This window comes from Pseudomonas sp. IT-93MI4, from assembly GCF_949767635.1.
In the GTDB taxonomy this organism is placed as follows: Bacteria; Pseudomonadota; Gammaproteobacteria; order Pseudomonadales; family Pseudomonadaceae; genus Aquipseudomonas; species Aquipseudomonas putida_A.
Genome location: NZ_CATKPP010000005.1, coordinates 1 through 57,671, shown reverse-complemented (window position 1 = coordinate 57,671; position 57,671 = coordinate 1). Strand labels below are relative to the sequence as shown.

At 60.9% G+C, this 57,671-nt stretch carries 40 protein-coding genes and 1 pseudogene (1 of these 41 running past the window's edge); 17 read left to right on the top strand and 24 right to left on the bottom strand.

Going from position 1 to position 57,671, the window contains the following annotated elements; genetic code table 11:
* On the bottom strand, positions 1-265 hold the beginning of the coding sequence (ccoN, locus tag ACM6I7_RS04385; RefSeq protein WP_027613751.1) for a cytochrome-c oxidase, cbb3-type subunit I. 1,163 nt of this gene lie to the left of the window's left edge; the window shows 265 of its 1,428 coding nt (coding positions 1-265); it begins with the start codon at positions 263-265; the stop codon falls past the left edge of the window.
* Between the two features lie 348 nt (positions 266-613).
* On the opposite strand from ccoN, the gene ACM6I7_RS04380 reads away from it, so the two are divergent.
* The 3 genes from ACM6I7_RS04380 to ACM6I7_RS04370 all read left to right on the top strand — a co-directional run bounded on the left by ACM6I7_RS04380 (position 614) and on the right by ACM6I7_RS04370 (position 4,046).
* Positions 614-2,287, top strand: coding sequence for a nitrite/sulfite reductase (locus ACM6I7_RS04380; RefSeq protein WP_414888030.1), 1,674 nt, complete (start codon positions 614-616; stop codon positions 2,285-2,287).
* On the top strand, positions 2,284-2,763 hold the full coding sequence (locus tag ACM6I7_RS04375; protein WP_285375699.1) for a DUF934 domain-containing protein: 480 nt from the start codon (positions 2,284-2,286) through the stop codon (positions 2,761-2,763). The genes ACM6I7_RS04380 and ACM6I7_RS04375 overlap by 4 nt, the downstream gene beginning before the upstream one ends.
* A 308-nt stretch (positions 2,764-3,071) precedes the next feature.
* Positions 3,072-4,046, top strand: coding sequence for a hypothetical protein (locus tag ACM6I7_RS04370; RefSeq protein WP_098963910.1), 975 nt, complete (start codon positions 3,072-3,074; stop codon positions 4,044-4,046).
* 132 nt (positions 4,047-4,178) lie between these two features.
* Here ACM6I7_RS04370 and ACM6I7_RS04365 read toward each other — a convergent pair whose 3' ends face one another.
* A complete protein-coding gene (locus ACM6I7_RS04365; protein WP_414888029.1) occupies positions 4,179-6,539 on the bottom strand; it encodes a tetratricopeptide repeat protein in 2,361 nt (786 codons plus the stop codon).
* Between the two features lie 212 nt (positions 6,540-6,751).
* Here ACM6I7_RS04365 and ACM6I7_RS04360 point away from each other — a divergent pair, with 212 nt between their 5' ends.
* Entirely contained in the window at positions 6,752-7,423 is a 672-nt protein-coding gene (locus ACM6I7_RS04360; protein ID WP_097090079.1) for a DUF3313 domain-containing protein, read from the top strand.
* A 48-nt stretch (positions 7,424-7,471) separates the two neighbouring features.
* Here ACM6I7_RS04360 and ACM6I7_RS04355 read toward each other — a convergent pair whose 3' ends face one another.
* The 15 genes from ACM6I7_RS04355 to ACM6I7_RS04285 form a co-directional block, all read right to left on the bottom strand.
* The gene (locus ACM6I7_RS04355; RefSeq protein WP_256578487.1) at positions 7,472-8,476 is read right to left on the bottom strand and encodes a DUF3829 domain-containing protein; all 1,005 of its coding nucleotides are present in this window, start codon (positions 8,474-8,476) and stop codon (positions 7,472-7,474) included.
* On the bottom strand, positions 8,473-10,101 hold the full coding sequence (locus ACM6I7_RS04350) for a J domain-containing protein (protein ID WP_414888028.1): 1,629 nt from the start codon (positions 10,099-10,101) through the stop codon (positions 8,473-8,475). Before ACM6I7_RS04350 ends, ACM6I7_RS04355 begins: the two co-directional genes overlap by 4 nt.
* Before the next feature lie 100 nt (positions 10,102-10,201).
* Complete coding sequence (locus tag ACM6I7_RS04345; protein ID WP_414888027.1) at positions 10,202-12,706, bottom strand: fused MFS/spermidine synthase; 2,505 nt, start codon at positions 12,704-12,706, stop codon at positions 10,202-10,204.
* A 193-nt stretch (positions 12,707-12,899) separates the two neighbouring features.
* A complete protein-coding gene (locus ACM6I7_RS04340) occupies positions 12,900-14,489 on the bottom strand; it encodes an arylsulfatase (protein WP_183785252.1) in 1,590 nt (529 codons plus the stop codon).
* A 71-nt stretch (positions 14,490-14,560) separates the two neighbouring features.
* Positions 14,561-15,583: an HAD family hydrolase gene (locus ACM6I7_RS04335; protein ID WP_414888026.1), complete on the bottom strand. Its 1,023-nt coding sequence runs from the start codon at positions 15,581-15,583 to the stop codon at positions 14,561-14,563.
* Positions 15,580-16,995, bottom strand: a complete 1,416-nt coding sequence (locus ACM6I7_RS04330) for a hypothetical protein (RefSeq protein WP_414888025.1) — start codon at positions 16,993-16,995, stop codon at positions 15,580-15,582. Before ACM6I7_RS04330 ends, ACM6I7_RS04335 begins: the two co-directional genes overlap by 4 nt.
* Positions 16,992-18,572, bottom strand: a complete 1,581-nt coding sequence (locus ACM6I7_RS04325) for a VWA domain-containing protein (RefSeq protein WP_414888024.1) — start codon at positions 18,570-18,572, stop codon at positions 16,992-16,994. Before ACM6I7_RS04325 ends, ACM6I7_RS04330 begins: the two co-directional genes overlap by 4 nt.
* A gap of 1 nt (position 18,573) precedes the next feature.
* Complete coding sequence (locus tag ACM6I7_RS04320) at positions 18,574-19,566, bottom strand: vWA domain-containing protein (RefSeq protein ID WP_414888023.1); 993 nt, start codon at positions 19,564-19,566, stop codon at positions 18,574-18,576.
* Positions 19,553-20,155 (bottom strand): DUF4381 domain-containing protein, encoded by a 603-nt coding sequence (locus ACM6I7_RS04315; RefSeq protein ID WP_414888022.1) that lies wholly within the window; start codon positions 20,153-20,155, stop codon positions 19,553-19,555. Before ACM6I7_RS04315 ends, ACM6I7_RS04320 begins: the two co-directional genes overlap by 14 nt.
* Positions 20,152-21,087, bottom strand: a complete 936-nt coding sequence (locus ACM6I7_RS04310; protein WP_414888021.1) for a DUF58 domain-containing protein — start codon at positions 21,085-21,087, stop codon at positions 20,152-20,154. Before ACM6I7_RS04310 ends, ACM6I7_RS04315 begins: the two co-directional genes overlap by 4 nt.
* Entirely contained in the window at positions 21,084-22,064 is a 981-nt protein-coding gene (locus tag ACM6I7_RS04305) for an AAA family ATPase (protein ID WP_027613737.1), read from the bottom strand. The genes ACM6I7_RS04310 and ACM6I7_RS04305 overlap by 4 nt, the downstream gene beginning before the upstream one ends.
* A 22-nt stretch (positions 22,065-22,086) precedes the next feature.
* Positions 22,087-23,037 carry a transporter gene (locus tag ACM6I7_RS04300; RefSeq protein WP_414888020.1) on the bottom strand — a complete coding sequence of 317 codons (951 nt, stop codon included), beginning with the start codon at positions 23,035-23,037 and terminating at the stop codon, positions 22,087-22,089.
* 12 nt (positions 23,038-23,049) lie between these two features.
* Positions 23,050-24,462, bottom strand: a complete 1,413-nt coding sequence (locus ACM6I7_RS04295; RefSeq protein WP_414888019.1) for a DUF1254 domain-containing protein — start codon at positions 24,460-24,462, stop codon at positions 23,050-23,052.
* Between the two features lie 10 nt (positions 24,463-24,472).
* Entirely contained in the window at positions 24,473-25,264 is a 792-nt protein-coding gene (locus ACM6I7_RS04290; protein ID WP_027613734.1) for a hypothetical protein, read from the bottom strand.
* 294 nt (positions 25,265-25,558) lie between these two features.
* Complete coding sequence (locus ACM6I7_RS04285) at positions 25,559-25,984, bottom strand: YciI family protein (protein WP_027613733.1); 426 nt, start codon at positions 25,982-25,984, stop codon at positions 25,559-25,561.
* Between the two features lie 770 nt (positions 25,985-26,754).
* Between ACM6I7_RS04285 and ACM6I7_RS04280 the strand changes: the two genes are divergently transcribed.
* The 8 genes from ACM6I7_RS04280 to ACM6I7_RS04245 all read left to right on the top strand — a co-directional run bounded on the left by ACM6I7_RS04280 (position 26,755) and on the right by ACM6I7_RS04245 (position 40,599).
* Complete coding sequence (locus ACM6I7_RS04280; RefSeq protein ID WP_414888018.1) at positions 26,755-27,231, top strand: hypothetical protein; 477 nt, start codon at positions 26,755-26,757, stop codon at positions 27,229-27,231.
* 216 nt (positions 27,232-27,447) lie between these two features.
* On the top strand, positions 27,448-27,948 hold the full coding sequence (gene tpx, locus ACM6I7_RS04275; protein WP_027613732.1) for a thiol peroxidase: 501 nt from the start codon (positions 27,448-27,450) through the stop codon (positions 27,946-27,948).
* Between the two features lie 175 nt (positions 27,949-28,123).
* The gene (locus ACM6I7_RS04270; RefSeq protein WP_414888017.1) at positions 28,124-29,431 is read left to right on the top strand and encodes an MdtA/MuxA family multidrug efflux RND transporter periplasmic adaptor subunit; all 1,308 of its coding nucleotides are present in this window, start codon (positions 28,124-28,126) and stop codon (positions 29,429-29,431) included.
* Positions 29,428-32,523 carry an MdtB/MuxB family multidrug efflux RND transporter permease subunit gene (locus ACM6I7_RS04265; RefSeq protein ID WP_150368082.1) on the top strand — a complete coding sequence of 1,032 codons (3,096 nt, stop codon included), beginning with the start codon at positions 29,428-29,430 and terminating at the stop codon, positions 32,521-32,523. Before ACM6I7_RS04270 ends, ACM6I7_RS04265 begins: the two co-directional genes overlap by 4 nt.
* A 142-nt stretch (positions 32,524-32,665) precedes the next feature.
* Complete coding sequence (locus tag ACM6I7_RS04260) at positions 32,666-35,773, top strand: efflux RND transporter permease subunit (RefSeq protein ID WP_414888016.1); 3,108 nt, start codon at positions 32,666-32,668, stop codon at positions 35,771-35,773.
* Positions 35,770-37,239, top strand: coding sequence for an efflux transporter outer membrane subunit (locus ACM6I7_RS04255; RefSeq protein ID WP_414888015.1), 1,470 nt, complete (start codon positions 35,770-35,772; stop codon positions 37,237-37,239). Before ACM6I7_RS04260 ends, ACM6I7_RS04255 begins: the two co-directional genes overlap by 4 nt.
* A 288-nt stretch (positions 37,240-37,527) precedes the next feature.
* On the top strand, positions 37,528-39,609 hold the full coding sequence (locus tag ACM6I7_RS04250; RefSeq protein WP_027613727.1) for a putative bifunctional diguanylate cyclase/phosphodiesterase: 2,082 nt from the start codon (positions 37,528-37,530) through the stop codon (positions 39,607-39,609).
* Positions 39,610-39,852: 243 nt separating this feature from the next.
* Complete coding sequence (locus ACM6I7_RS04245) at positions 39,853-40,599, top strand: SDR family oxidoreductase (protein ID WP_007968514.1); 747 nt, start codon at positions 39,853-39,855, stop codon at positions 40,597-40,599.
* 134 nt (positions 40,600-40,733) lie between these two features.
* Here ACM6I7_RS04245 and mapR read toward each other — a convergent pair whose 3' ends face one another.
* The 3 genes from mapR to ACM6I7_RS04230 form a co-directional block, all read right to left on the bottom strand.
* Positions 40,734-42,143, bottom strand: a complete 1,410-nt coding sequence (gene mapR, locus ACM6I7_RS04240) for a GntR family transcriptional regulator MpaR (protein ID WP_008087199.1) — start codon at positions 42,141-42,143, stop codon at positions 40,734-40,736.
* Positions 42,144-42,284: 141 nt separating this feature from the next.
* Entirely contained in the window at positions 42,285-43,715 is a 1,431-nt protein-coding gene (gene ccoG / locus ACM6I7_RS04235; protein ID WP_414888014.1) for a cytochrome c oxidase accessory protein CcoG, read from the bottom strand.
* 195 nt (positions 43,716-43,910) lie between these two features.
* A complete protein-coding gene (locus ACM6I7_RS04230) occupies positions 43,911-44,159 on the bottom strand; it encodes a DUF3203 family protein (RefSeq protein WP_027613724.1) in 249 nt (82 codons plus the stop codon).
* A gap of 123 nt (positions 44,160-44,282) precedes the next feature.
* Between ACM6I7_RS04230 and ACM6I7_RS04225 the strand changes: the two genes are divergently transcribed.
* Entirely contained in the window at positions 44,283-44,795 is a 513-nt protein-coding gene (locus tag ACM6I7_RS04225) for an MgtC/SapB family protein (RefSeq protein ID WP_027613723.1), read from the top strand.
* Between the two features lie 41 nt (positions 44,796-44,836).
* Here the strand turns inward: ACM6I7_RS04225 and ACM6I7_RS04220 are convergent, their stop codons facing one another.
* Positions 44,837-44,995, bottom strand: coding sequence for a hypothetical protein (locus ACM6I7_RS04220; RefSeq protein ID WP_003224520.1), 159 nt, complete (start codon positions 44,993-44,995; stop codon positions 44,837-44,839).
* A 217-nt stretch (positions 44,996-45,212) separates the two neighbouring features.
* On the opposite strand from ACM6I7_RS04220, the gene ACM6I7_RS04215 reads away from it, so the two are divergent.
* The 3 genes from ACM6I7_RS04215 to glgB all read left to right on the top strand — a co-directional run bounded on the left by ACM6I7_RS04215 (position 45,213) and on the right by glgB (position 52,976).
* Positions 45,213-47,210, top strand: coding sequence for an alpha-1,4-glucan--maltose-1-phosphate maltosyltransferase (locus tag ACM6I7_RS04215; RefSeq protein ID WP_115989883.1), 1,998 nt, complete (start codon positions 45,213-45,215; stop codon positions 47,208-47,210).
* 190 nt (positions 47,211-47,400) lie between these two features.
* Positions 47,401-50,742: a maltose alpha-D-glucosyltransferase gene (gene treS / locus ACM6I7_RS04210; RefSeq protein ID WP_414888013.1), complete on the top strand. Its 3,342-nt coding sequence runs from the start codon at positions 47,401-47,403 to the stop codon at positions 50,740-50,742.
* A 2-nt stretch (positions 50,743-50,744) separates the two neighbouring features.
* On the top strand, positions 50,745-52,976 hold the full coding sequence (gene glgB, locus ACM6I7_RS04205; protein WP_414888012.1) for a 1,4-alpha-glucan branching protein GlgB: 2,232 nt from the start codon (positions 50,745-50,747) through the stop codon (positions 52,974-52,976).
* Between the two features lie 122 nt (positions 52,977-53,098).
* Here glgB and ACM6I7_RS04200 read toward each other — a convergent pair whose 3' ends face one another.
* Positions 53,099-54,169 (bottom strand): autotransporter domain-containing protein, encoded by a 1,071-nt coding sequence (locus tag ACM6I7_RS04200; RefSeq protein WP_414888011.1) that lies wholly within the window; start codon positions 54,167-54,169, stop codon positions 53,099-53,101.
* Positions 54,170-54,437: 268 nt separating this feature from the next.
* Positions 54,438-55,220 carry an endonuclease/exonuclease/phosphatase family protein gene (locus ACM6I7_RS04195; protein ID WP_414888010.1) on the bottom strand — a complete coding sequence of 261 codons (783 nt, stop codon included), beginning with the start codon at positions 55,218-55,220 and terminating at the stop codon, positions 54,438-54,440.
* 701 nt (positions 55,221-55,921) lie between these two features.
* Here ACM6I7_RS04195 and ACM6I7_RS04190 point away from each other — a divergent pair.
* A complete protein-coding gene (locus tag ACM6I7_RS04190) occupies positions 55,922-56,296 on the top strand; it encodes a DUF6124 family protein (protein WP_414888009.1) in 375 nt (124 codons plus the stop codon).
* 207 nt (positions 56,297-56,503) lie between these two features.
* On the opposite strand, the pseudogene ACM6I7_RS04185 reads toward ACM6I7_RS04190, so the two are convergent.
* Positions 56,504-57,671 (bottom strand): annotated as a pseudogene (locus ACM6I7_RS04185) (hypothetical protein); the annotation flags it as partial.

Below are 57,671 nucleotides of genomic sequence, written 5' to 3'. Positions count from 1 at the left end.
GCACCTGGCAGGTGCGCTGCACCGCGTAGTAACTGGCGGCGAATTGCGCGCTGCCGGCGAAACCGAAGATCACCAGGCTGGTGTGCAATGGCCGCAAGCGGCCGAAGGTGGTCCAGGGCAGGTCGAGGTTCATGTCCGGCCATACCAGTTGCGAGGCGATCCATACCCCCATCGCCATGCCGACGACACCCCAGAAAACCGTCGCGATAACGAATTGGCGGACGACCTTGTAGTTATAAGCCTGTCCGATTGTTGCTGTGCTCATGGTCAGTTCATCCACGGTTGCAAAGTCTTGCCAGGCCACCCGGTCTGGCACGAGCTGCACTGTATGAACAGCGCCGGAAACAAAACAGGCTCAGGAATCTTTCATTTGTACGGATCAGATTTAACTGCTGCCTGCGGCGTTCTGCCGCGACCTGATATGGTTTTTATCGTTTCAGCTGAATCTGTTGCGTGCTGCGCTGCACCTGCATAGTGCTGGCAAAATCTGTAGGAGTGAGCCTGCTCGCGATTGCGGTGTGTCAGTCAACAAAGCAGTTGCCTGACACACCGCAATCGCGAGCAGGCTCACTCCTACAGGAATTGCGCACAATTCTGATGGGGTAGCCGCTGCATGTATCAATACGATGATTACGACCGCGCACTGGTGTTCGAGCGCGTTGCGCAGTTTCGCGATCAGGTCGAGCGCTTCATGGCCGGAGAGTTGAGCGAGGAAGAGTTCCTGCCGCTGCGTCTGCAAAACGGCCTGTACCTGCAGAAGCACGCGTACATGCTGCGGGTGGCGATTCCCTACGGGACACTGAGTGCCGAGCAGATGCGCACGCTGGCGAGCATCGCCGCCGATTACGATCGCGGCTACGGCCACTTCACCACGCGGCAGAACCTGCAATTCAACTGGATCGAACTGGCGCAGGTGCCGGACATCCTTGAACGCCTGGCGCAGGTCAACATGCATGCGATCCAGACCTCCGGCAACTGTGTGCGCAACATCACCACCGAAGCCTTTGCCGGGGTCGCGGCGGACGAGTTGATCGACCCGCGCCCGCTGGCCGAGATCTTGCGGCAATGGTCGACGATCAACCCGGAATTCCTCTTCCTGCCACGCAAGTTCAAGATCGCCATCTGCTCGGCGAAGCAGGATCGCGCGGCGATCATGATGCATGACATCGGCCTGTATCTTTATCCGGGGCGCGACGGGCAGATGCTGCTGCGGGTGATCGTCGGCGGCGGGTTGGGGCGCACGCCGATCCTCGGTCTGCAGATTCGCGAAGGCTTGCCGTGGCAGCATCTGCTGTCCTACGTCGAAGCGATCCTGCGGGTCTACAACCGCCATGGCCGGCGCGACAACAAGTACAAGGCGCGGATCAAGATTCTGGTCAAGGCGCTGGGCATCGAGGCATTCGCCAAAGAGGTCGAGGAAGAATGGCAACACCTCAAGGACGGCCCGGCGCAGCTGACCGAGGCTGAATATGAGCGGGTCGCCAGTGCCTTCGTGCCGCCGATCTATCACACCCTGGCCGATACCGATCTGGATTTCGGCACGCATCTGGCTGAAAGCCCGGCGTTCGCCCGCTGGGTCGCGCGCAACGTGCAGCCGCACAAGAAACCGGGTTACACCAGCGTAGTGCTGTCGACCAAACCGGGTCTGAGTGCACCACCGGGTGATGTCACCGGCCAGCAGATGCTCGCGGTGGCCGACTGGTCGGAGCGTTTCGGTTTCGGCGAGATTCGCATTGCCCATGAGCAGAATATCGTCCTGCCCGATGTGCAGAAGTCTGACCTGTATGAACTCTGGCGACTGGCCTGCGAGCGCAATCTGGGCAGCGCCAACGTCGGCCTGCTGACCGACATCATCGCCTGCCCGGGCGGCGATTTCTGCGCGCTGGCCAACGCCAAGTCGATCCCGATTGCCCAGGCGATTCAGGCGCGTTTCGACAACCTCGACTACCTGCACGACCTGGGCGACATCAGCCTGAACATCTCCGGCTGCATGAACGCCTGCGGCCACCACCACATCGGCAATATCGGCATTCTCGGCGTCGACAAAAACGGCAGCGAGTGGTACCAGATCACCCTTGGCGGCGCGCAGGGCAAAAACAGCGCCTTGGGCAAAGTCATCGGCCCATCGTTCAGCGCGGCCGAAGTGCCGCAGGTGATCGAGCGGATCATCGGCACTTTTGTGCGATACCGCGAAAGCGAGGAACTGTTTGTCGACACCGTGGCGCGCATTGGCCTGGAGCCTTTCAAGGAACGCGTCTACCCGAAAGTGCTGGAGGCGTCGGCATGAACAATCTGCTGCGTCTGGAGCAAGGTGTCGCACGCCTGATCGAGGACGACCCATGGACGCTGGTTCGCGAGCCGGAGCAGGGCAGGCCGCAAGGGTTGCTGATCCTGCCGCTGGGGCACTGGCTGCAATCGCCCTCGACCCACGCGGTGTGGCTGGGGCCGGACGATGAAGTTGAAAGCGTGGTGCCGTGGCTGGCCTCGCTGCCGCTGATTGCCCTGGATTTCCCGAGCTTTCGCGACGGTCGCGCCTACAGTCAGGCGTATCTGCTGCGTAGCCGGTTTGGCTGGGCTGGCGAGTTGCGCGCGATTGGTGATGTTTTGCGTGATCAGCTCAGCCATATGCGCCAGTGCGGGTTCGACAGTTTTGCGGTGCGCGAGGACAAATCGGCTGAGGATGCGCTGAAGGGACTGGCCGGCATGAGCGTGCTGTACGGCCGCTCGGTGATCGAGCCACGGCCGTTGTTCCGCAGACGCTGAATATCCATTGCTTGATAGATACTTTGTGGTGAGGGGATTTATCCCCGATGGGCTGCGAAGCAGACCTGAAATCTGCCGAAGCATTTCTTCAGCTAAAACCTGTTGGCTGGTTCTGCGGCCGCTGCGCAGCCGGTCGGGGGATAAATCCCCTCACCACAATTGTCTAGCGGCCCCTTCTACACCGGGGAAACCCTTACATTCCGCACCATTCCCGGATTTTTCCTTGGGTCGATGCTGGCCTTTTGGTAGAGTCCCCGTCGCCAGCGGGTTTTCGGCTGGACGACGGAACGAAGAAGGGAGTCTGGGTAGTGAGTGCGGGCAAAAAGATCTTGGGCCTCACGGCGTTGCTGTTGATGCTGACGCTGTGGGCCAGTTACTTCTATGTGTTCAAGGAAAACCGTGACGGCCAGTTGGGCGGTGCCGGTGAAAGCACCGCGTGGTGCGGCGCGCCGCCGTCCACCGAAGCGGCGCTGTTGGGCAAGGATCAACTGACCTTGCGCGTCACCAACAACCTGCGCGGCGAGTTCATGCTCAGTGGCTCGCTGGTGGTCTCCGAACGCACCTTCAACCGCTACGATCTGGGTCGCAACGAACTGCGTCTGCGCCTGGAGCCGTTGCAGTGGTCGTACGGCGTGACGCCGATCTTCCTCGAACAGGTCAAGGTTCAGCCGCTGAGCCGCAACCTCGCCTCACCGACCAAAAGCGCCTACGCCGAGCTTGAGCCACGGCCCATCGGCGTCCAGGGCCAGGTTACCGAATTCCCCTTCGACACCTATCGCTACGGCTACAAACCGGTGCTGTATTACCTCAAGGGCAGCGAGCGCATCGACCTGCGCTTCAAGAACATCACCACGCTGATGGAGATGTCCAACACCTTTACGCCGATTCAGAAATACAACCGCGTCGAGTACATCAACGAGAAGAACTCGATGATCCGCGACGAGGATTACAAGGCCTACGGCCCGCACGAATGCGCGTTCAGCGTCGAGCGCAAAGGCTCGTTCAAGGTCGTGGTGCTGTTGTTCCTGCTGGTGCTGTGCCTGCCGCTGTTGCACGTGTTCTATCGCGACGAGCCGGGGATCGACTTCCTCGCCACGCTGGTGACGATTGCCGTGGTGCGGGTGCTGCTGGTAGGGCCGGTGCAGGACTTCCAGCTGTACAACATCGACTTCCTGTTCGGCGCGGCGATTCTGCTGGTGGGCTCGGTGTCGCTGATCAAGGCGATGCGCGCCAACAGCCGCCGGGAGATGGCGTTGAAGAGCGGGGCGACGTCGTCCTGGTAACACTCAGTGTATGGGACCAATCACTGACCCTGTGGGAGCGGGCTTGCTCGCGAATGCGGTACATCAGTCACCCTTGATGTTGGCTGAGAGAATGCATTCGCGAGCAAGCCCGCTCCCACAAGGGATCAGCGCTCACTTCAGCGCCGGATCCCCCATGTTCATCTTCTTCCAGCCCTGCAACAGCACCTGTGCCTTCGGCTCCTGGCTGTTCTCCAGGTAGTACTGGATCAGTGACAACCGCGCATTGCGGTTCGCCGGTTGCACCTTGAGCAAACGCTCCAGCTCAGCACACGCCTCGCTCACCTTGCCGCTGTCGTGCAACGCCACCGCCAGCACGTAACCGTATTGCGCGTTCTGCGGCTCCAGTTGCGCGGCTTTGTGCAGCGCGCCCATGGCTCCGGCAGTCTTGCCGGCGCGGATCAAGGACAGGCCACGGGTGTGCTGCAACAACGCAGCCTCCGGGTGCGCCTTGAGGCTGTCGTCCAGCAGGCTCTGCGCTTCCTGACCTCGGCCATTGGCCTCCAGCCATTGCACCAGCGTCACCAGTGCCGGGTAGAAATCCGGATCGCGCTTGAGTGCCGTGCGCAGCAACCCTTCGACTTCGGATGCGCGGCCACTGGCCTGATACAACATCGCCAAGTTCAGGTTGGCCTCGGCCCGTTCCGCGAGACTGTTCTGCACCGCCTCATACTCGGCAATCGCCGCGTCCCAATTGTCCTGCGCGGCGCCGAGGCCGCTGTTGCGCGCGACGCTGAGCAGATCCCGCGCCGCGACGATGCGCACGGCTTTCACCGGATCGCCGAGCAGTGGCGTCAACAACGATGCGCGCTCGATGGGTGGCAGGAAGGCACTGATCGCCCGCACTGCGCTTTCGCGCACCTGCGGCGCCGGATTCTGCAGATCCCGGGTCGCCAGTTTCAGCGATTGATCGCTTGGGTACAGCGGCAGTTCGGCGAGTAACGTCGCACGCTGAATTGCCGGCAGATCGCTGCGCTGCAATTGCTCATGCAAAGCGTCCGCCGCACCCGGCTGGCCGTTGCGGATCAGCCACAGGCTCTCGTCATAGGGCGGTGCCTGCGGTGTCGATGCGGAGGCATTCCACAGCTTGAACTGCGCGGTGATCTTGTCACCGGCCTTGCCCTGATGGCAGCTGAGACACGCATCGGGCGTACCGAGTTTTTGCGCGCGTTCCGGGTTGGGGATGCTGAAGCTATGGTCATGGCGGAAGTCGTTGCCCATGTAGAACTTGCCGGGCATGTGGCAATCCACGCACTGCGAGCCGGGCTGGCCCAGGGTGTGGCGGGTGTGTTCGATGGAATCGTAGTTCTTCGCTTGCAGGCCCTTGCCGTCGACGCCAGCGACCGAAGTCTTGCCCGCCGTGTTGTGGCATTGCAGACACACGGCGTTGCCCGGCGCCTTGAGTTCAGTGCTGTGCGGATTGTGGCAGTTACTGCAGCGCACACCCTTGTCGAACATCTTGCTTTGCAGGAACGAGCCGTGTTCGAACACTTCATCCTTGATCTTGCCGTCCAGCGCATACAGTTCGCGGGTGAGGGTGCTCGGCAGGTAGTCGTCCATCAAGCGCTTGCCGACGGTGTAGCCATCGCCCAGCGGCGCCCGGCGCGCATGGCAGCGGGCACAGGTTTCGATCTCGACGCTGGCGTTCTTGTCCTTGAGGTCGACGACGAAACCCTTGTGGATCAGGTCGTCTTTTTTCTGCGCCCATTGCAGGTGATTCGAGGCCGGACCGTGGCAGGCCTGACAGCCGACGCCAAGGCTGTTCCACTGGCTGTTGAACGTGTTGCTGGCCGCATCGAAATTGCGCTTGAAGCCGGTGGTGTGGCACTCGGCGCACATGAAGTTGGCGTTCTGACTGGGCTTGCTCCAGTGCAGCGGATTCTTGAAGTTCACGCCTTGGCCGGGGTAGAGGTGAAACCAGCGGTGTTTCTCGGTATCCCACGCCACGCCGAGCGCCTGTAAACGGCCTTCGCCGACCTCGATCAGGTATTGCTGCAACGGGGCGATGCCGAAGGTGTAGGCGACCTTGAAATCGGCGTTCTTGCCATCGATGCCCGGCGTATTGACCCAGAACTCGTCACCCTTGCGTGAGAAACGGGTGGTCTCGTTTTCGGCCTTGAAGGTGACGTTGTTGAAGTCGCCAAGCATGGTTTCGCCATTCGCGGCCTGCATCGCCAATTGGTGATGCGAGCCTTGCCAGTCCTTGACCTGCTCGGTGTGGCAGCCCTGACATTGTTGTTCATCGACCATGGTCGCGGGCTTCTGTGCCACCGGTTGCGGCTTGGCGACGACGGGCGCCGCTGCGCTGATCGGCGGTGCCGTGTACGGCGCGGGCGCGGGGCTGAACAGAAACCAGCCAATTCCCGCCACTGCGGCCAGCAGCACGCCGATGGTGAGGGGGAACAGGTAACGTGAAAGGGGCTGTCGGGATGAATCAGGATCAGGCGGTACGACTTTATTTTTATGCTTGGGCATTACGACTTCCGTGGTCAGATGCATTGGCCTGCTGGCATGCGTTCAAGCTCGATGCAGCTTTGCCGGATGAGTCGCTGTCTGTCAAATGGCGGTTGTGATCAACTGCGCAACCACGTGTGAATCTTCAATGTTTGCAGGGCAAATCCGCGGGCATTGGCTATAACTGTAACTCCCCCAAGCAATTTCTTCGGCTTTCTGACAGGAGTTACAGCATGAAGCTTGCACTGATGATGAGCACCCTCTGCATCGCCACGCTTGGAGTGGCGGGGTGTTCGAGTAAGGTTGTCGAGCCTGACCAGTACTCCGGATTTCTCAAGGACTACAGCCAGCTCCGGGAAGCCAGATCACCGTCCGGTGCCGAGGTAATGCGTTGGGTCGATCCGAAGCTCGACATCAACCGGTTTACCAGCGTCTACGTCGAGCCGACCCAGCTCTATCCCAAGCCGCAAGCGACGGTGAAGATTCCGCAACAGACCCTCAACGGCATCACCAGCTACTACGATCAAGCGCTAAAGCGCGAAATCAGCAAGTCCTTGCCATTGGCCAACGGCCCTGGCCCCGGTGTAATCGTGGTACGTGCGGCGATTACTGCCGTGAGCAGCCAGACCGAAGGCCTCAAACCGTATGAAATCATCCCGGTTGCGCTGGTTGCGGCAGCGGTCAGCACGGCCAGCGGTATCCGCGATCAGGAAACCACACTCGCCACCGAAGCGGTGTTTCTCGACGGCGGCAGCAATAAGGTTGTGGCCCAGGTTGTGCGCAAGGGCACTGGCAAACCATTGGCAAACGACACTCAGGTAATGAAAGCCGATGACGTCAAAGCGGTGATCGATGGCTGGGCGGCGGACATGCATCAGTCCTATCTCAAGCTCAAGTCGAAGTAAGATCCGCCAGCGGGATCGTTCAGGGCGAACGATCCCGTGCGTGTTTCATCAGAACTCGGCTCGGGCCTGGCGGTTGTAATGACTGAGCAGACCGTCGTAACTCCGGTTGACTGCGTGGAAGTCGTCGCTCAGTTGCTGCGGTGGTGCGTGGTCCTGCCAGTCCTTGTGCAGTGTGTTCAACGCCGCCAGATAGCGGGTCGCTGGCTCGCCGATGTGGAACCACAGATCCCGCGCCGCGTCCGTCTTCGTCCTGAACGCGTTGTTTTGCGAGACGAGGAAGGGTGCCCGACGATCCCATGCCTGCTGCAGCTTTGCCGTGGTGTCGGCCAGCAATTGTGGCGTCAGTGTGCGGTTTCTCATGCCTTCATCGAGCAAGTCGATAGTTTCTCGGGCCTGGATCATGTATGCCAGTAAATACCAATGGATATCCTTGCCCAGACGCGCTTCCATCCGTTTCAGCTGTTCGGGGCGTTGCGCGGCGTCCAGTGGCAGCAAGGCTTCTCTCAGGGCCGTTGACGCCTTGATGTAACCGCTCGCAGCGGACTCGATGAATGCAGATTCGACAATGATGGCCGCCGGGTTTTGCGACCCGGTCGAAAAGCTGGCTTCCCTGTAAATCCGGCCGACCGGAATCACCGTCGCGAGTGTATTCAGCGAGCGGGCGTATTCAGTTGCCTTTCGCGCCAATTCGGGCTGGTAGGCCAGTAATTGAAGTTTTTCGGCGAGGCCTTGAGAGCAGACGTCGCGCTGTATGTCACGCACATTCAACGCATCGCTGTCGTCGAAATCCTTGAGGCCAAGCATCCATTGCTGGTTGTGAGGCTGAGGCGGCTGGGGATTCTTGTAACGGTCGTAAGCCACTCGCCATTGCACGTCGACCCGGTTGACGCAGCTGATGAGCGGGCTCAGGGCATTGGCCTGGGCGGTGATCGGCGCATCGCGTCCGTCCAGCCAGAGGTCGAGTTGTGAGAAGGGCCGACTGGCCCCCATCAATCCCATCACGACAACGGCGATCACCAGACCAATGGGGAACAACAAGTTCGCGTTTTTCACGGTCGCGCCTCCTTGCCGTACCACTGCTCAACGGTGGCCGGTGCGTTGCATTCGGTGGTGGTCGCCGGCATACGGCTGCACGAACGTTCAGTCCAGGGTTGCAACCCCTGATTACGGTTGACCGTGCCTTGGCTGGCGATCACGTTGATCACACCCAACACAACGACCAGAACCACTATCCCCAGGCTCGTCAGACAGATTTTCAGAATCGGGCTGCTCTGCTCCCAGGAGACCTGCGGTTTGACCTGGCGTCGCCGTACCAGCCCGAAAACTGCGAGGGTTGCGGTGTATACAACGCCAGCGATCGGACCGAAAAGCCAACTGAATCCGGCTGCCATCAGCGCACAGGGAATGAGGTCGCGCAGAACTCCGAACGGCGGTGAGTCGGAGCGCAAGCCCAGGCGAAGGCGTGCACTGAGCCGGTCATCCAGTAACCACCAGCGATGGGCCAGGTCATGCACCAGCCAATTGAGCCCGGCTGCGATCACGGCAAATACGACCGTCGTGATCATGACAATATTGATCAACCCGCTGACGCGCAGGCCCTGCGGGATGAAGTGGGTAAAAGAGCCGATCAGACAAGCCAGCACGACACCCACGTATGTCGGCCAATCGTTGAAACTCAATTCCCAGTCGCGCCAGAAGAACGCGGTGCCACCGGGCATCTCCGCCCAGACTTGTGGGTTATTGGCGTACAGCGCCGAGCTCAACTTACGGCACTGCGCCCAGTCTTCTTCGCGCAGGCGTCGGGCCAGAGCGCGACGTTGATTGAAGGGGCCGTTGCCCAGGAGCATGCGCGCGGCGCGGTGTTCAGGCGTGGCGAGCGGTGCCTCGGCAAGCTGGCGCTGCCGCGCGAGAAAAATCGGCGCTTCATGACGGGCGAGCAGGCGCGTCCATTCACTCTCGGGGCAACGATTGGTTGGGCCTGGGTGCCAGCCCTGGCCGGCGCATACCTGTTCGAAAAGGTTTGAGGACCAGTAACGGCTATCCAGCAGCAATTGACTGAGGAGCAGGTTGAACCATTGCCGGTGCACTTCTGCTTCGAGCCACAGGTACTGCGTGCAAGACTTGTACGCCTGCAGAAAATCTTCGTCGTCCTCTAGTTCAAGGGCGTCACGCAGGGGGCGAGCGATACGCTCGCGCTGCTGAGCGAGCAAAAGCGTGATCGATTCCTCGTCCAGTTCAAGGCGCTGCCAGGCACTGAACCAGTGAAATGTGGGAATCGCCCAGTCCACCAGAGATTCCGATGTATCGGGATGCTCGATGCAGTGCTGCAGGACAGTGTCTTCGAGGATATGCGCGCAACCCTGTTGAACGGCCATCGAATGACGCTGGACCAGTTCGTCGAGGCTGATGCCCGCCAGCGAACGCGTCACCTGCTGCAGCGCGTCGACTTCTACCACCGTCAGACCGGTAAGGTCCCAGTTGCCGTCGTCATCCTGCTGGTCGTCGTTGAACTGTGCCCATTCTTTGTAGTTGAGGGCCTGCTCATACGCGTCACGCAGGCGCTGAAAACCTTCGGCGTCGTCGTCCGGACGGGTATTTTTGAGGAGGGCAGCGTATTGGCGTTTGATACTGCGCGTATCGGCGTCGGGCGTCAGGCCCAGGACGGTCCAGCAACTCATTGCGTATACAACTCCATGAAAACCTGCGACGCGACCCAGTGATGGCAATTTGATTTTGCGCACCCTACCTGTTTCGCGTCGAAAAGTCCTCAGCCGTTGCTCATTTGCCAACGAACCAGCGGAAGTAAGGATTGCCGCTGTCGCTCTGCATTACTTCGCTCATGTCCCGCCCCCAGGCATCGCGGTCGCCGTTGTAGGCATGCAGGCTCGCGCGGTAGAACTGCAGCAGACGCTGGCGGTGGGTCTCCATTCGCTCAGTGAGCCCGGTATCGGCATTCACCAGTTGCGGCGGCACATACAGATCCAGCAGCGCCGGCAGCACCCGGGTGATTTCCTTGCTGCGCACCCACGGCGCGTATTCGATTCGGGGCTGATCGTCCGTCACCGCCGGCGCGTTTGCGGCAAAGCGTTCAAGGCCTGCGCGGTCGGTGACCCAGGTCGCGAGCAACGCTGGTGCCGAGCCAATCCCGACATCCTGCAAAGCGCTGCGTACGCTGGCTTGCTGGAAGCGCTCGGTGATTTTCGCCGCGTCCAGTTCCATCGGCTGCTGCGAACCGACCAGCAGCATCTCGTGGAACTCGCTGGTCCACAGCGAGGCATACGGGAACACGTCGAGGAAGCTGCGCACCAGTGAGCGAGAGTCATCAATGTTTTGGGTCGGCAACGGCAGCCATTGCGCGACGATGCCTTGTTGTTCAAGACGACTGGCTGCCAGTTGATAAAAGTCGCGGGAGTACAGATTGACCACGCCGGCCGCCGACGGCGGTGGCGGTTCGAGGGTGATCAGGTCATAGGTCTGCGGACTGCGCAATAGTTCCTGACGACCATCGCGCAGGCGTACTTCGACGCCGGGATCGTTGGCGGCGTTGAAGTTGCCCTTGAACAGAGGCGCGGCCTTGACCACCGATGGCAGCAGTTCGGCGACCACCCTGTGTTCCAGCCCCGGATAGCGCAGCAGGGCGCCGGCGGTGATCCCGGTGCCGAAGCCGATCACCAGCGTCGAGCGCGGCTCGCCGTTATGGATCAGCAGTGGCAGCAACGTCTGGATGCGCATGTAGCGCAGCGACGGCATGGCATCGCCGGTATTGGACACGCCTTGAATGTACAGGCGGTGGAAGCTGTTCTCACCACGGCCCTGAGCGACCACCGCCACGGTGCCGCCACGGCCTTCCTCGTAGAACGCCAGCGTGCCGTTACGCGCACCGGGCAGCAGACTGGCGAGTTTGTCCACTGGCGTCAGCACGGCGAGCACGACCGACAGCAGCCCCAGCGCGACCACGGCCTGACGCCGGCCTTTTTTGACGTGATGACCCTTGCGGACGGCCACGTAGCCGATGCCGGCCGCGATGATCGCCAGCAAGCCCAGCGTGCGCACCAGCCCCAGCAGCGGGATCAGCAGAAAACCGCAGAACATCACCCCGACAATCCCGCCCAGGGTGTTGAACGCAACCACGGCCCCGACATCGCGGCCGACCCGCTCACGACCGACACTCAAGCGCAGCGCCAGTGGAAACGCCGCGCCGAGCAACAGCGTCGGCACAAACACGATGCTCAGCGCCGCCACTGCGAAACGTGCGCTCATACCGGCCAGTTCGCTGGCGCCCAAGGCCAGCAGCCAGCTCTCGGCCTGACTCTGGGCCAACACCAGCCAGCGCCCGAGCAGGGCAATTTCCAGCAAGGCGATCAGCCCGGCACCGGCAATCAACAGACCGAACACGCCCCATGGATCGCGAATGCGCTCGACGCGGCGGCCGAGCAGGGCGCTGCCGATGAACAGCCCGGTCAGGTACGTCGCGAGCACCACGGCGAACGCGTAGGTGCGGGTGCTCATGAACTGCACGATCGACTGCGACCAGACCACTTCATACCCCAGCGCCACGCCGCCGGCGATGGCGTACAGCCACAGCGCCGTGCGGTCCGCGGCTTTCTCGGTGTGATGTTTGACCGCAGCCGCCACCGGCGTCGGCTGCTGACGTTGCAACCACAGCGCAGCGGCTGCGGCCAGCAGATTGAGCATTGCGGCAAACAGCGAACTGCCGCGCACGCCGAGGGTGGCGATCAGCACGAACGCGGCGAGCAGGGTGCCGACAATCGCGCCGAGGGTGTTGGCCGCATACAGCTGACCGCCGGCCCTGCCCGGATCCGCGGCCAGCGAGCGCACCAATACCGGGAGCGTGCCGCCCATCAACACCGCCGGAATCCCCACCAGCGTGAACGGCAAGCACCAGGCGAGAAGGCCGACATGACCTTGCAACCAGGCAAACGGGCTCGCCGCCAGGCTCATCGCAACCGTGGCGCCAACCCCGAGTATCGCCACCAGCACTTCCAGCCCGGCATAGAGCAACACCGGTTGCTGCAAGCGATCAGCCCAGCGCCCGAACAGCCAGCCGCCAATGGCCAGCCCGGCAAAAAACGCGCTGATGCCGGTGGTGATGGCATAGACCTCGACGCCGACCACCAGCGACAACTGTTTGATCCACAGCACCTGATACACCAGCGCGGCGGCGCCGGAGATGCACAGCAGCAGGGCGGGGATCAGCAGCGCCGGGGTGGCGGCTTGAGTGGTGGGTATGGCCGACGGCTTGCTGGCGATACGTGAGGACATGCGGATTGCCTTATTTCAATTCGGAAAATGCTGTGTCGGTGCCGGCCTCTTCGCGAGCAGGCTCGCTCCCACAGGGGATTTGTATTGGACGCAAGTCCAGTGTGGGAGCGAGCCTGCTCGCGAATGGGCCGACACGGTCCCAAGTTCGAAACAGGGCCGCCCGCCGCTGAGGGCGGGCGGCAGTTCAACGGTCTTACTGTGCAGCCGGTGCCGCTTTCATTTTCTCTTCAATCTTCGCGTCAACCGCAGCACGGATCTGGTCGATGCTGAAGCTCGCCGGTTTCTGGCTCGGCGGATACTCGATGAAGGTCTGCAGGAAGCGCGCTGCCTTGGTTGTCGCAACGGCGACCAGGTAAACGTTTTTGGTCGACCAGTCGTAGTATTGATCGGAAACCACGTCGGCCCGCTCGTACGGGTCCATTCTCAGGTTGAAGATCTTGGGCACGCGCAAGGGCGTGAACGGATTGCTCCACACCGCAAAACCACCCGGCGCTCGCTGCTCGGCGAAAACGGCCTTCCAGTTGCCAAAGCGCATTGAAACCAGCATGCCGTCGTCGTTGAAGTAGTAGAACTCCTTACGCTCACCGTTGGGTTGCTGGCCGGTCAGATAGGGCAACTGGTTGTAACCGTCCAGATGCACTTTGAAGTTGTTGCCTCCGGAGGTCGGCGCCCAGCCCTTGAGCAGCTTGTCTTTCACCTCGGTGTCACCGGCAGCAGCGAGCAAAGTCGGGAACCAGTCCAGGCCCGAGAACATCTCGTTGGACACTTCCCCCGGTTTGATCTTGCCCGGCCAGCGAATCATCGCCGGTACACGGTAGGCGCCTTCCCAGTTGGAGTTCTTCTCGTTACGGAACGGCGTGGTCGCCGCGTCCGGCCAGGAGAACTGGTTCGGGCCGTTGTCGGTGGTGTAGACCACGATCGTGTTGTCGGTGATTTTCAGGTCGTCGAGGGTCTTGAGCAGTTTGCCGACATCTCCGTCGTGTTCCAGCATGCCGTCGGCGTATTCGTTGCCGGGCATGCCGCTCTGGCCCTTCATCGAGTCACGCACGTGGGTGAACAGGTGCATGCGCGTGGTGTTCATCCAGACGAAGAACGGCTTGTCGGCCTTGGCCTGTTTCTCGATGAACGCTTGCGCGGCAGCGGTGGTTTCGTCGTCGATGGTTTCCATGCGCTTGGTGGTCAGCGCGCCGGTGTCCTCGATCTTGCCGTCGGCGAAACTGTGGATTACGCCCCGTGGCGAGTTGGCTTTGACAAAGTCCGGGTCATCCTTGGGCCAGTAGGGGCGTTCGGGTTCTTCTTCGGCGTTAAGGTGATAAAGGTTGCCGAAGAATTCGTCGAAACCATGGTTGGTCGGCAGGTATTCATCTTTGTCCCCAAGGTGATTCTTACCGAACTGGCCGGTGGCGTATCCCTGAGACTTGAGCGCCTGAGCGATGGTGATATCGCGCTTTTGCAGGCCGACAGTCGCTCCCGGCGCACCGACTTTCGACAGGCCGGTACGCAGCGGCGTCTGGCCGGTGATGAACGAGGATCGTCCGGCGGTGCAGCTGTTCTCCGCGTAATAGTCGGTGAACATCATGCCTTCTTTGGCAATCCGGTCGATGTTCGGGGTCTTGTAGCCCACCACGCCCATGGAGTAGGCGCTGATGTTGGTCTGGCCGATATCGTCGCCGAAGATCACCAGAATGTTGGGTTTCTCAGCCGCTGTGGCAGTTGCCGACAGCGCCATCACCGAGGTTGCCACCAGGGCGAGTTTCGGTAGCCACTTGCGTATGCGAGTCATCTGACTTGCTCCTTATCGCGGGGGTCGTTGTTGCGACTTACGTTTCTTGCAGTCCAGCATCACGCTTTTTCTTATTGCACCTGCCCGGTTGCCGGTGGATCGAACGGGTAGATCCGGCGCCATTCGGTCGCCATGTCCACCACGGTCCAGCCACGGGAATTTGCTTCGTCGAGGGCTTTATCGAGTCGCCCGATATCGGATTTTCGGTCATAGGCCCACTCGCGTCTGGCGTCGGTGTGGTGCACCAGCCCCATGAAGCGTTTGCCGGGGCCGGCGGTGGTCCACTGCAGCATCTGCAGGTCGCCGTCGGAGTTGCCGAACGCGAGGATCGGCCGTTTGCCGATCACTGCATCAATGCTCTCCGGTTTGCCCGGGCCGTCGTCGTTGTGTGCCAGTTTCCGGGTGCGCAGGATCGAGGCCTGGCCGTCCTTGAACTGGAACGCGGTGACGAACGTGGTGCCGATCACCTGTTCCGGCGGGATGCCGTAAACCTTCTCGGCAAAGGCGCGCATGAAGCCGGTGTCGCCGCCGGAAACGATGTAGGTCTTGAAGTCCTGGCTGCGCAGGTAGTCGAGCATTTCCAGCATCGGCTGGAAGATCATCTCGGTGTAGGGCTTGCCGGTTTTCGGATGTCGAGCCTGGCTCAGCCAGGTCTTGGCGTTGTCGTCGAAGGCCTCGGTGGTCATGCCGGTGTGAGTGGCGCCGAAGATCTTGATAATCCCGTCCATGCCGGCGGCGGCCAGTGCCTGATGATCATTTTCCAGCACGGCTTTGAATGGCTGGGTGGTTTGCCATTCCGGGTGCTGCGGCGCATTGCGCTTGACTTCGTCGAGGGCGAACAGCAACTCGAAATACATCGGCTGCTCGCTCCACAGGGTGCCGTCGTTATCGAACACGGCAATGCGATCGACGGGTTTGACGAAATCTTTGCCGGACTGATCGGTGACCGCTTGCACAAACTCGATGATGTGTTTTTTGGCCGGGCCGTCGTTCCATGACGGCAGTGGCTCGCTGGCCTGGGCCAGCAGTGGCAATGCCAGCGCAAACACCAGCGCAAGGCTGAAACGTTGACGCTGCTGCGGTGGATGGGTCATGGGAAATCCCTTTCATGAACGGGGTTGAGCGGGCGCAGGGCCGACGCCGGTTTGTGCGCCTGTTGTTCGGCCTGACTGTGAAGCGTAGTCAACGATTCATGCAGTTGAGCGAGTGTTTGTGCAGTCTGTGGATCACGTCCATAAAGCCCGCGCAACAGGCCTTGCAGGCGCGGGCCGGCATTCACCAGTTGCAGCCCGAGGCGACTGCGGCGCAACCACAGATACAAGGCGCTCAATTGCGCCGGTTGTGCCTGCAGCTGCGGGTTGATCTGCTGCCAGGCGAAGTCCGCCGATTGCTCCCAGGCCAGTTGCCGCGCGTGCTTGCGCGCCTGCCATTGGTGCCGGGCGCGCATCAGCGCCGGACGCAGCCAATAACCGACGCCAATACACACGGCGAGTAGCGCCAGCCACAGCAACCAGCGCGTGGAAAAATGCGGGTTGTTGCGGCCGAGCTGCTGGAGATCGTCGGTGATCGAAAACACCGGTTTGTAGGCGCTGTTGGCTGCGGCTTCGAAGGTCACTGCCGGCACTTGCGCAATGCGGCTCTGCTGCGTTTTGACGTCCCACCATTTCACCGCGATGGCCGGCAGGGTGTAGGCGCCAGCCTTGTCGATGCGGTAGATGACGGCGTCGATCCGCTGACCGCCGAGCACGTTGCCGCGGCCGTCATCCAGGCGGGTGACTTGTGGGGCCTGCAGGTAACGACTCAGGCCGGCCACGTCAGCCAATGGCGGAACTGGAAGCGCCATCGCCAGTGCGCCATCGGCTTGCAGGAGCAGTTGCCGGGTGATGCTGTCACCGGTTTTCAACGGGGTTGCCGAGTTGGTCAGGCTTTGGCTCAGGCGCACATCGCTGGCCACCAGCGGCGTTTCTCCGGGTTTGAACCCGGGTGGCTGGGTGGTGCTGAAGTGCAACGGTTGGCTGTGTGCGCTGATCGCTGTGCTGGCCTGACCCGGTGTCGCACTCACCGTCAACGGCGGAATATCGAAGCGGCGGGCGACATTCGGGGTGATCAGGTAGCTGTAGCGCAAGCCGCTGAAGGATTGCCCGTCGATGGTCTGATTCAGGTGTTGGGCCTGGCCGTCCGGCGGCGTGACCAGGGCGCCGTCGAGTTTCAGTTCGGGCAGGGTGGCGGCGCTGGTGAACCAGGTGTCGGTGAGCACATCGACTTGCAGCTCGAGCAGTCCGCCGACCATGGCGCCTTCGGCGGGTTGCAGGTGGGCCTGGATTCTCAATTGGGGTTCGGCGGCAGAGGCCTGGATTGTGAACAGGCAACTGGTGAGCAGGGTCAGCAGGGTTGCGGTGATCAGGCGGGCGCCATCGCGAGCAGGCTCACTCCTACAGAAGATTTTCGGCGCACACAATTCCCCTGTAGGAGTGAGCCTGCTCGCGATAGCCGCAACTCGATTCATGGCCTGGCCCCCGACTGATCCTGCAAACTGAATTTCCGCCTGAGAAACTTCGCCGGCGAGGTGTTCAGGTTTTGCAGCCACAACGCATCGGACGTCGCCTGTTCGGTCTCGACCTTTTTGCTCTGGCCCTTGCCCGGCGCCTTGTCGAATTTCACTTCGTCCGGTTTGGTCTCGGGAGCGTTTTTCTCGGCGCTGTCGGTGTCCTTGAGCAACGCCTGCGCCAGCGCCAGATTGGCCGTGGCTTCGGGGAACTGCGGTTGCCGCTGCAAGGCCTGGGTGTAGGCGGCAATCGCCTGATCGAACTTGAAGCGCCGCACGTAAATGTTGCCCAGGTAAAACCACGCTTGCGCCGTGTCCAGCCGGGCAAAGGTCGCCAGTGCGAGGTCGTAGTCCGCCGCGTGATAGGCCGCCACGCCTTTCCAGTACGGATCGACAAACAGCGCCGCTGCTTGCGGCCAATGCTCATGCTCGACAGCCCAGCGCCCTTGCTGATCGCGGGTGAAGAACGCGTCGGTCAGTGCACTGGCCTGGGCGGGTGCGGCAGGCCAGCCCAGGCCCGCAGCCAATAGCAGCGCCGGTACCCAGTTGACGTTCCAGCCCTTGCGCACACCGAGCAGCGCCAACAATAGAAGAGGCCAGCACAGCCAGTAACCGGCATCCTTCCAGTGCAATTGCTGCTGTTCGGCGCTGGCACTCTGGAAGTGTTGTTGGGCGTGCAACTCGATCCAGTCCAGATCATCGTCGTCGAGGGTGAGGCTGCCCAGCGGCGCGTCGAGGGCGGCGGCCAATTGCTTGAGTGCCGCCGGATCGAAATGGCCGAGCAGCGGGCGCCCGTTGCTGTCGACTGCCGGTTGGCCGTTGGCGTCCTGAATCATGCCGCCGTCCTCATTGCCGACCGCAAGTACCAGCACCTGCAATTGGCTGTCATCGAGTTGTTTGTCGAGACCATCGAGCTGTGCAACGTCAGCGCCGTCGGTGATCAACAGCAGGCTGCCCGGGGTTTGCTCGGCGCTGAGCAGGCGTCTGGCCTGCTCGATGACGGCGCTAACGTCCTTGCCCGGTTTGTCGATGAGGCCTGTGCCCAGCGCCTGAATGAAGATGTCGAGCAACGCCGGATCGTCGGTCGGCGGCAACACCAGATGCGCGCTGCCGGCATAGGCGATCAGCGCGGTGCGGGCGCCGGCGCGACGCTGAATCAGGTCGTGCAGTTTGTGTTTGGCCGCTTGCAGGCGCGTCGGTGGTACGTCGCGGGCGTCCATCGATGGTGACAGGTCCACCGCAACGATCAGTGGAGCGCGATTCTGCAGAAAGTCCGGGCGATCCTGCTCCCAGGTCGGCCCGGCCGCGGCGAGCGCCCCGAGTGCCAACACCGCGCACAGCCAATGCACCGGGCGCAGGCGCTGCTGATCCGTTGGCGTGACCAGCAGGTGCGGCAGTAAGTGTTCGGCGATGTTGCTGCGCAGCCGGCGCTGCAAGTCGCGGCTGCGGCGCCAGAGCAGCGGCAGCAGCGCGGCGAACAGCGCGAGCAGCAGCCACAGCGGACGCAAAAAGTGCAAGTCGCTGAGATTGATCTCCATCTCAGGCCTCCTGCCGCTGGCGGGCCAGCGCCAGGCGCGGGCGCAGCAGGGCGCAGAGGTGATACAGCGCCAACAACCCCAGCGCCGCGCCCAGCGGCCAATGGAACAACTCGCGTTGCGGCTGATGGCTGAGGGTTTTCACCTGATGCGGGGTGAGGCGGTCGAGGGTGTTGTAGACCTGATCCAGCGCCGTACGATCTTCGGCGCGGAAGAACTGCCCACCAGTGGTCTGGGCGATCTGTTGCAGCCCGCGCAGATTGACCTGCGCCTCGCCGGAAGCCTTGGGGTCGCCGATGCCGATGGTGTGAATGACCACGCCCTTGTTGGCGGCCATTTCCGCGGCGTGGTCGGGGGGGATCGCGCTGCTGGTGTCGTTGCCGTCAGTGAGCAGGATCAGCACCTTTTGCTGTTCGTGCGCCTGGTCGAGCAGCTTCAGGCTCAAACCGATGGCATCGCCGATGGCGGTGTTCGGCCCGGCCATGCCAATGCCAGTGTCGGCCAGCAACAGCGCAAGGCTGGCGTGATCGAGAGTCAGCGGCGCCTGCGGATAGGCACCGCTGCCGAACACGATCAGACCGATGCGGTCATCCTTGCGCTTGTCGATGAAGCCTTGCACCACCTGTTTGACGGCGGCGAGGCGATTGATTTTCTGGCCATCGGCATTGCTGAAATCTTCAGTCTCCATCGATTGCGAGAGGTCGATGGCGAGCATCAGGTCGCGTACCGGTTGCTGGCGTTCGATGGGCTTTTCGACGAACACCGGGCGCGCGGCGGCGAGCAGGATCAACGTCCACACCAGAAGATTGAGCAGCAGTTGCCAGGGGTTCTGACGATTGCCGACCCGGCTCGGCGCTTCCCCGACGGCGCGGCTCATGGCGCCGAAAAACGGCACGCGCACGGCGCTGCGCGCCTCCTGATACGCCGGTAGATAACGCAAGGTCAGCCACGGCAGCGGCAGCAGGAGCAACAACCACGGGTAATCAAGCTGCCACATGGTGTTGCTCCACCCAGTGTTGGCAGGTGTCGAACAGCGCCTGGCGCTGTTCGGCGGGGAGGGCGCGCAAGGTGGCGTCGGGGGCGTAAGCGAGTAGGGCCAGTTGATCGCTGAAGTCGTCGGGTAGTTTCTTTTTACTGTGCCGCTGCAGAAAGGCCTGCCAATCCGATCTTCCCAACGCCGCAGGATCCTGTGGGAGCTGGCTTGCCAGCGATGGCGTCCTGTCATTCAGCTCGGATGTTGCAGGAGATGGCCTCATCGCTGGCAAGCCAGCTCCCACAGTTATTGTGTTCCACCAGCGAGCGCTGGGTAGGGGCATCGAAAGGGCCACGCGTTTGAGCAGTTCGGGCAACTCGCGCAGGGCATTGAGGTCATCACTGCGCTCACGCAACTGCGCCAGCCGCACCAGCGCTTCGCGCCGATACTGATCCCGTCGCCACTGCACATAACGCCGCACGCCAACAATCAACGCCAGCACAACCAACAACGCCAGCAACAGCCACCAGCCCCAGGTCTGAGGCGCATAACTCACCGGCACCGGCAGGCTCAGCTCCTTGAGCTGGCTGATGTCGGGGATATTCGGGTTCATCGCCGTGGGCCGGCAGACTTGCCAAGCTCGGCGCGCAATTGCGCGTGGGCCTCTTCGGCGGTGCTGAACATCATCAGCGGCACCTGACTGCGGCGCAGCAGGGTGGCGACGTCCTTAAGGCGGCCACCGAGATAATCACCCAACGGCTGATGCACGCTGCGTTTCTCGACAGCCAGTTCCACCTGCAATTGGCCTTGGGTGACCAGCAGCCGGCCATCGCTCGGCAGCTTCAAGGCCAGTGGATCGTAGACTTGCAGGGCAATCACGTCGTTGTGCGCGCGCAGTTGCCGCATCAATTGCAAGGTGCGTTCACCCGCCCCGGCGAAGTCGCTGACGATGCAGATCAAATGGTCGTGACCGGCCAACGCCAGGCAACGCTGCAAGGCCTTGTCCAACTGATCCTCGTCTTCGGCGTCGGGATTGGCCGCGTTCAGCGCCTGATTCTGTTGCGCCACGCGGCTGAGCAGGGCTTCGACCCGTTTGCGACTGCGCAACGGCGCGATGCAGTCGATGCGCTGATCGTTGAACACCAGACCGCCGACCCGGTCACCGGCGTTGAACACCATCCACGCCGCCAGCGCCGCGAGTTCCGCGGCGAGGGCGGATTTGAAACTGCGTCGGGAGCCGAAGAACATCGACATGCGCTGATCGACCACGATCAAGGCCGGGCGATCGCGTTCTTCAGTAAAAGTGCGAACCACCGGTTTGCCGGTACGCAGCGAGGCGCGCCAGTCGAGGTGGCGTAAATCATCACCGGGCTGATAGCGGCGCAACTCATCGAAGTTCAAACCACGGCCACGCAGGCGCGAGGCATGATTGCCGGCAAGGATGCTACCCTGGGGCTGGCGCGCCAGAAAACTCAGGTCACGGGCCTTGAACTCCAGCGCCATCAATTGCGCCAGAGACACGTAGACCAGACCGTCCGTGTTCACGCCGGAATCGCCACTTTATCCAGCAAACGGTCGAGCACCTGATCAGCAGTCACGCCATCGGCGACCGCGTCGTAGCTCAATTGCAGGCGATGGCGCAGCACCGGATGCACCACGGCGCGCACGTTATCCGGCGAAACAAAATCCTGGCCCTGCAACCACGCGTCGGCCCGCGCACAACGATCCAGGCCGATGCCGCCACGGGGACTGGCACCGATGCTGATCCAGCGTCCGAGGTCTTCGTCGTAATCGGCCGGGTGGCGAGTGGCGTTGATCAGGTCGATCAGATAGCGGTCGATGGCCGGTGATACGTGCACCGCGCTGACCTCCTTGCGCGCAGCGAAAATCACTTCCTGTGACAGGCTGAAGCCCTTGCCCGGTGCGGTGTTCGCACCCTGGGCAAACTCCTCGGCGCGCAACAGGCGCAGCACCTGGCTTTCATTGTCGGCGCTGGGGTAATCCAGCAGCACCTTCATCAGGAACCGGTCCATCTGCGCTTCCGGCAACGGATAAGTGCCTTCCTGCTCGATCGGGTTTTGCGTGGCGACCACAATGAACAGCTCCGGCAGCACATGGCTGGTGCCGGCCACGGTAATCTGCCGTTCTTCCATGGCTTCCAGCAGCGCCGCCTGGACCTTGGCCGGGGCGCGGTTGATCTCGTCGGCGAGGATCAGATTGCCGAACAGCGGGCCTGGCTGGAAGCGGATCTCGTTTTGCCCGGCGACCTGATGCAGCACTTCGGCGCCGGTGATGTCCGAGGGCAGCAAGTCGGGGGTGAACTGGATGCGGCTCATCTTCGCGTCCAGATGCGTGGCCAGCGCCTTGACCGTGCGCGTCTTGGCCAGCCCCGGCAGGCTTTCCAGCAGCAAGTGCCCGTTGGCCAGCAGGCCGAGGAGGATCTGCCGAATGACCTGATCCTGGCCGAGTACGGCTTCGGCGATGCTCGCTTGCAGGGCATTGAGGTCGGTGAGTGTGGTCATGGGACAGTCCTTTGTGGCCGGTCTAGAAAAACGCCAGGGTCATGTTGACGGCAATTCCGTTGCCTTCAGGGCGGTTCTTGGTGTCGAACTCCGGCACCCAACGCGCACTGATGTTGGCCTGAGCGTCAGCGAATTTTCCGGCCCAGGCGACCACCGGCCCGGCGCCGACGGAGCGTCCACGGAAGCCATTCAGGCTGTCGGCGGTCTGCCCCTTGTCGTCGGTGATTTGCTGGATATAACCCGCCGCCAGACCGGCGCTCCAGCCACTGCCGAAGCCATGAGTCCACAAGGCGTCGAGGGTGAAAATATTGCCGTTGCGGTAATCGGTGGTAGTGTTTTCGGTGTAGAACTCCAGGCCACTGGACAGGGTGAACTCGCCACCCTTGCCGTCCAGATGGGTGAAGGCCACGGTGGGCATGAACGTGTAATTGTTCTGCCCCGGGTTGGCCAGGCGATTGTCGTTGTAGGCGCCGGTCGGCACATAGATCGGCAGGGACAACGCGATGTGGTTCAACTCATCGAAGTGGTAGCCGGCGGCAATCGGCGTGACCAGCGCGTCGGCGAACTGAGTCCCGGAATCGCTGGTGCCGAGGGTGCGTCCGCGCGGGCCGGTGATGGCCGCGTCAATGTCGGTGTACTGCACTGGAGCGCCGATTGCCGAGGCGAAGTTCCATGGGCCTTTGCCGGTGTCCCAGATGTGCGTCAGGTTGGTCATGGTGTAGGAGACTTTCATGTCGATCCCGGCACTGACCTCACCGGAAATCGGCGCGCCACGACTGCCCTTGAGCGATCCGTCGTACCAGATGCTGGTCACCGAGACGACCCAGCCCGGCTCGGGCGGGATGATCCCGGCGTTGGAATATACTTGTTGCCCGGTGATCGGCCGGCCCACGCCGCCCTCGGCTGCATAGAGTTGAGTACTGCCGATCATGCACAGCGCCAGCAGCGGACGCACAACGTAAGGCTTGACCATCACTGGCTCCGATTATTGTTTTGAGTTGACCGGGGTGAGCAATGGCATTTTCCATTCGCCGCTGGCCACTTCCGGTTTCGGCAGGTACAGGCGCAACACGCCGTAGAACGGCCCGTTCGGTGCCGGCAGCCAGTTGGCCTGCTTGTCCTTGCCGGGATTGTTGTGCTGCACGTAGAGGGTCAGTCCGCCGTCGGCATCGAGCTTCAAGTCGGGCAGCATCCGCGAATTGATCAGGTAGCGATTGAGCGGGTTGGCCACCAGTAATTTGCTCTTGCCGTCGTACATGGTCAGCGACCAGAAGGCGTCGGCCGGGGGCAGGGCGCCCTTGTCGAAATGCAGGGTGTAGTCGTGTTTCGCTGCGTCGGCCGGCTGGCCGTCCTTGTCGACGAAATAGCCTATGTAGTTCGCCTCTTCGGCAGAGTTGCCGAAGATGCCCATGTTGGCGCCGGCGTAGCGATACAGGTAATTGCCCTTGAGGTGATCGCGGGTGCCAAACAGGTCACCACTGCTGATTTCGTGCGTGTCGACCTTGTCTTTCTTGAACGCGGCGAATTCGGCCTTGGCGTCACTGATGCCGTCTTCGAGGGCCTTGCGTTGCTCGGTGCTGAGCGTTTTCAGGTCGAATGGCTGACCGGCGCCGATGCCGATTTTGGCGAAGCGTGCGAGCAGGTCTTTTTCGACATCCTGCGGCGGGGTGAAGGCGAGCATGAAGTTCAGGTAGCGGAACAGCTCCGGGGTTTCGCTCATGGTCGGCGTCGGTTTCGGCCAACTGACTTTCGGCGCCGGCGCCGGGGCCTTCTGTTTTACGTAGTGGCTCAGCGGCTCGACCTTGTAGCCTTTCTGGATCTGCTTGACCTTGCCCAGATCTTTTTCGTCGAACAGCTGCGTGCGGTACAGCGCGTAGGCGATGTTGCTTTCGCTGCGCACCAGCCGCTCGATGTTGATCGGTTGCTGACCCTGCCAGTCAGGCCCGGCGATCATGAAGTGGCCACCGTTATTACCGGTGCTGCGGGTGCCCAGGTAAGCGAAGTTCTGCGTGTAGGCGTCGATCAGTTGCACCGAGTAGTAACGGTGTTCTTCGATCGGCGGCAAGGTCAGGATCAACGGCTCGCTACGCAGATCCATCCAGACGAACGAGTAGGGCGTGTCGGCGTTCGGCGTGACGAACGCGGTGTCCTTGGCGGTGAAGGCCTTGGCGGTGTTGCCGATCTGGTTGAACGGTGCCTTGAAGTTTGGGCTCTTGCTGTCCACGGCCTGGGTGTACAGAGTCTTGTACATTTCCACTATCGGGAAGCCATAGAGGTAGGCGTCCCTGGCGATGCCTCGGGCTTCTTCGGGGCTGGCGCTGAAACCCTGAGCACCGACGCCGCAGCTGGCGAACAGGGTCATCAGACTGAAACCGGCCGCGCGCAAAGCAATGTGCATGGGTATTTCCTTATTTTCCGAATGTCACGTTGATCCCGGCGAACAGGGTGAACTGCGGCACGCCATCGCCTTTGCGTTCGACGGTCCACTGCGGTTCGAGGAAGGCGTTGAGAATGTTGCTGCCGGACTTCCAGACCTTGCCCGCACCCAGCCCGATCGGGATGTAGTGGGTGTTGTTCTTCAGGTCGAAGGTCCAGGTGCCGGTGGAGCGCAGATACCAGCCTTTTTCCAGGTTATGGATGATGAACGGCTGCATGGTTGCGGTTTCGACGTGGGCACGGTCGTGGTCGCCGGCGAACGAGCTCTGGTACTGCACCAGCGCACCGAGCAAGCCGCGCGGCGACGAATCGATCGCTACCGCAGCGAGGCCGGCCTGCCATTTACCGGTGCCCAATTCATCCTCGGCAGCGGTCGGCGCGGTGATCTGCGGGCCGATGCCCAACTGCACGCCGTCGGTCTTGAGCAGGAAAATGTCGAACAGATTGAGATCGCCGATGCCGGTGCTGTAGCCGCCGTGCGGATCGGGGCGGGTGCTGATCGGCATGGTTGCGCGCAACAACTGCGGCACGCCGATGACATCGTTGGGCGCAATCGGCAACGTGCCGCGCAGCAAAGCATCGTTGGTGTGCAGGTTGCTGTCGAACAGCTTCGGTGTGTAGTAATCCTGCAGGTTGGCGCCGGGCGCCAGGTTCAGCGGGTTGTTGCTTTTGTTGGCCTCTTCGGCGTTATTCGCCAGAGCACAAAACACAGGCGCCAGCGAACTCGCCAGCAGCAAGGCGTGAATCCCCAGTTTTTTCGACATGATCCCCGTTTCCCTGGTGGCTACTGCATGGACGTCCCGGCGCTTCTCGGCCGTTGGACGTATTCCCTTTCTTATCAAGCCTGTAGGACACGTCTGAATGACGCTAGCAGCTAATGGGGAGTTAGCCAGTCGAAGGGATTAATTCTTTGGTTTTGTCTACAGAGTCACATTAAAGGTGGGCGTCAAGATTTTTCGCCCCTGTAGGAGCTGCCGCAGGCTGCGATCTTTTGATTTTGCTCTTTAAGGTCAACGTCAAAAGATCGCAGCCTGCGGCAGCTCCTACAGGGGCAGGGTTTATCCGTTTTTCTTTGCTTGTTCGCGGATCCGCTCTTCCTGCGCTCGGGCTTCGGGGGTGAATTCGGCGCCGAAATCTTCGGCAGAGAAGATCTGGCGGATTTCGATATCAGAGTCGCCCGGCATGGGGTTTGGGCAGCGCTTGACCCATTCGATGGCTTCTTCTTTCGATTTCACTTCCCAGATCCAGTAGCCGGCCACCAGCTCCTTGGTCTCGATGAACGGGCCGTCGATGACGGTGCGTTTGTCGCCGGAGAAATGCACGCGGGCGCCTTTGCTGCTCGGGTGCAGGCCATCGGCGTCGATGAGGATGCCGGCCTTGACCAGTTCTTCGTTGAAGTTGCCCATGGCGGTGATCAGCTCTTCACTGGGCATGATGCCGGCTTCGGAGTCGGCGCTGGCTTTGACAAGGATCATGAATCGCATGGTGGTTTCTCCAGGGAATGGGGGGATTCATGGTTTAGTCGAATGGGCCGCGCATGAATCGACAGGTGTCTGAATAAAAGACGCAAAGCTGCGCTTTAACAAACGCAATCCGACACGCTGCACTGCCAAGGTAGGAGCTGCCGCAGGCTGCGATCTTTTGATCTTGTCGTTAAAAACCAATATCAAAAGATTGCAGCCTTCGGCAGCTCCCCGTGCATATTTCAATTCAGGATGTTTAAACGTTGTTTCGATTTTGCGGAACGTTCCCACCAGGTTTTCAGGTTGTCCGTCGGACGTCGGGTCTCTAGCCTGTGCTCGTCGCTGCCAATTCAGCGACCGGGACTGGAAACCCCGATGGGTATTAGTGGCGCGTACACGCCTTTCATAACGTATCCTTGCGCACTTCGAATGTGTGCACTCCGTTATGGCGGCTGTGCGCGGGGGACCTTCGGGTCGTCCGGGTCGCCGCTGCCCGGGTTTCCAACCTGCGTACAGCTGCCACCTCTTCGTCCGGAAACCGAAGGGGGCAGCTCCGACTATTCAGTGGAGTTACACCTATCATCCGACCACGAATAACTGCACAACCGTGACAATTGCAGGAGCAAAGGTTTCGGGAAAGTCAATTGTGCAGAACCCGGCGAAATTCAATGAGATGCGAGGTCTTTCTTTCATCGAAAGACAGGCAGCGCGTACGCAAAGTAGTCCGAAGGACGGTATTTTCATGCCTGCGGATTTACAAGCCATGCTCGAAGCGAATACCGAGGCCCCCCATGATAAGAAAAATGTTTACAAATAGACGTCTTGGCCTATGGCTGGTGGCAGTTTTATCCGTCAATGCGATTTTTTTGGCTTTTCTGATTTTTGGCGATATTGCGAAGGGACACAATATGAAAATGCTCAAAACTAAAGAACCGTTGCTGATTGAAGGGCCAAATGGCGACGAGAATTACTATGTCCTGCCTTTGGGTACTACCCTTTATCACGATAAAAGCTTTCCTGAAGGGCATGACGGTTATGTGGTGTATCTCAATCATAAAGGTGCAATTGCACACGAAGAAGTACCCATGAAGCCTGAGTATGGCGGTTCATTTATAGATCCGCTGTGGCTGACCAATGTTGATGAGGAAACCTTGAAAGAAATTTTCAAACGGTTTCCGCTCTCCAAAACCGATATTGCCGCTGCTATCAAGGCCAATGAAATAACCAAGGATGATCTTGCCGACATCATCCGATCCATGCCCGACTGACCAATTCTTTTAGCTGTCAGTGAAACGAAGCTGTGATCTTTTGATCTTGATGAAAAGATCGCAGCCTGCGGCAGCTCCTACAGGAGAGGTGGGTTGTATACAATTTTTTGCGCAGGCCCCTGACAATTTTCAGTCAGGGCATAGGTCGTCGGACAATTTCGTGGTTAACTTCGGCCTCTTGCATGCTCAATAACCACGTTAAGAAGGACTAAAGTCATGGCTCAAGTCACCCTCAAGGGCAACCCGGTTCAAGTCAACGGCCAGTTGCCACAAGCCGGTTCCAAGGCGCCAGCCTTTTCCCTGGTTGCCGGCAATCTGTCCGACGTCACCCTGAAAGACTTCGCCGGCAAGCGCAAAGTGCTGAACATCTTCCCAAGCGTTGATACCCCGACCTGCGCCACCTCGGTGCGCAAGTTCAACGCTCAGGCCAACGAACTGGCCAACACCGTGGTGCTGTGCATCTCGGCTGACCTGCCATTCGCCCAAGCCCGTTTCTGTGGCGCCGAAGGCCTGGAAAACGTGCAGAACCTGTCGACCCTGCGCGGTGCCGAATTCATCGAAAACTACGGCGTAGCCATCGCTGAAGGCCCGCTCAAAGGCCTGACCGCCCGCGCCGTGGTGGTGCTGGACGAGAACGACAACGTGCTGCACAGCGAGCTGGTCAAGGAAATCGCTGAAGAGCCGAACTACGACGCAGCACTCGCCGTTCTGAAATAAGCGCTTTTACAATTGTTAACGGCCTGGCCCTGTCCAGGCCGTTTTCATTTGTGTATCAGTGTTTTGCCTCACACCTTGAAACGTAAGTTGAAGGTAAATTGCCGGTAAAGCTGCTTTGCTTAAATCCGATCAGTGCTTATCGTTCAGCCTCCCGTAAAAGAAGCCCACGCGCCCAATGGTTAATCAATCCATGCAATTGTCCCCTCGCAACTCCCGTCGCTGGCTGATCAGCCTGCTCGTCCTGTTGGTCATCGCCGTCCTGTGCTGGAAATTCTGGCCCGCCGGTTCGGCCCACAAGGAGGGCGCTGACAAGGCGGCGAGCGGCCATGCCGGACGTTCGGGGATGATGCGGCCGGGCTTCGGTGGCGCGGCCGGGCCGATTCCGGTGCGTGTGGCGCCGGCGGTCACGGGCGACTTCCCGCTGTATTACAAGGCACTGGGCACGGTGACTGCGCTCAACACCATCAACGTGCGCAGCCGGGTCGGCGGTGAACTGGTGAAGATCAATTTCGAGGAAGGGCAGATGGTCAAGGCCGGCGACCTGCTGGCAGAGATCGATCCGCGTCCGTACCAGAACGCCTTGCTCCAGGCTGAAGGCACCTTGCTGCAGAATCAGGCGCAGTTGAAAAACGCACAGGTCGACGTCGAGCGTTATCGCGGCCTGTACAAGGAAGACAGCATCGCCAAGCAGACCCTGGACACCGCCGAAGCGCTGGTCGGCCAGTACCTGGGCACGGTCAAGACCAATCAGGCGGCGGTCAACGACGCCAAGCTCAATCTCGAATTCACCAAGATCCGTGCACCGATTGCCGGTCGCGTCGGTCTGCGTCAGGTCGACGTCGGCAACCTCGTCGCCGCCAACGACACCACGTTCCTTGCGGTGATCACTCAGACCCAACCGATCAGCGTGGTCTTCACCCTGCCGGAAAACAGTCTCGAAACCGTATTGGCGCGCTACCACAGCGGCGCCAAACTGCCGGCCGAGGCATGGGATCGCGGCGATACCAAAATCCAGGCCAGCGGCGTGCTGCAAAGCCTCGACAACCAGATTGACGTCGCCACCGGCACCCTGAAATTCAAGGCCCGTTACGATAACCGCGACCAGTCGCTGTTCCCCAATCAGTTCGTCAACGTCCATCTGCTGGCCGATACCTTGAAAGGCGTGGTACTGGCACCGTCGGCGGCGATTCAATTCGGCACCAACGGCACGTTCGTTTACGCGTTGGACGGCGACAAGAAAGTCACCATCCGCCAACTGAAGATCGGCGCCAGTGACGGCACCAACACTGTGGTCACCGAAGGCCTCGCCGCGGGCGATCGCGTGGTGCTGGAAGGCACCGACCGCCTGAAGGAAGGCAGCGAAGTGGAAGTGGTCAACGACAGCAATGACGTGCCGACCACCCCGACCGGGCACCTGCAGGGCAAACCCGCCGCCAGTGCACCGGACGCCGCCGCGGCTGACAAGGCCAAGAAGGGCGCATGAACATTTCGCGGCTGTTCATCCTCCGTCCGGTAGCCACCACCCTGAGCATGCTGGCCATTGTTCTGGCCGGCCTGATTGCTTATCGCCTGCTGCCGGTCTCGGCATTGCCGCAGGTCGATTATCCGACCATTCGCGTCATGACCCTGTACCCCGGCGCCAGTCCGGACGTGATGACCAGTGCCGTCACCGCGCCGCTCGAACGCCAGTTCGGGCAGATGCCGGGCCTGACGCAAATGGCCTCGACCAGTTCCGGCGGCGCTTCGGTGCTGACCCTGCGCTTCAGCCTCGACATCAACATGGACGTCGCCGAACAGCAGGTGCAGGCCGCGATCAACGCCGCGACCAACCTGCTGCCGACCGACTTGCCGGCGCCGCCGGTGTACAACAAGGTCAACCCGGCGGATACCCCGGTGCTGACCCTGGCGATCACCTCGAAAACCATGCTCCTGCCCAAGCTCAATGATCTGGTCGATACGCGCATGGCGCAGAAGATCGCCCAGATCAGCGGCGTCGGCATGGTCAGCATTGCCGGCGGCCAGCGGCAGGCGGTGCGGATCAAGGTCAACCCGGAAGCCCTCGCGGCGAACAGCCTGAACCTGGAAGACGTGCGCACGCTGATTGGCGCGTCCAACGTCAACCAGCCGAAAGGTAACTTCGACGGCCCGACCCGGGTCTCGATGCTCGATGCCAACGACCAGCTGACGTCGCCCAAGGACTACGCCAACCTGATCCTCGCCTACAAGAACGGCGCGCCGTTGCGTCTGAAGGATGTGGCGGAAATCGTCGACGGCGCGGAGAACGAACGTCTCGCCGCGTGGGCCAACCAGAATCAGGCAGTGCTGCTCAATATCCAGCGTCAGCCGGGCGCCAACGTGATCGAGGTGGTCGACCGGATCAAGGCGTTGCTGCCGAGCATCACCGACAACCTGCCGGCCGGGCTCGATGTCACCGTACTCACCGACCGCACCCAGACCATCCGCGCCTCGGTGACTGACGTGCAGCACGAACTGCTGATCGCCATTGCGCTGGTGGTGATGGTGACGTTCCTGTTTTTGCGGCGTGCCAGCGCGACGATCATCCCGTCGGTGGCGGTGCCGCTGTCGCTGATTGGTACGTTTGGTGTGATGTATCTCGCCGGGTTCTCGGTCAACAACCTGACCTTGATGGCCCTGACCATCGCCACCGGTTTTGTGGTCGACGATGCGATCGTGATGCTGGAAAACATCGCGCGCTTCATCGAGGAGGGTGACAGCCCGATGCAGGCGGCGCTCAAAGGCGCGAAGCAGATCGGCTTCACCCTGATCTCCCTGACCCTGTCGCTGATCGCGGTACTGATTCCACTGCTGTTCATGGCTGACGTGGTCGGACGGCTGTTCCGCGAGTTCGCCATCACTCTGGCGGTAGCGATCCTGATTTCCCTGGTGGTCTCGCTAACTCTGACGCCGATGATGTGCGCGCGCTTGCTCAAACGTGAGCCGGAAGCCCACGAGCAGGGCCGCTTCTACCGGGCCAGCGGCGGCTTCATCGACTGGATGATCGCCGCCTACGGGCGCAAGTTGCAGTGGGTGCTCAAACACCAGCCGCTGACCCTGTTGGTGGCTATCGGTACGCTGGCGCTGACCGTGTTCCTTTATATGGTGGTGCCCAAGGGCTTTTTCCCGGTGCAGGACACCGGGGTGATCCAGGGCATTTCCGAGGCGCCGCAGTCGATTTCCTTCGCCGCCATGGGCGAGCGCCAGCAGGCGCTGGCCAAGGTGATTCTCGAAGATCCGGCGGTGGAGAGCCTGTCGTCCTACATCGGTGTCGACGGCGACAACGCCACGCTCAACAGCGGTCGCTTGCTGATCAACCTCAAACCCCACGGCCAGCGTGACCTGAGCGCCACCGAGGTGATCGCGCGCCTGCAACCGCAACTGGACAAACTGGTCGGTATCCGCCTGTTCATGCAGCCGGTGCAGGATCTGACCATCGAGGATCGGGTCAGCCGCACCCAGTACCAGTTCAGCATGTCCTCACCGGATGCCGAGCTGCTCAGCCAGTGGAGCGGGCGTCTGGTCGAGGCTTTGGCCCAGCGTCCGGAGCTGACCGACGTCGCCAGCGACTTGCAGGACAAGGGCTTGCAGGTCTATCTGGTGATCGACCGCGATGCGGCTTCGCGCCTCGGTGTTTCGGTGCAGAACATCACCGATGCGCTGTATGACGCCTTCGGCCAGCGGCAAATCTCGACCATTTATACCCAGGCCAGCCAGTACCGCGTGGTGCTGCAGGCGCAGGCCGGGGAGAAGATCGGCCCGGCGGCGCTGGATCAGATTCACGTCAAGACCACTGACGGTGCGCAGGTGCGTCTGTCGAGCCTGGCCCATGTCGAGGAGCGTCAGGCGCAACTGGCGATCACCCACATCGGCCAGTTCCCGGCGGTGATGATGTCGTTCAACCTGGCTCCCGGTGTGGCGCTGGGACATGCGGTGGATATCATCGATCAGGTGCAGAAGGACATCGGCATGCCGATTGGCGTGCAGACCCAGTTTCAGGGCGCGGCCGAAGCGTTCCAGGCCTCGCTGTCGAGCACCTTGCTGCTGATTCTGGCGGCGGTGGTGACCATGTACATCGTGCTCGGCGTGCTTTACGAAAGTTACATCCACCCGATCACCATTCTCTCGACCCTGCCGTCGGCGGCGGTCGGCGCCTTGCTCGCGTTGCTGCTCAGCGGCAATGACCTGGGGATGATCGCGATCATCGGCATCATCCTGCTGATCGGTATCGTCAAGAAGAACGCGATCATGATGATCGACTTCGCCCTCGACGCCGAACGCACCCAGGGCATGGCGCCGGAGCAGGCGATCTATCAGGCGGCGCTGCTGCGCTTCCGGCCGATTCTGATGACCACTCTGGCAGCATTGTTCGGCGCGGTGCCGTTGATGCTCGCCACTGGTTCCGGGGCTGAGTTGCGTCAACCACTGGGTCTGGTGATGGTCGGCGGCTTGCTGGTGAGCCAGGTGTTGACCCTGTTCACCACACCGGTGATCTACCTGTATTTCGACCGCCTCGGTCGGCGCTTTGGCAAGACCAATGCCGAAGAGGTATCGGTATGACTATCCGTACACATACCCCTTGTAGGAGTGAGCCTGCTCGCGATAGCGGTGTGTCTGTCCCTATCGATATTGAATGTGCCGACCTCATCGCGAGCAGGCTCACTCCTACAGGGGAGTGCGGTGAAAGTAAGGATCTTGGTCAATGAACCTCTCCGGTCCTTTCATCAAGCGCCCGGTCGCGACCATGCTCCTGAGTCTGGCGATCATGCTGCTGGGCGGTGTCAGTTTCGGTCTGTTGCCGGTGTCGCCGCTGCCGCAAATGGATTTCCCGGTGATCGTGGTCCAGGCCAGTCTGCCCGGCGCCAGTCCCGAGGTGATGGCGTCCACGGTGGCGACGCCGCTGGAGCGCTCGTTCGGGGCGATTGCCGGCGTCAACACCATGAGCAGCCGTTCCAGCCAGGGTTCGACCCGGGTCATTCTGCAATTTGACCTCGACCGTGATATCAACGGCGCGGCGCGGGAAGTGCAGGCGGCGATCAACGCTTCACGCAACCTGTTGCCGAGCGGGATGCGCAGCATGCCGACCTACAAGAAGGTCAACCCGTCGCAGGCGCCGATCATGGTGCTGTCGCTGACTTCGGATGTGCTGGAAAAAGGCCAGCTCTATGACCTGGCCTCGACCATCCTCTCGCAGAGCCTGTCCCAGGTGCAGGGTGTCGGTGAAGTGCAGATCGGCGGCAGTTCGCTGCCGGCGGTGCGTATCGAACTTGAACCGCAGGCGCTGAACCAGTACGGCGTGGCGCTCGACGATGTGCGCAAGACCATCGCCGGGGCCAACGTGCGCCGGCCCAAGGGCTCGGTCGAAGACGGCGAGCGCCTGTGGCAGATCCAGGCCAACGACCAGTTGGAGAAGGCCAAGGATTACGAGTCGCTGATCATCCATTACAAGGACGGTGCGGCCCTGCGCCTGAAGGACGTGGCCAAGGTCAGCGACGGCGTCGAAGACCGTTACAACAGCGGCTTCTTCAACGATGACGCGGCGGTGCTGCTGGTGATCAACCGCCAGGCCGGCGCCAACATCATCGAGACGGTCAACGAGATCAAGGCGCAGTTGCCGGCGTTGCAGGCGGTACTGCCGGCCAGCGTCAAGCTGAACCTGGCGATGGATCGCTCGCCGGTGATCAAGGCCACGCTGCACGAAGCGGAAATGACCCTGCTGATCGCCGTGGCGCTGGTGATTCTGGTGGTGTTCCTGTTTCTCGGTAATTTCCGCGCCTCGCTGATTCCGACGTTGGCGGTGCCGGTGTCGCTGGTCGGCACCTTTGCGGTGATGTACCTCTATGGCTTCTCGCTGAACAACTTGTCGCTGATGGCGCTGATTCTGGCTACCGGACTGGTGGTGGACGATGCCATCGTGGTGCTGGAGAACATTTCCCGGCACATCGACGAAGGCGTGAAACCGATGCAGGCCGCCTATCTCGGGGCCAAGGAAGTCGGTTTCACACTGCTGTCGATGAACGTGTCGCTGGTGGCGGTGTTCCTGTCGATCCTGTTCATGGGCGGGATTGTCGAGAGCCTGTTCCGCGAGTTTTCCATCACCCTGGCAGCAGCCATCGTGGTCTCGCTGGTGGTCTCGCTGACCCTGACGCCAATGCTCTGCGCGCGCTGGCTCAAGCCGCAAACGCCGGGCCAGGAAAACCGCCTGCAACGCTGGAGCCGTCGCGCCAACGACTGGATGGTCGGCAAATACGCGACCAGCCTCGATTGGGTGCTGCGCCACCGCCGTCTGACTTTGCTCAGCCTGATCATTACGGTCGGGGTCAACGTCGCGCTGTACGTGGTGGTGCCGAAGACCTTCATGCCGCAGCAGGACACCGGCCAGTTGATCGGTTTCGTCCGGGGTGACGACGGTCTGTCGTTCAGCGTGATGCAGCCGAAAATGGAAACCTTCCGCCGCGCCGTGCTCAAGGACGAAGCAGTGGAAAGCGTCGCCGGGTTCATCGGCGGCACCAACGGCACCAACAACGCGTTCATGCTGGTACGCCTGAAGCCGATCAAGGAGCGCAACCTGTCGGCGCAGAAAGTCATCGAACGCCTGCGCAAGGAAATGCCCAAGGTGCCCGGCGCCCAGTTGATGCTGATGGCGGATCAGGATCTGCAATTCGGCGGGGGTCGCGAGCAGACCACCTCGCAATACAGCTACATCCTGCAAAGCGGCGATCTGGGGGCGTTGCGCGAGTGGTACCCGAAAGTGGTGACCGCGCTGCGCGCACTGCCCGAGCTGACCGCCATTGATGCCCGCGAGGGGCGCGGCGCGCAGCAGGTGACGTTGATTGTCGACCGCGATCAGGCCAAGCGCCTCGGGGTCGACATGAACATGGTCACGGCGGTGCTGAACAACGCCTACAGCCAGCGGCAGATTTCGACGATCTACGACAGCCTCAACCAGTATCAGGTGGTGATGGAGGTCAATTCGAAATACGCGCAGGATCCGGTGACGCTCAATCAGGTGCAGGTGATTACCGCTGACGGTGCGCGGATTCCGTTGTCGACCATCGCCCATTACGAAAACAGCCTGGAAGACGACCGCGTCAGCCACGAAGGCCAGTTCGCCTCCGAAAGCATCGCGTTCGACATGGCTGAAGGCGTGACCGTGGAGCAGGGCAGTGCCGCGATCGAGCGGGCGATTGCCAAGGTCGGTCTGCCGGAAGACGTGATCGCGAAAATGGCCGGCACCGCCGATGCCTTTGCCGCCACGCAGAAGAGTCAGCCGTTCATGATCCTCGGCGCGTTGCTGGCGGTGTATCTAGTGCTCGGTGTGCTGTATGAAAGCTACATTCACCCACTGACGATTCTTTCGACCTTGCCGTCGGCCGGGGTCGGTGCGTTGCTGTCGATCTATGCACTGGGCGGCGAGTTCAGCCTGATCTCGCTGCTCGGATTGTTCCTGTTGATCGGGGTGGTGAAGAAAAACGCGATCCTGATGATCGACCTGGCGCTGCAACTGGAACGCCATCAAGGCCTGTCGCCGCTGGAGTCGATCCGCAGCGCCTGCCTGCAACGGCTGCGGCCGATTCTGATGACCACCCTGGCGGCCATCCTCGGCGCCTTGCCGTTGCTGCTCGGCCGCGCGGAAGGCGCAGAAATGCGCCAGCCGTTGGGCCTGACCATTATCGGCGGCCTGATCTTCAGCCAGGTCCTGACCCTTTACACCACGCCTGTGGTTTACCTCTATCTCGACAAGCTGCGCCACCGCTTCAACAAGTGGCGTGGCGTGCGTACTGACGCCGCTCTGGAAACTCCGCTATGACTGACCGTTCGCTTCTCAATCTGGCCACTGCGCGCGGCTCGCGCCTGTTAAGCCTGTCGCTGTGCGTGGCGATGCTCAGTGCCTGCGCTGTAGGCCCGGACTATCAGCGTCCGCAGACCGCCGAGGTCGCGCAATACAAGGAGGCCAAGGGCTGGCGTCAGGCCAATCCGAGTGACTCGCTGGCGCGCGGTGCCTGGTGGGAGTTGTATGGCGATCAGCAACTCAATGGTCTGATCGAAAAACTCAACAGTTCCAACCAGACCGTGGCGCAATCCGAAGCCCAGTTTCGTCAGGCCCAGGCCTTGGTGCGGAGTGCCCGTGGAGCGTTTTATCCCAGTGTCGACCTGAGCGTGGGCAAGACCCGGTCGAGCCAAGGCACCGGCAGCAGCAGCTCAAGCCTGAGCAGTTCCGCCAGCGGCATTCGTGACACCTACAACGCGCAATTGGGTGTGAGTTGGGAGGCTGATATCTGGGGCAAATTGCGCCGAGGTCTGGAAGCCAACGAGGCCAGCGCCCAGGCGAGCTTCGCCGATCTGGCCGCGATGCGCCTGAGCCAGCAGTCGGAGCTGGTGCAGAATTACTTGCAACTGCGGGTCATCGACCAGCAGAAGCGCCTGCTCGAAGCCACCGTCGCGGCCTACGAAAAATCCCTGCAAATGACCCAGAACCAGTACCGCGCCGGGATTTCCGGGCGCGATGCGGTGGCGCAGGCGCAGACCCAGTTGAAAACCACTCAGGCCGATCTGGTCGACCTGATCTGGCAGCGGGCGCAGTTTGAAAATGCCATCGCCGTGCTCACCGGGCAGGCGCCGGCCGAATTCAGCATCGCTGAAACCCAGAACATTCCGAATCTGCCGCAGATTCCCTTGAGTCTGCCTTCGCAACTGCTGGAGCGGCGTCCGGACATCGCTTCGGCGGAGCGCTCGGTAATCGCCGCCAATGCCAATATCGGCGTAGCCAAAGCCGCGTATTACCCCGACCTGACCCTGAGCATGAGCGGCGGCTACAGCAGCAGTACCTCGAAAAATCTTTTAACGCTGCCGAACCGTTTCTGGTCGGTCGGGCCGAAACTGGATTTGCCGATATTCGACGGTGGTATTCGTTCGGCCGAGGTTGACCGTACCGAGGCGGTGTATGACCAGACCGTCGCCAAGTATCGCCAGACCGTGCTCGACGGCTTCCGCGAAGTGGAAAACTATCTGGTGCAACTGAAGGTGTATGAAGACGAGGCGGCGGTGCGTCAGGAAGCACTGGATGCTGCACGCGACTCGCTGCGCCTGACCCAGAACCAGTACAAGGCCGGGTTGATTGCCTACATCGATGTGGTTGTGGTGCAAGCCACGGCGCTGAGCAACGAGCGAACTGTGCTGAACATTCTGCAGAACCGCTTGATCGCCAGTGTGCAATTGATTGCGGCGCTGGGTGGCGGCTGGGACGGACAACTCGATGTCAGCGACAATCGCTGATCCGTTAGAGCGAGCCTGCTCGCGAAGGCGTCAGGTCGGTCGATATCTGCGATGAACGTGCTGGCTTTTTCGCGAGCAGGCTCGCTCCCACATCAATCGCGCTGATTGCCGGAATCCTGGGAACGAGGCCCGGGCCAGAGCCTCGCAAAACCATCAAACAAGCGTTTCATCGGCTTGATGGCAAAATGATTACTTTGTCAGTGCGTTCTTCTGCGCAATCAGTACAATCGCCGCATTTGCCCGGCCGAGAATGGACGCAGTACGGCGCGGGTGGTCGCGAGAATCTTCATGCTCATCGGTAATTATTCCTTCACCCTGGTTTTCATTTCTTTGTGTGTGGCGATCCTCGCGTCCTACACCGCGCTCGATCTGACCGGGCGCATCGCCAGCGCCCGTGGGCGCGCAGTGCATTTCTGGACGGCCGGCGGTGCACTGGCGATGGGGGTCGGCGTCTGGTCGATGCACTTCATCGGCATGTTGGCCTTCAAGCTGCCGATCGACTTGGGCTACGACATTGCGATTACCGCGCTGTCGCTGCTGATTGCCGTGCTGTCCTGCGGGTTTGCCCTGTGGCTGGTCAGCCAGCCGAAACTGCCGATTTGGCAATTGGCCTTTGGCGCTTTGGTCATGGGCGCCGGCATCAGTGCAATGCATTACACCGGCATGGCCGCGCTGCGCATGACGCCTGGCATCGATTACGACCCGACCCTGTTCGGCGCCTCATTGCTGATCGCGGTCGGGGCCTCGGCGGCGGCGTTATGGATCGCCTTCCGCCTGCGCCAGCACTCGCCTTATGTGCGTCTGATTCGTGGTGGTGCGGCAGTGATCATGGGCATCGCGATTGTCGGCATGCACTACACCGGCATGGCCGCCGCGCAATTTCCTGACGGCAGTTTCTGCGGTGCAACGCTCGACGGCCTCAAGGGCAACGGCCTCGACAATCTGGTGCTGATCACCACGCTCGCGGTGCTGTCGATCGCCTTGCTCACTTCGATTCTCGATGCGCGCCTTGAAGCGCGTACCGCCGATCTGGCGCATTCGCTGACCCTAGCCAACCGTGAACTGACGCAACTGGCATTGCACGACACTCTGACCGGCCTGCCGAACCGCATGCTGCTGGACGACCGGATCAATCAGGCGATGAAGAAGGTCGAGGAGCAGGGCGGTTGTTTTGCGTTGATGTTTATCGATCTGGACGGTTTCAAACCGGTCAACGATGCCTTCGGCCACCACATGGGTGACCAGTTGCTGCGTGAAGTCGGGGTGCGCCTGCGCGAAGATCTGCGCAGTCAGGATACGCTCGCGCGAATTGGCGGCGACGAGTTCGTGCTGCTGGTGCGTCTGAGCGAACCCGACGATGCTCTGGGGCTGGCCGCGCGTCAGGTCGGGTTGCTCGGTCAGGCGTTCCGCGTGGCCGAGCACGACTTGCAGATTTCTGCCAGCGTCGGCATTGCCCTGTACCCGGGCAACGGCCTGAGCGCCCAGGAACTGCTGATGAATGCCGACGCGGCGATGTATCACGCCAAGGGCAGCGGCAAAAACGGTTACAGCTTCTTCGATGCTTCGATGAACAGCAACGCGCGCAAGCAGCTGCAGCTATTGCAAGATCTGCGCGCCGCGCTGGAACACAGTCAGTTCAGCCTGTATTTCCAGCCCAAATTCGACGCCATCAGTGGTCGTCCGGTCGGTGCCGAAGCGCTGCTGCGCTGGCAGCATCCGACCCAGGGCATGTTGCTGCCCGACAAATTTATCGATCTGGCAGAGAAGACCGGCCTGATCATCGCCATCGGTGAATGGGTGCTCAACGAAGCTTGCCGGCAGATGCGCGAATGGTACGTGCTCGGTTACACCGACTGGCGCATTGCGGTGAACCTCTCGGCCTTGCAGTTCTGCCACGCGGGGCTGGTGCAGAGCGTGGCCAAGGCGCTGGCGACCCACCACCTGCCGGCCAACAGCCTGACCCTGGAAATCACCGAAACCACGGCCATGAGCGACGCGGATGCGAGCATGAAGGTGTTGCAGGAGTTGTCCGACATGGGCGTCGACCTGTCGATCGACGACTTCGGCACCGGTTATTCGAGCCTGATGTACCTCAAGCGTTTGCCGGCCAACGAGCTGAAGATCGACCGCGGTTTTGTCCGCGATCTGGAGCATGACAGCGATGACGCGGCCATCGTCTCGGCGATTGTGGCGCTGGGGCAGGCACTCGGTTTGCGCATTGTTGCCGAGGGCGTGGAGACTGGCGTACAGCAGGACTTCCTCACGCAGTTGGGCTGTGATTCGTTGCAGGGCTATCTGTTGGGCCATCCGATGCCGGCGGACGCGTTCATGCAGAACATTGCCCGTGGAGAGGCTTTGGCGGCAGTCTGACTGCATTCTGTGGCGAGGGAGCTTGCTCCCGCTGGGGCGCGAAGCGGCCTCGTTTTTACTCGGTTTTACTGTGTTGCCCGGAATCACGGCTGCTTCGCAGCCGAGCGGGAGCAAGCTCCCTCGCCACAAAAAACATCTCAGTCCCATGCAGGGTTTTGTCTTTGACAGAGCCCATGCAAAACCGCCCAATGGCGGTTATTCTTCAACCCGACTGTTACGTGTGCATTGGGGGGAAGGGCCAGCATGGATAAAGTCATGGTAATCACCGGTGGCGGGCGCGGAATTGGCGCCGCTACGGCGTTGTTGGCTGCCGGGCAGGGCTATCGGATCTGCATCAACTATCAGTCGGATGAACAGGCCGCGCAAAGCGTGCTGGAGCAAGTGCGGGCGCTGGGGGCGCAAGCCATTGCGGTACGCGCCGATGTCAGCATCGAAGACGAAGTGATCGCGCTGTTTCAGCGGGTCGACACCGAATTGGGGCGGGTCACCGCGCTGGTGAACAATGCCGGCACCGTCGGGCACAAGTCGCGGGTCGATGAAATGTCCGAATTCCGCATTCTCAAAATCATGAAAACCAACGTCTTGGCGCCGATCCTCTGCGCCAAGCACGCGATCCTGCGCATGTCGCCCAAGCACGGCGGGCAGGGCGGCAGCATCGTCAACGTCTCCTCGGTCGCCGCGCGCCTGGGCTCGCCCAACGAGTACGTCGACTACGCCGCGTCCAAAGGTGCGCTCGACACCTTCACCATCGGTCTGTCCAAGGAAGTGGCGGGTGAGGGGATTCGGGTCAACGCGGTGCGTCCGGGCTATATCTATACCGATTTCCATGCATTGAGTGGCGATCCGGATCGGGTCAGCAAGCTTGAATCGGCGATCCCGATGGCCCGGGGCGGGCGCCCGGATGAAGTGGCGGAGGCGATTGTCTGGTTGTTGTCGGACAAGGCTTCTTATGCGACCGGGACGTTTGTTGATTTGGGTGGAGGGCGTTAAGTCCAGAGAGTTTCGCTGTCAGGTCGGCCCTCTTCGCGAGCAGGCTCGCTCCCACATTGGTTCTGTGTCCTGCACAAATCCAGGGTGGGAGCGAGCCTGCTCGCGAAGGCAATAGCCCAGACAACACAGGGCTGTCAGAACGACCGCACAATCCGCCCCAACGTCTCCATTGCCTTCTCCGAATCCTCGGTCCACGGGCTGCCGTAATTCAGGCGAATGCAGTTCCTGAACCGCTGAGTCGGCGAGAAAATCGGCCCCGGCGCGATGCTGATGCCCTGCGCCAACGCCATCTGAAACAACTTCAACGAATCCATCTGCGGTGGCAGTTCCAGCCACAGGAAATAGCCGCCGGCCGGTTGACTAACGCGGGTCTGCGCCGGGAAATAGCGGGCAATCGCTGCGAGCATCGCGCTTTGCTGTTCTTCCAGGGCGTAGCGCAGTTTGCGCAGATGGCGGTCGTAGCCGCCGTGTTGCAGGTAGTCGGCGATGGCCGCTTGCGCCGGCATCGAGGCACACAGCGAGGTCATCAGTTTCAGCCGTTCGATTTTCTGTGCGTAACGCCCGGCGGCGACCCAGCCGATGCGGTAGCCGGGGGCCAGGCTCTTGGCGAACGAACCGCAGTGCATCACCAGCCCTTCGGTATCGAAGGCCTTGGCCGGTTTCGGTGCCTGCTGACCGTAATAGAGTTCGGCGTAGACATCGTCCTCGATCAGCGGCACCTGATGCCGGCGCAGCAGTTCCACCAGTTCCTGTTTCTTCGCCTCGGGCATGGTCGCGCCCATCGGGTTCTGGAAACTGGTCATGCACCAGCAGGCCTTGATCGGATGGCGCTCCAGGGTCTGGGCGAGCACGCCGAGGTCGATACCGTCGCGCGGGTGCACGGGGATTTCCACGGCTTTGAGTTTCAAGCGCTCCAGCACTTGCAGGCTGGCGTAGAACGCCGGGGCTTCGATGGCCACCAGATCGCCCGGCTCGGTCACCGCTTGCAGGCACAGGTTCAGCGCTTCGAGGGCGCCGTTGGTGATCAGCAGTTCTTCCATCGGCAGCATCAGCCCGCCGACCATGTAGCGCAGAGCGATCTGCCGGCGCAGTTGCGGATTGCCCGGCGACATGTCGGTGACCACCATGCGCGGGTCCATCTCCCGCGCCGCACTGGCCAGCGAACGTGACAGCCGTTGCAACGGGAACAGGGTCGGGCTGGGGAACGCCGAGCCGAAGGGCACGGTGCTCGGATCCTTGATCGATTCCAGCACCGAGAACACCAGTTCGCTGACGTCGACTTCGGTGGAGTCGTTGACGTGGCTGCTGATCACCGGCTCCGAGAACGGACTCGGTGCGTGGGTGTTGACGAAGTAACCGGAGCGCGGCCGTGCGCGGATCAGACCGCGACGTTCCAGCAGGTAATAGGCCTGGAACACCGTGGACGGGCTGACCCCGTAAGTCTGGCTGGCGTAGCGCACCGACGGCACCCGTTGCCCGGGGCCGAGCACGCCGGAGCGGATCAGTTCAGCGATGTCGTCGGCGAATTTTTCGTAGCGTTTCATCTTGGGTCCGGGTTGGGTTCATTCTGGAAGACCGCGGTGCCTTCATTCGCGAGCAGGCTCGCTCCCACACTGGATATCAGTGTCCACAAAACCCTGTGGGAGCGAGCCTGCTCGCGAATGGCCGCGCCGCAGTCTAAGGGATCAGCGATTCATCGGCGCCACAAACCTGCTTTTCGCCACGCTATAAATCTCGGGCTCGTTGCTGTCGGCGATCTTGAAGCTCAAGGTCTGCGAGCTGCTGGCCGGACGTTCGGTGGTCATCGCCACCGATACCGGCACATCGACAATCTCCCCCGGCGCCAGGCTCAGTTCGGTCTTGCCCTGCAACTGGAAGCCGTCGCCGTCCACCAGGCTCAGGTGGTAGTCCTGACGCTGTTGGGTCTTGTTGATGACCTTGAGGGTGTAGATGTTCTCGATCTGGCCCTGACCGTTCTCGCGGAACAGCCCGCGATCCTTGGTCACGTCCAGCGAGACCATTGGCCGTTCGACCAAGGCCAGCGCCAGGGCGCCAATCATCATCAGCAGCACCGCGACGTAACCGATCAGCCGAGGCCGCAGCAGATGGGTCTTGCCGCCCTGCAATTCGCGTTCGGAACTGTAGCGGATCAGGCCGCGCGGGTAGTTCATTTTGTCCATGATCGAATCGCAGGCGTCGATGCACGCCGCGCAGCCGATGCATTCCATCTGCAGGCCGTCGCGGATGTCGATGCCGGTCGGGCAGACCTGCACGCACAACTGGCAATCGATGCAATCACCCAGGCCGGCTTCGGCGGGTTTCACGTCGCGTTTGCGCGGGCCACGGTTTTCGCCACGGGCGACGTCGTAGGAAATCGCCAAAGTGTCTTTGTCGAACATCACGCTCTGGAACCGCGCATACGGGCACATGTGCATGCACACCGCTTCGCGCAGCCAACCGGCGTTGATGTAAGTGGCGGCGGTGAAGAACAGCACCCAGAACAGACTGACCCCGCCGATCTGCAGGGTGAACAGCTCTTCGGCCAGCGGCCGGATCGGCGTGAAGTAGCCGACAAACGTCAGTCCGGTCATCACGCTGATCGCCAGCCACAGAGTGTGCTTGGCCGCGCGCCGGGCCAGTTTGTTCAGGCCCCAGGGCGCCGCTTGCAGTTTGATCCGCTGGTTGCGTTCGCCCTCGGTGACTTTTTCGCACCACATGAAGATCCATGTCCACGAGCTCTGCGGGCAGGTGTAACCACACCAGACCCGGCCAGCGAACACGGTGATGGCGAACAGACCGAACGCGGCGATGATCAGCAGCGCCGAGAGCAGGATGAAATCCTGTGGCCAGAAGGTCGCGCCGAAGATATGGAATTTGCTTTCGGCCAAGTCCCACAGCACGGCCTGACGACCGCCCCAGTTCAGCCACACGGTGCCGAAGAACAGCAGAAACAGAAAGCCCGCGCCGCTGATGCGCAAGGTGCGGAACAGGCCGGTGAAACTGCGGGTGTGGATGTGATTGTCGGTGGAGCCGGCCTTCGCCTTCATCGGGCGACCAGGCACATTTTTTATGGTGGGGCTTGCTTCTACGGTTCGGACGGGGATTTGTTCGCTCATGGTCATTCGCTCATCAGCCTCCATCAGGCGGACGAACTATGAGCGCCGATCTGTTTGCATAACAGACTCAGCTATTTGAATAAAAAGCGTATCAGATGGCGTTTGGTACACATCCTGCGACAACTTGAAGCAGCCCGCAGGCGCAGGCGCAAACGCCTATCGCAGGCGTCTGCGCCGGATGTTGATCCGGGTCAGTCAAATCACCGAATCACTCTCGTCGGCCTTCAGGTGCTTGCGACCGTCTTTCGCGCCGGCGACGGTCAAGGCATCCGCCTCTGCTTCGGTGATGTAAACGCGCCGGCCTTCAATCTCAACGAACGACATGGCTTTTTCGCTATCGGTTTTGACTTCCAGCGTGTCGCAGATACGAATTTCTTCACCATTTTCGACGGTGAAAAAACACACTTTTGCTTCGGGATTGGATTCATCGATTCGAACGGGCATGAGGCTGTCCTTTTTTCATGAGTACCTGAAAGGTTAGGGCGCGCGCTTTGCCGATCGTTCTGCGCAACTGATTAATGGTCGCTGCTGTCCATCCACTAACGACCAATAAGAAAGGAGGGAGCGATGAACGCCTGGTGGCATGAAGTGTGGGTGACGCTGCAAGCGGAGTTCGCCGATGTCGGCGATGCCTCGCAACTGACGCGCATCACCGTGCGCCTGTTGATGGCGGCGGTGCTGGGCGGAATTCTCGGTTTCGAACGCGAGCACAAGGGCAAGGCTGCCGGGGTGCGTACGCACATGCTGGTGGCGTTGGGGGCGGCGCTGTTTGTGCTGGTGCCGCAGACCTCAGGGGCTGAATCCGATGCGATGAGCCGGGTCTTGCAGGGAGTGATCGCCGGGATCGGCTTTCTCGGTGCCGGTACGATTTTGAAGAATCAGGAAGGTGACGAAGGGCATGTGAAAGGACTGACCACGGCAGCCGGGTTGTGGATGACGGCGGCGATCGGCGTGGCGGCCGGGTTGGGCAGGGAAGCGACGGCGCTGCTCAGCACTTTGTTGGCGTTGGGGATTTTCAGCGTGATGCCACGGGTGGTCAGGATGTTTGAGAAGGATGGGGAGAAAAACCAGCACCTGTAACCGATCGTTCTCATGATGGATGGGAACGATCGGCTGGGTGCTCAGACGATGACGGGGGGCATCGTCGTCGGCGGCTCTTCCTTCGGCGGTGGCGTGGTGCCTGGGGGTTCCTGCTCGGGGATCGGCTGTGGCTCGGTCTCGGGCAGGGTGGGTTTGTCGATGTTCGGATCAGGCGTTTCGGCCGGGATCGGGATGTTCATCTGTAGACCTCCGTGTGGCACATGGCGTGAGAAGTGCTTAAGTGGATTGACCACCGTGTGATGAATTCGATCCGCTTTTTTGTCCTTGCAAATCCCTGTGAACTTTTCCCCGCGCCGGTCGCTCGGAACCTAAGTGAGTTCAAGTCGGGGCGGGTGCCTCATTGTGAACACTGTTCCGGCACAAGAGCGTCCTTGGGGCGTTAAGGAGAGATGCTCAATGTCTGCTGAAAAACCTTCAGAGCAGAGCTACAACCCGCACATGCCGCTGTCGCAGGCGCTGCTGCTGCCGCGCATCGTGATCGAAAACACCATGCCGACCCTCGATGGCGGGCAGTTTGCCGTGAAGTCGATCGTCGAGCGCGACGTGATCGTCACCAGCAAGGTCTTTGCCGACGGCCACGACAAGCTGGCCGTGCGCATCCGCTGGCGTGCCGAGGGCGAAGAGTCCTGGCATAGCGAGGTGATGAACGAGCTGGGCAATAACAGTTGGCAGGGGCAGTTTCGTCCCGACCGCCAGGGTCGCTATCTGTACTGCATCGAAGCGTGGATCGACCATTTCGCCAGTTTTCAGTACGAGCTGGAGAAGAAGCACAACGCCGCCGTCCCGGTGTCACTCGAACTGCAGGAAGGGCGCAGCATGGTGCAGCAGGCCGCCGAGCGCAGCGACGGTCAGCTCAGCGAGCAACTCGCCGCACTGCATCATGAATTGTCCGGCCTGCTCGAAACCGAGCAGGTGGCGCTGTTTCTGCACTCGCGCAGTGCGCAATTGATGGCGCAGGCCGATCACCGTGCCTATCTGAGCCTGAGCGCCGAATTCCCGGTGGATGTCGAACGGGAACTGGCCGAGTTTGCCAGTTGGTACGAGCTGTTTCCGCGCTCGATCACCGACGATCCCAAGCGTCACGGCACGTTCAACGACGTGCACTCGCGGCTGCCGATGATTCAGGACATGGGTTTCGACGTGTTGTACTTCACGCCGATTCACCCGATCGGCCGCGCCCATCGCAAGGGCCGCAACAATTCTCTGACCGCAGGTCCCGATGATCCGGGCAGTCCGTACGCGATCGGCAGCGAGGAGGGTGGCCATGAGGCGATTCACTCGCAGCTCGGCACCCGCGAAGACTTCCGCCGGCTGGTGGCCGCCGCCGCTGAGCATGGTCTGGAAATCGCCCTCGATTTCGCCATTCAGTGTTCGCAGGATCACCCGTGGCTCAAGCAGCATCCGGGCTGGTTCAACTGGCGCCCGGACGGCACGATCAAATACGCAGAAAACCCGCCAAAGAAATACCAGGACATCGTCAACGTCGACTTCTATGCGCCGGATGCGATCCCCAGTCTGTGGGTCGAGCTGCGCGATATCGTGGTCGGCTGGGTCAACGAAGGCGTGAAGATCTTTCGCGTCGACAATCCGCACACCAAGCCGCTGCCGTTCTGGCAATGGCTGATCGCCGATGTGCGGGCGCTGCACCCGGAAGTGATCTTCCTCGCCGAAGCGTTCACCACACCGGCGATGATGGCGCGGCTGGGCAAGGTCGGTTATTCCCAGAGCTACACCTATTTCACCTGGCGCAACACCAAGTCGGAGCTGGCGACCTACTTCAGTGAACTCAACGAGTCGCCGTGGCGCGAATGCTACCGGCCGAACTTCTTCGTCAACACGCCGGACATCAACCCGGCGTTCCTGCATGAATCAGGGCGGCCGGGGTTTCTGATCCGCGCGGCGCTGGCGACCATGGGCTCGGGCCTGTGGGGCATGTATTCCGGTTATGAGTTGTGCGAAGCGGCGCCGGTGCCGGGCAAGGAGGAATACCTCGATTCGGAGAAGTACGAGATCCGCGTCCGCGACTTCAATGCGCCGGGCAACATCATTGCCGAAATCGCCCAGCTCAACCGCATCCGCCGGCAGAACCCGGCGCTGCACACGCATCTGGGGTTGAAAATCTACAACGCGTGGAACGACAACATTCTGTACTTCGGCAAGCGCAGCTTTGACGGCAGCAATTTCATTCTGGTGGCGGTGAGCCTCGATCCGCACAACGTGCAGGAAGCCAATTTCGAACTGCCGCTGTGGGAGATGGGCCTGCCTGACGACGCGACCACCCACGGTGAGGACTTGATGAACGGGCATCGCTGGGACTGGCATGGCAAGTACCAGTTCATGCGCATTGACCCGGCGTACCAGCCGTTCGGGATTTGGCGGATTACTGCCGCGTAAGACCTTGCTCAAAAACTTGTGGTGAGGGGATTTATCCCCGACTGGCTGCGCAGCAGCCACAAAGAACAACTGGGTAAAACTGAATAAAAGCAGGGCCGCTTCGCAGCCCGTCGGGGATGAATCCCCTCACCACAGAGCCCCTCATCACAGGGCATCCGTGTGGTCTGACAGAATTGAACAGGAGTTTCACATGGCGAAGAAACCCAAGGCAGCCACCTTTATCAAAGACCCGCTCTGGTACAAGGATGCGGTGATCTATCAAGTTCACGTAAAATCATTTTTCGACTCCAATAACGACGGGATCGGCGACTTTCCCGGCCTGATCGCCAAACTCGACTACATCGCCGAACTCGGCGTCAACACCATCTGGCTACTGCCGTTCTATCCGTCGCCACGTCGCGATGACGGTTACGACATTGCCGAATACCGCGGCGTACACAGCGACTACGGGACCATGGCCGACGCCAAGCGTTTTATCGCCGAGGCGCACAAGCGTGGTTTGCGGGTGATCACCGAGTTGGTCATCAACCACACCTCGGATCAGCACCCGTGGTTCCAGCGGGCGCGCAAGGCCAAGCCCGGTTCGGCGGCGCGGGACTTCTATGTGTGGTCGGATGACGACCAGAAATACGACGGCACCCGGATCATCTTCCTCGACACCGAAAAGTCCAACTGGACCTGGGACCCGGTCGCCGGCCAGTACTTCTGGCACCGTTTCTATTCGCACCAGCCCGACCTCAACTTCGACAATCCGCAAGTGATGAAAGCAGTGCTGTCGGTGATGCGTTACTGGCTGGACATGGGCATCGACGGTCTGCGCCTCGACGCGATTCCGTATCTGATCGAGCGCGACGGCACCAACAACGAAAACCTGCCCGAGACCCACGATGTCCTCAAGCAGATCCGTGCCGAGATCGATGCCAATTACCCGGACCGCATGCTGCTGGCCGAGGCCAACCAATGGCCGGAAGACACCCAGCTGTACTTCGGTGACACCGATGCCGAGGGCGTCAACGGCGACGAATGCCACATGGCCTTTCACTTCCCGCTGATGCCGCGTATGTACATGGCGCTGGCCCAGGAAGATCGCTTCCCGATCACCGACATTCTGCGGCAAACCCCGGAAATTCCTGCCAACTGCCAGTGGGCAATCTTCCTGCGCAACCACGATGAGTTGACGCTGGAGATGGTCACCGATAAAGAGCGCGACTACCTGTGGAATTACTACGCCGCTGACCGCCGCGCGCGGATCAACCTCGGCATTCGTCGGCGCTTGGCGCCGTTGATGGAGCGTGATCGTCGCCGCGTCGAGTTGCTCAACAGCCTGCTGCTGTCGATGCCCGGCACGCCGACGTTGTATTACGGCGATGAAATCGGCATGGGCGACAACATCTACCTCGGCGACCGCGACGGTGTGCGAACGCCGATGCAATGGTCGATCGACCGTAACGGCGGCTTTTCCCGCGCCGATCCGGCCAGTCTGGTGCTGCCGCCGATCATGGACCCGCAATACGGTTATCTCTCCGTCAACGTCGAGACTCAGGCCGGCGATCCGCATTCGCTGCTCAACTGGACGCGACGCATGCTCGCCGTGCGCAAGCAGTCCAAGGCGTTCGGGCGTGGCACGCTGAAGATGCTCTCGCCGAGCAACCGACGGATTCTGGCCTACACCCGCGAGTTCACCGATGCTGACGGCAATCACGAAATCATTCTCTGCGTGGCCAACGTCTCGCGTAGCGCGCAGGCGGCGGAACTCGATCTGTCGGCCTACGTCGGCATGGTCCCGGTGGAGATGCTCGGCGGTAATGCGTTCCCGCCGATCGGCCAGTTGAATTTCCTGCTGACACTGGCGCCGTACGGTTTCTACTGGTTCGCCCTGGCTGCAGAAAACCAGATGCCGAGCTGGCACGTGGAACCGGCGCAGAGCCTGCCGGACTTCACCACCCTGGTGCTGAAAAAGCGCATGGAAGAACTGCTCGAAACGCCGACCCGCAACACCCTGGAGCAGAGCATCCTGCCGAGCTGGCTGCAGAACCGCCGCTGGTTCGCCGGCAAGGACGCGGCCATCGAGCAGGTCAATCTGGCCTATGGCGTGCGCTTCGGCGATGCGCAGCATCCGGTGCTGCTCAGCGAGATCGAAGTGACCAGCGCCGGGCAGACCAGCCGCTATCAACTGCCGTTCGGCTTCATCGCCGAAGATCAGGTCGGGCCGGCGTTGCCGCAGCAACTGGCATTGTCGCGTGTTCGTCGCGGGCGTCAGGTCGGTCTGATCACTGACGCGTTCAGCCTCGAAACGTTTGTCCACGCGGTGCTGCAAGGCATGCAGAGCAACACCGTGCTCAACTCCGAACAGGGCGAGATTCGTTTCGCGCCGACCGCGCAGCTGGAAAAACTCGGCCTCGGTGCCGAATCCGAGGTGCGCTATCTGTCGGCCGAGCAATCGAACAGTTCGGTGGTAATCGGCAACAGTCTGGTGCTGAAGCTGATCCGCAAGGTGGCCTCGGGTGTTCACCCGGAACTGGAAATGAGCGCGTACCTGACCGAGGCCGGTTTCGCCAACATCTCGCCGCTGCTCGGCTCGGTGATCCGCCGCGATGGCGCGGGCGAAGACAATCTGTTGATGATCGCCCAAGGCTATCTGAGCAATCAGGGCGATGCCTGGGAATGGACGCAGAACAACCTCGAACGGGCGTTGCGTGACGAACTTGCGGACGCGATGTCCGAGCAGGAACAGCATTACAACGCCCTCGGCGAACTGAAGGACTTTGCCGGCATGCTCGGCCAGCGTCTGGGTGAAATGCACCAAGTGCTGGCGGCGCCAAGCAACAACCCCGACTTCGCCCCGCAAACCACCAGCGCCAAGGAGGCGCAAGCCACTGGCAAGGACGTCGCGGCGCAGGTCGAGCATGCGTTGAAGCTGCTCAAGCAACATCAGAGTCATCTGAGCGCGGCGGATCAGAAAATGGTCGCGCGGCTGCTGGACAACAAAAAAGTCATCCTCGGCCATGTGCAGGAACTTGCGCAGAAAGCTGTGGGCGGCTTGCGGATCCGCGTGCATGGCGACCTGCACCTGGGTCAGGTGCTGGTGATCAAGGGCGATGCCTATCTGATCGATTTCGAGGGTGAACCGGCGCGGCCGCTGCACGAACGGCGTGGCAAACACAGTCCGTACAAGGACGTCAGCGGCGTGCTGCGCTCCTTCGATTACGCGGCGGCGATGACGATCAACGTGCACAACGTCGATCACAGTCCAGAGTCGGAAGCGGCCCGCCATCGCGTTGCCGAGCGCTACCTGCGTGAGGCGCGCGAGGCATTTGTTCAGGCATATCGCCAAGCGGCGGCTAGTCTTGATCATGCCTGGCAGGATCCTGCGGGTGCCGACGCTGCGCTTGCGCTGTTCGGCCTGGAGAAGGCGGCCTATGAAGTGGCCTATGAAGCCGAAAATCGTCCCACGTGGCTGCCCGTGCCGTTGCACGGTTTGTATGGGTTATTGACGGGGCTTAAACCCTTTTCCGATCTTGGTGGAGAGTAGTCATGAGTTTCTCGAACAAGGAACAGGGTCACGCTAAAGAAGCGTTACTGCCGGCGGCGCGGGACATCGACGCCCTGGTGCGCGCTGAACACCACGACCCGTTTTCCATTCTCGGCCCGCACGGTGATGGTGCCGGTGGGCAGTTCATCCGCGCTTATCTGCCGGGTGCATTGAAAGTCGAAGTGCTGGACAAGGACAGCGGTGAAGAACGCGGCGAACTGCAAGACACCGAAACACCGGGATTGTTTGTCGGTCACTTCGATCAGGCGCGGCCGTACCTACTGCGCACGCGCTGGGCCGGTGGTGAACAGGTCGCGGAAGATCCCTACAGCTTTGGCCAGTTGCTCGGCGAAATGGATTTGTATCTGTTCGCTGAAGGCAATCACCGCGACCTCAGCAGTTGCCTCGGCGCGCAACTGACCACCGTCGATGGCGTCGACGGTGTGCGTTTTGCCGTGTGGGCGCCGAATGCCCGGCGGGTGTCGGTGGTCGGTGATTTCAACGTGTGGGATGGTCGCCGCCATCCGATGCGCCTGCGGCATCCATCCGGGGTCTGGGAGTTGTTCATTCCGCGCCTGCAAGCAGGGGAGTTGTACAAGTACGAAATCCTCGGCGCTCACGGCATCTTGCCGTTGAAGGCCGACCCGATGGCCTTGGCCACCAGCCTGCCGCCGGACACCGCTTCGAAAGTCGCCGCGCCGCTGCAGATCAACTGGCAGGATCAGGACTGGATGAGCGGCCGCCGCGAGCGGCAGAAGCATTCAGCGCCGCTGTCGATCTACGAATTGCATGCCGGCTCGTGGCAGTGCGAACTGGACGATCTGGGCGAAGTCGCTCGCCAGTACACTTGGCCGGAACTGGCCGAACGACTGATTCCTTACGTCAAGGAACTGGGTTTCACCCACATCGAACTGATGCCGATCATGGAGCACCCGTTTGGCGGCTCATGGGGTTATCAGTTGCTCTCGCAATTCGCCCCGAGCGCCCGTTACGGCACGCCGGAGCAGTTCGGCGAGTTCGTCGACGCCTGTCACCGCGCCGATATCGGCGTGATCCTCGATTGGGTGCCGGCGCATTTCCCCACAGATACTCACGGTCTGGCGCAGTTCGACGGCACGGCGTTGTATGAATATGGCAACCCGCTGGAAGGCTTCCATCAGGACTGGGACACGCTGATTTACAACCTTGGGCGCACTGAAGTTCACGGCTACATGCTGGCGTCGGCGTTGCACTGGTTGAAGCATTTCCACATCGACGGCCTGCGCGTCGATGCGGTGGCCTCGATGCTGTATCGCGACTATTCGCGCAAGGCCGGCGAATGGGTGCCGAACCGCCACGGCGGGCGTGAGAATCTGGAGGCAATCGATTTCCTCCGCCACTTGAATGACGTGGTCGAGCTGGAGGCCACGGGGGCGCTGGTGATCGCCGAGGAATCCACCGCTTGGCCGGGCGTCAGTCAGAGCACCCAGCAGGGTGGTCTCGGTTTCGCCTACAAATGGAACATGGGCTGGATGCACGACTCGCTGCACTACATCCAGCAGGATCCGGTGTATCGCGCGCACCATCACAACGAATTGAGTTTCGGTCTGGTCTACGCCTGGTCCGAGCGCTTCATCCTGCCGATCTCCCACGACGAAGTGGTGCACGGCAAGCACTCGCTGATCGACAAGATGCCCGGCGATCGTTGGCAGAAATTTGCCAACCTGCGCGCCTACCTGAGTTTCATGTGGACCCATCCGGGCAAGAAGCTGTTGTTCATGGGCTGCGAATTCGGCCAGTGGCGCGAGTGGAATCACGATCAGCAACTGGACTGGTACCTGCTGCAATACTCGGAACACAAAGGCGTGCAGAAACTGGTCGGCGACCTCAACCGTTTGTACCGCGAGGAGCCGGCGCTGCACGACCAGGATGATGCGCCGCAGGGTTTCCAGTGGTTGATCGGCGATGACGCGATCAACAGCGTGTACGCGTGGCTGCGCTGGAGCAAGGACGGAAAACCGGTGCTGGTGGTGGCCAACTTTACTCCGGTGCCGCGTCAGTCGTACCGGGTCGGGGTGCCGTTCGCCGGGCGCTGGAACGAACTGCTCAACAGCGATGCCGACACCTACGCCGGGTCCAATTATGGCAATGGCGGCGGGGCGTTTACCGAAGAGGTGCCGAGCCATGGCCAGTCGTTGTCGCTGGAGCTGAATCTGCCGCCGCTGGCGGTGTTGATTCTCAAGCCGGAGGGTTGATCCGCAACCGCGTCGCTGTCATCGCGAGCAGGCTCACTCCTACATTTGGAATGCGTCTCCCTGTAGGAGTGAGCCTGCTCGCGATGGCTTCAGCTCAGAGGCCATCGCCCCTCAAGCCGAAATCACCAACGCATCCGCACCCCCAGGCTGCCAATCAACCCGTTCAAGTCATTGTCATCCACGTCGCTGCTGTAATCGGCGCTGACATACAGGCTGACCGCCGGCGTCACTCGCGCCACCAACCCCAATCCCAACTCGACCGTTGATGACTTGCGGCTGCTGCTGATCTTGTCGACCTGATCGAGAGTCACCGTGTTGCCGGTATACACCGTGTGCCAGAGGTTGGTACGCACATAGGGTTCCACTGGCAGGCCGTTCACATCGTAACTGCCTTTGAGGCGGGCGCCGACGCGGCCGCTCCACGCCGACAGATCCGTTGAAGACGCATTGCCGGAGCCCGCGTACGGCGTGTCGAGGGTGATGCGCTGGTTGATCAGTTGCGCCTGGGGTTCAACCACCCAGTTGCCGCCCAGGCCGATCGGATACCCACCTTCGACCGAGAAGGTCATCGCACTGCCTTCGGTGGCCTGGCGCCCGCCTTGTTCGTTACGACTGAAACCGCTGACCCGGCCACCGCTGGCCGACAGGTCGACATGCCAGCCCTGCGCGCCAGTCAGACGGTAATAAGCACCGAGGCTCTGGCCTTGCAGGTTCAGGGTGTCGGTGGTCGGATCGGCGAGGGCGCGGCTGCTGATCAGGCCGGCGCTGTTGGCCTGGATCTGGTTGTATCCGCCAATCAGGCCGAGCGTCTGGGTGTGACCGCCGGCGCTTTGCACGGTGAGCACGGGCGGGCCTTTGAAGTCGCCGTTGCCGGGCGTGGCAAAACCTGGCGAAAGCACGTCGGTTTGCGCTTGCCGGGCGCTTTGTCCGTACAACCGGTCCCAGGCTGCCGGCGCCAGATCTTCGGTGATCAGGTCGGTGCCGCGCAAATCGGGACGTGGACTCAGGCGTTGTGGCTCGGGGGTGACAACGGTCGCCGGCAGGGTCAGAACGGGCATGTCCTGGCGATACCAGGGAGTGGTTTCATCCGCCGCAGGTCCGGCCTGCGCCTCCATGGATGAGCACAGCAGAATCGAACTCGACACTGTGCAAAACGTCACTTTGATCTCTTGTGGGGTGAATGAGCTTTTCATGGAGGTCTACCTTGCAAGCGCATGCGGGATCTCTTTTCTGGCGTCTCTCCTACCCCGAACGAGGGGCGACCGAATGGAGCGGGGCGAGCCGCGGCGCTCGATTTCGCGAGTGCCGTTAGGATCGCCCCGGTTAGTGATTCCGGGGGTAGTAAGGTAGAGATAAGAAGAGTGATGCCCATGCGTCAAGAAACTGCACGATGAGCGGTACAGCTAAATGAGGCGCTGCAAGCGTTTGTTTTCCTGCACATATCCAAGTCATTGTCTGTGCTTACAAATGCACTTCCACCGCCAGCGGCAAATGATCCGACAAGTGCGTCCACGGTTTGTTGCCAAGGATCTGCGGGTCGTGGCTGCTGGCATTGCGCAGGTAGATGCGGTCCAGGCGCAGCAGTGGAAAACGCGCGGGGTAGGTCTTGGCCGGGCGGCCGTGGTGGCGTTCGAACGCTTCGTGCAGGTAATCGCGGCGGGCGAGGGCGGCATTGCCCTGCAGCTGCCAGTCATTGAAGTCGCCGGCAATGATGACCGGCGCATCGTCGGGCAATGATTCGAGCAACTGGCAAAGCAGCTGCAACTGCAATTGGCGGTGGCTTTCCAGCAGGCTCAAATGCACGCAGATCGCATGCACTTCGGCGTGGCCCGGCACGTCCAGCACGCAGTGCAGCAGGCCTCTGCGCTCGGGGCCGGTGATCGACACGTCGAGGTTGCGGTATTCGCGGATCGGGTATTTCGACAGCAGGGCATTGCCATGATGACCATCGGGGTACACCGCGTTGCGCCCGTAGGCGAAATCGCTCCACATGCTGTCGGCGAGAAATTCGTATTGCGAGGTTTGCGGCCATTCCTGGTAGCGATTGGAATGTCGCTCGTGTTCGCCCACCACCTCCTGCAAAAACACCAGATCAGCCGAGGTGCTGCGCACCGCTTCGCGCAGTTCCGGCAGGATGAAGCGCCGGTTGAGGGCGGTAAAACCCTTGTGAGTGTTGACCGTCAACACGCGCAGGCGATGGATGACGGGTGCGTCTACGGCGTGACGCTCGGGATCGCTGGACACGTTCACTCCTCTGAAAAAACGGCTTCCTGTTCATGCGACTGGTCTGTGAGCGGGCAGTTCCTTCCAGATGCCTCAGGCCGTAATACAAATCACCAGAGCCACCAGTAAACCTGTGTGAGCGAGCCTGCTCGCGAAAGCGGCCTCCCGATCGACCAATCTCTGACTGAATGCACTCGGTCAAACTGTGGGAGCTGGCTTGCCAGCGATGACGGCTCACAAGCCGACCAACCTCCCAACTGAATGCACTCGTTCCAACTGTGGGAGCGAGCCTGCTCGCGAAAGCGGCCTGCCAGGCACCATCAAAACTACAGGAGCAATCCCGGTTCTCCACACACAATAAACGCACCCCCGCAACCACGTTTAAAGTACACGAATCGTTACGCCATAACGGCTACAACGCCTTGCGCCGTTACCTACGCGTACGCCAGAATCCGCCGGCTTACACGACCATACCCTGCGCTATATCGTTTCCCTGCCACTGCCCATCGGTGGTCGGGTTTAGTAGCCCGTATGGTTTTAGTAAGTGCATGAGTCCCATTGAGCCAGGCGTATCTATTGCCTGCACTTCGATGGTGGTTGTGCGCAGGGCGCTCTCGAGCGCGCCGGTCTTGCTAATTCCTCCGGTCTACTAACCTGTGCACAGCCGCCACCCTTCTTTTAGTAGAGAACGGTCGCGGCCCTCAATCAGGAATTAGATATTTATGTTCAAAGCCACACCCAACCCCCCAGACATCGACCCGATCCCGTACGACCCGGCCCTCGACCCGCAGAAGATAAAAGCGGCAACCGACCGCGCCATCAACTTCTACCTCAACCCCGGCGCCCTGAAGATCTCGATCCCTTCAACCTCGTCATGCAAGGCGAACAGAATCTTCCTCATCGACCCCACCGTGGACGAAGAAACCTTGCTCGTCGAAGCCTGCGAATCCCTGGCCGCCGCCAGCGACATGGCCCGCGACATCGGCGACACCGTCGACAACCCACAGCGCCGGGCGATGCTGATGCTGCATCAGGTGATCATGCTCAGTGAACTGATGGTCAACCGGGTACTGGACGGCCGCCGCGTGCCGAACTAACTGCCCGGTCCCCCTGTAGGAGCTGCCGAAGGCTGCGATCTTTTGATCTTGCTTTTAAAAACAAAATCAAAAGATTGTTCGAACGTCAAACCTTCGGCAGCTCCTACAGATCGTCGTTCTTTCAAAGTGCCGCAAGAGATACCTGACCCATAATTTCAATCGGATCAGGCTGCATCTTCCACTGCAAGTTGAAGGAAAAGCAAATTGCTAACTTTTGAAAGTTACCGTATAAATGTCAAATAAACCGTGCCCTTCCAATGAACTCAGCTTCGTGAACTCAAACTTGAGTGTATCGAAAACTTGGCTGTTAGCTGGAGCAAGTTCTCTATAAATCGGAGTCCAAATGCCACTGCTGGTTCCCTCGTAGAGCACTGTCGAGTCGATCACAATGTTTTTCCTTCGAAACTCAAGTTTCATGCGGCCAACTCCATTAGTTCCACTATATCTTCCGTTTATTATCACACTCTTGGCACCTCCTTGTTTAAGCGCTAAGGAGTACGAAAGTATGTTTTGACTAGTATTGGTACTTGAACTAGTTCGTGCGAACCTCGGAGGTTCAGCACCCCATAAGATAATCGCATGATACTGTTTTGGTCCCGCCCCGATGACTTCATTAACCGTTATTGTAGTGTTGTTACCCTGCCTGGAGTCTCCCGGGTTTTGGAGGATCACGGCTGGCGGATATGACATAAAGTCTTCGACGAGGTTAACGAGATTGGCCACGACTACAATTCGCGGTGGATTCGATACCTCCCCACCGCCATACAGCGCGGTGGCGGTGAAGGGATGGGAAGCGACGCTTAGCGCTGTCACAGTGAACTCCCAGTCACCACTCTGTGGATCGACGTCGGCCGTACCTCTAACGGTGGTGCCGTCCTTTATCAGGACTTTCTGACCTTTAGCCCCTTTCCCTTTGAGCGTGACCGTGGTGTCGAAGGTCGTGCCATCTGGGAGAATCTCAACTCCTTTCGAGTCCTCCGCACGAGTGATGGTCGGTGGGTTACTGGCCGTCACCGTCAACGTCCACGCCGCGGATACTTGCCCACTGCCATACAGCGCGATGGCGGTGAAGCTGTGAGCGGCCACGCTCAAGCCTGTCAGGGTCAGTTCCCACAGGCCGGTCGTCAGGTTAACCGTCGCTTCACCTTTGACGGTGGTGCCGTCCTTGATCTGGACTTTCTGACCTTTGGCCCCGGCCCCTGACAACGTGATCTGGGTATCGATGGTGAATCCGCCTTTGACAATCGTTGCCCCTTTGGAGTCGATGGCCTTGGTGATGGTCGGTGGGTTATTGGCCGTCACCGTCAACGTCCACGCTGCGGACACCTGACCACCGCCATACAGCGCGATGGCGGTGAAGCTGTGAGCGGCCACA

Excerpts from the sequence above, each read along its gene's own strand:
- ACM6I7_RS04380 (WP_414888030.1), top strand. The coding sequence starts at position 614 with ATGTATCAATACGATGATTACGACCGCGCACTGGTGTTCGAGCGCGTT.
- ACM6I7_RS04375 (WP_285375699.1), top strand. The coding sequence starts at position 2,284 with ATGAACAATCTGCTGCGTCTGGAGCAAGGTGTCGCACGCCTGATCGAG.
- ACM6I7_RS04365 (WP_414888029.1), bottom strand. The coding sequence starts at position 6,539 with ATGCCCAAGCATAAAAATAAAGTCGTACCGCCTGATCCTGATTCATCC.
- ACM6I7_RS04360 (WP_097090079.1), top strand. The coding sequence starts at position 6,752 with ATGAAGCTTGCACTGATGATGAGCACCCTCTGCATCGCCACGCTTGGA.
- ACM6I7_RS04350 (WP_414888028.1), bottom strand. The coding sequence starts at position 10,101 with ATGAGTTGCTGGACCGTCCTGGGCCTGACGCCCGACGCCGATACGCGC.
- ACM6I7_RS04345 (WP_414888027.1), bottom strand. The coding sequence starts at position 12,706 with ATGTCCTCACGTATCGCCAGCAAGCCGTCGGCCATACCCACCACTCAA.
- ACM6I7_RS04340 (WP_183785252.1), bottom strand. The coding sequence starts at position 14,489 with ATGACTCGCATACGCAAGTGGCTACCGAAACTCGCCCTGGTGGCAACC.
- ACM6I7_RS04335 (WP_414888026.1), bottom strand. The coding sequence starts at position 15,583 with ATGACCCATCCACCGCAGCAGCGTCAACGTTTCAGCCTTGCGCTGGTG.
- ACM6I7_RS04330 (WP_414888025.1), bottom strand. The coding sequence starts at position 16,995 with ATGAATCGAGTTGCGGCTATCGCGAGCAGGCTCACTCCTACAGGGGAA.
- ACM6I7_RS04325 (WP_414888024.1), bottom strand. The coding sequence starts at position 18,572 with ATGGAGATCAATCTCAGCGACTTGCACTTTTTGCGTCCGCTGTGGCTG.
- ACM6I7_RS04320 (WP_414888023.1), bottom strand. The coding sequence starts at position 19,566 with ATGTGGCAGCTTGATTACCCGTGGTTGTTGCTCCTGCTGCCGCTGCCG.
- ACM6I7_RS04315 (WP_414888022.1), bottom strand. The coding sequence starts at position 20,155 with ATGAACCCGAATATCCCCGACATCAGCCAGCTCAAGGAGCTGAGCCTG.
- ACM6I7_RS04305 (WP_027613737.1), bottom strand. The coding sequence starts at position 22,064 with ATGACCACACTCACCGACCTCAATGCCCTGCAAGCGAGCATCGCCGAA.
- ACM6I7_RS04300 (WP_414888020.1), bottom strand. The coding sequence starts at position 23,037 with ATGGTCAAGCCTTACGTTGTGCGTCCGCTGCTGGCGCTGTGCATGATC.
- ACM6I7_RS04295 (WP_414888019.1), bottom strand. The coding sequence starts at position 24,462 with ATGCACATTGCTTTGCGCGCGGCCGGTTTCAGTCTGATGACCCTGTTC.
- ACM6I7_RS04290 (WP_027613734.1), bottom strand. The coding sequence starts at position 25,264 with ATGTCGAAAAAACTGGGGATTCACGCCTTGCTGCTGGCGAGTTCGCTG.
- ACM6I7_RS04285 (WP_027613733.1), bottom strand. The coding sequence starts at position 25,984 with ATGCGATTCATGATCCTTGTCAAAGCCAGCGCCGACTCCGAAGCCGGC.
- ACM6I7_RS04280 (WP_414888018.1), top strand. The coding sequence starts at position 26,755 with ATGATAAGAAAAATGTTTACAAATAGACGTCTTGGCCTATGGCTGGTG.
- tpx (WP_027613732.1), top strand. The coding sequence starts at position 27,448 with ATGGCTCAAGTCACCCTCAAGGGCAACCCGGTTCAAGTCAACGGCCAG.
- ACM6I7_RS04270 (WP_414888017.1), top strand. The coding sequence starts at position 28,124 with ATGGTTAATCAATCCATGCAATTGTCCCCTCGCAACTCCCGTCGCTGG.
- ACM6I7_RS04265 (WP_150368082.1), top strand. The coding sequence starts at position 29,428 with ATGAACATTTCGCGGCTGTTCATCCTCCGTCCGGTAGCCACCACCCTG.
- ACM6I7_RS04260 (WP_414888016.1), top strand. The coding sequence starts at position 32,666 with ATGAACCTCTCCGGTCCTTTCATCAAGCGCCCGGTCGCGACCATGCTC.
- ACM6I7_RS04255 (WP_414888015.1), top strand. The coding sequence starts at position 35,770 with ATGACTGACCGTTCGCTTCTCAATCTGGCCACTGCGCGCGGCTCGCGC.
- ACM6I7_RS04250 (WP_027613727.1), top strand. The coding sequence starts at position 37,528 with ATGCTCATCGGTAATTATTCCTTCACCCTGGTTTTCATTTCTTTGTGT.
- ACM6I7_RS04245 (WP_007968514.1), top strand. The coding sequence starts at position 39,853 with ATGGATAAAGTCATGGTAATCACCGGTGGCGGGCGCGGAATTGGCGCC.
- mapR (WP_008087199.1), bottom strand. The coding sequence starts at position 42,143 with ATGAAACGCTACGAAAAATTCGCCGACGACATCGCTGAACTGATCCGC.
- ccoG (WP_414888014.1), bottom strand. The coding sequence starts at position 43,715 with ATGAGCGAACAAATCCCCGTCCGAACCGTAGAAGCAAGCCCCACCATA.
- ACM6I7_RS04230 (WP_027613724.1), bottom strand. The coding sequence starts at position 44,159 with ATGCCCGTTCGAATCGATGAATCCAATCCCGAAGCAAAAGTGTGTTTT.
- ACM6I7_RS04225 (WP_027613723.1), top strand. The coding sequence starts at position 44,283 with ATGAACGCCTGGTGGCATGAAGTGTGGGTGACGCTGCAAGCGGAGTTC.
- ACM6I7_RS04220 (WP_003224520.1), bottom strand. The coding sequence starts at position 44,995 with ATGAACATCCCGATCCCGGCCGAAACGCCTGATCCGAACATCGACAAA.
- ACM6I7_RS04215 (WP_115989883.1), top strand. The coding sequence starts at position 45,213 with ATGTCTGCTGAAAAACCTTCAGAGCAGAGCTACAACCCGCACATGCCG.
- treS (WP_414888013.1), top strand. The coding sequence starts at position 47,401 with ATGGCGAAGAAACCCAAGGCAGCCACCTTTATCAAAGACCCGCTCTGG.
- glgB (WP_414888012.1), top strand. The coding sequence starts at position 50,745 with ATGAGTTTCTCGAACAAGGAACAGGGTCACGCTAAAGAAGCGTTACTG.
- ACM6I7_RS04200 (WP_414888011.1), bottom strand. The coding sequence starts at position 54,169 with ATGAAAAGCTCATTCACCCCACAAGAGATCAAAGTGACGTTTTGCACA.
- ACM6I7_RS04190 (WP_414888009.1), top strand. The coding sequence starts at position 55,922 with ATGTTCAAAGCCACACCCAACCCCCCAGACATCGACCCGATCCCGTAC.